This window comes from Lysinibacillus sp. 10T31, assembly GCF_056394365.1.
The window spans coordinates 1-50589 of sequence record NZ_JBFTHS010000035.1 but is presented as its reverse complement, the minus strand read 5'-3'; the positions used below and the strand labels follow the sequence as shown (position 1 = coordinate 50589).

The following is a 50589-nucleotide window of genomic DNA, read 5'->3' as shown; positions in this document are numbered from 1 at the left end:
AAATGTTTTATCTGTGCGAAAGCGAAGCGACAGCAACAAATGTTTTATCTGTGCGAAAGCGAAGCGACAGCAACAAATGTTTTATCTGTGCGAAAGCGAAGCGWCAGCRRCAAATGTTTTATCTGTGCGAAAGCGAAGCGACAGCAACAAATGTTTTATCTGTGCGAAAGCGAAGCGACAGCAACAAATGTTTTCTGTAGCGAAAGCGAAGCGACAGCGGCAAATGTTTTATCTGTGCGAAAGCGAAGCGACAGCAACAAATGTTTTATCTGTGCGAAAGCGAAGCGACAGCAACAAATGTTTTATCTGCGCGAAAGCGAAGCGACAGCAACAAATGTTTTCTGTAGCGAAAGCAAAGCGACAGCTACAAAACGCCCAGTCGGAATGGAAATCAACCACACGTTATGGTGATGAACTATACAAATGACATTAGAATTTCTATGCTTAAAGTTATTGCTAGTTATACAGGCTGTCATACGCAATAGAGGTTACACATATTTTCAAATTATAGCTAATGGGGGAAAAAAGTTATGTTTTCATTTGAACATCGTCCTAAAATTATGCATTTTTTAGAGCAATATAGCTTTGACGTTTTAGTCATTGGTGGCGGCATTACTGGTGCTGGTATTGCGCTTGATGCAGCATCTAGAGGGTTATCGGTTGCTTTGATTGAGAAGCAGGATTTTTCTGCTGGCACATCAAGCCGTTCAACAAAGCTTATTCATGGTGGACTTCGTTATTTAAAGCAACTTGAAGTAGGTGTAGTAGCTGAGGTTGGGCGTGAGCGTGAAATTGTATATGACAATGCTGTTCACGTGACAACACCTGAAAAGATGCTCCTACCATTATATAAGAAGGGCTCACTTGGACCATTTACAACATCAATGGCACTGAAGGTATATGATCGATTAGCAGGTGTTAAAAAGCATGAACGTAGAACAATGTTAAACGCTCAGGAAACGGCAGCGCTAGAACCTTTACTCAATCGAGATGAGCTTATTGGTGGTGGTTATTACGTTGAATATCGTACGGATGATGCCCGTCTGACAATTGAAGTGCTGAAAAAAGCTGTGGAACATGGGGCGCTTTGTCTAAATTATGCGGAGATGACAGAATTTTTATATGAGAAGAAAAAGCTTGTTGGGGTACAAGTGAAGGATCATGTTACAGGGAAAATGATCGAAGTGCATGCTGCGCAAATCGTCAATGCTACTGGGCCTTGGGTAGATGAGGTCCGCCAAAAGGATAAAGTAGTAGACAAAAAACAATTGCGTCTCACAAAAGGGGTTCATATTGTTCTTGATCAAAAGGATTTTCCATTACGACAAGCAGTGTACTTTGATATATTGGATGGGCGTATGGCCTTTGCTATTCCACGTGATGGTAAAGCCTATGTAGGGACAACAGATACAGTTTACGAGGGAGACCCTGTACATCCTGTCGCTACCCAAGAGGATGTTGATTATTTAATTGCTGCTGCAAAAACTGTCTTTCCAACTGCAAATATTTCAAGAGATACGATTGAATCGTCGTGGGCAGGTGTGCGTCCACTTATTTTTGAAAAAGGGAAAGATCCATCCGAAATTTCACGCAAAGATGAGATATGGACGGCTCCGAGTGGACTAATGACGATTGCGGGTGGCAAACTAACGGGCTACCGTCAAATGGCAGAAACAATCGTTGATAAAATTGTGAAAACCCATAAATATAAGCACGCAAGTTCATGTGTAACACGTGAGTTATCACTTTCTGGTGCAAAAGGCATTAATGCTATCAATTTCACTGATTATAGTACGTATAAAGCTAAAGAGGGCGTTCAGTATGGTCTAAATTATGATGAAGCAAAACAGCTTGTACAAAAATATGGCACGAATGTTGATGCATTATATAATCAGGTGAAATATTTGCATGAATATGGAAGTACGATGCCCCTGGCCCTACATGCAATGCTACTTTATGGCATAGAAGCGGAAATGGTGTACACACCAAGTGATTTCTTTATCCGTCGAACAGGCTTATTATACTTTGATATTGATGCGGTAAAACGATATAAACAGCAGGTCATTCAAGTTATGCAACAACATTTTAACTATACAGATTCACAAAGAAATACTTATGTCGCTCAACTTGAGCAAGCAATTTTAGATGCAACAAATTTTGCGGAGGAAGGAGTGTAGGCAATGCGTTATATTGAAATGTCAGATGGCCATTTTCTGTTTACTCGAACATTAAAGCCAACGAAGCCATGTATTGGTCATATTCATATTCTGCATGGTATGGCGGAGCATAGTGGACGTTATGTTAAATTTGCCAATAGCCTAAATGAAGCTGGTTATGCAGTGACAATGCATGATCATCGTGGGCATGGAGAAACAGCAGCCTATAATGGCACACTAGGTTTTTTTGCTGAAGATAATGGGTTTGATCGCGTCGTAAAGGATGCACATGAAGTAGTAACATTATTGCATGAACAATTTACAGATGTACCTTTGATTTTATTTGGTCATAGTATGGGATCGTTCATTACTAGAAGATATATTCAATTGTACAGCGATCAAGTGGATAATGTGATTCTTTGTGGAACAGGAAACGTTACAGCATTGCATACGATGGGGAATTTAGTAGCAAAAGTATTGGCCAAACAGCTTGGTAAAGAGACGGAGAGTAAGTTGTTAAATAAGCTGAGCTTTGGAAGCTTTAATAAACAGTTCCCAAATTCGAAGACTTCTTATGATTGGTTATGTTCAGCAGAGGACGAAGTACAAAAATATATAGATGATCCGTATTGCGGCTTTATTCCAACAAATCAATTTTTTGTGGATTTAACAACAGGTTTTATGTCGTTAAATCGTAAAAAAGAGATAGCAAAAACAAAAAAAGACTTACCTATATTATTGATAAGTGGTAGTAAGGATCCAGTCGGAGAACAAGGCCAAGGTGTATACGCTGTAGCAGAACAATTGGCAGAAGCGGGCATACAGGATGTGACGGTTTACTTATTTGAGGATAAGCGCCATGAAATCCTAAACGAGGACAATCAAGAGGCAGTCTATCAAGTTTTATTACGGTGGTTAGAAAAATATGATACAAGATAAATTACAGCAGGCAGAGGTCGTAGCAATCGTAGGACCTACTGCTTCTGGGAAAACGGCACTAAGCATTGAGTTAGCAAAAAAATATAATGGCGAAATCATCAACGGTGACTCCATGCAAATCTATCAAAGCTTAGATATTGGTACAGCGAAAATTACTGAGGAAGAGATGGAGGGTGTACCCCATCATTTACTCAGCTTCAAAGAGCCGACAGAGTCTTTTTCAGTAGCAGACTATCAAAAATTAGTACGAGCTAAAATTGCAGAAATTCAGGCGCGCGGTAAGCTACCGATTATTGTAGGGGGCTCAGGTTTATATGTGCAGGCAGTACTCTATGATTTTCAATTTACAGAGGAGCAGGTAGATGAGGCGGCACGAAAAGCCTATTATGCAGAACTAGAGAAATTGGGTCCAGAGGCAATGCACGCTAAGCTAAAAAAACTTGATCCACAAACAGCTGAGACAATTCATCCAAATAATACTCGCCGTGTTATACGAGCGTTAGAGATGATTGAACTTAGTGGCGTTTCAAAGGCATCCGAAGCTCAAAATCGTGGAGAAGTTCCACTTTATAATCATGTGATTATAGGGCTTGGGCAAAATATGTCACGTGAAGTGCTCTATGATCGTATTAACCTTCGTGTCGATATAATGATGGAAAAAGGGCTTTTAGAAGAAGTAAAAGGTTTATGGCAGCAAAATTTACGAGGTGTGCAGTCAATCCAAGCAATCGGCTACAAGGAATTATATGATTACCTAGATGGAAAATGTTCTTTAGAAGAAGCCATTGATAGTTTAAAGCAAAATTCTCGCCGCTATGCGAAAAGACAACTAACATACTTCCGAAACAAAATGGATGTATATTTTGTTAATAATGACGAAATACTTTAATTAATTTCTAAAAATTACTAATTGCCAAATTGGTAGAACATGCTACTATAGGAATGAAGAGGTAGAAAGAGAGTATAAGGAGGCATTTTGATGAAATCAATTAACTTGCAAGATACATTCTTAAACCATCTACGTAAAAACAATGTTTTTGTAACTGTGTTTTTATTAAATGGATTTCAGTTAAAAGGAACTGTGAAATCTTATGATAATTTTACAGTACTATTACTAGATGCTGAAAGCAAGCAACACCTTATTTACAAACATGCTATTTCTACATTTGTTCCAGCAAAGCAAGTAGATTTTTTAGAGACAGAAGAATAGAAACATTATAGTAAAACAGTTAGTGTTCATGACACTAGCTGTTTTTTTGCCTACAGGCTATAATGTAAGAGGAAATCGACATATTGGAGGACTACACAGATGAAAACTATGGATACAACAGAAATATTAGAACTATTAGATGCGAACGAAGACCTATATATTATTGATGTTCGTGAAGATGATGAGGTAGCACAAGGCATGATCCCTGGTGCTCAACACATTGCTCTTGGGACAATCCCTGAGCGCTTAGGTGAATTAGATGCTTCTAAGCCATACATTATCGTTTGCAAGGCTGGCGGTCGTTCAGCAAATGCTTGTGCATACCTAGAAGCTCAAGGCTTTGACGTAACAAACCTTGAAGGCGGCATGCTTGCTTATGATGGAGAGTTAGAATTTAAATAATGTTCGATTGAAACCCTCGTTTATACGAGGGTTTTTCTTATACAATCGGGTGGTGAAAGATTAAAGTGGTTCGCTATTATTTGGTAAAAATGTGTTATGATAGCAACGTGCAAGGAGGGATTAGTATGTATCAGACAATAGCACCCCCAACAATGTCTTTACAGTAGAATCTGCTGTTTAGGCATTCAATAAAAGCTTGCTAATTCTCGATAGATTCTACTGTATATCGAAGACTATATACATGTAGAAAGTAGGAATTAGAAATGAGCGGAAAACTATCTTTTATATTATCGATGATTATTTTTAGAGCTGTAGGTGTTTTTGCAAAATACATTAAGTTGCCTTCAAGTGAAATTGCCTTTTGGATGAGTCTCATTGGCTCTTGTTTTTTACTTTTGATTTTCCTATCTAAAAAAGAAAGGTTTTCGAAAACAACTATTTTGCAAAATAAATGGCCATTGGTACTTTCGAGCTTTGCCTTATGCGGCAATTGGATTTTCCTTTTCCAAGCGTACAAGGAAACAACTATCGCAAATGCAGCTCTAAGCTACTATTTCGCGCCAGTACTAGTGATTTGTTTGTCACCTATAGTGTTAAAAGAGAAAATATTATTAAGAAAAATTTTTTATGTTTGTGTTGCTCTTGTAGGTCTGTATTTTATCGTTCAAAGTCAAACTACCGAAACGAGCGAACATTATATCGGTATTGTATATGGGCTTGTTGCAGCTTATTTCTATACAATAGTCACATTCACCAATAAATATATCCGTGGATTAAAAGAACCTGATAATGCGATTATTCAGCTTGCTTTAGCAGCGTTATTCCTTGCGCTTTATCTTTTGGGGACCAATGGGTTTCAAGTCATGCAAATCGATATAAAATCATTTAGTTTACTTATTGCATTGGGCATTGTCCATGCTGGAATCGGCTTCCTTCTGTTCTTTTTCGGAATGCGTCATCTAAAAGGGCAAAGTATAGCTATTTTAAGCTATATTGATCCACTCACATCATTAGTGATTTCGACGATGATTATAGGAGAGAAAATGGCGACCCTACAAATAATAGGAGCTATTCTATTACTCGGCGCAACATTTCTGAGTGAAATAGATAAAACAAAGCGAATTTCACAGTAGTAAACGAACAAGAAACCCCTTGCAGACATCCAAATTTAGAAGTATTTTTGTGGCATGTTGGAACACTTCTTTAATTGTATGTGATGTTTTCTAAAAAATTAAAACATTGACACAAAAACCACTTTGCCGTAGATTTAAAGTAATTACATAAAAGCATTAGGTGCCCATTGCGGGAGAATAGGGAATAAAGTGAAAAGCTTTAGCGGTCCCACCACTGTAAAAGGGAGTTTCATAGAGAATGCCACTAGCATCGTGCTGGGAAGGTTCTATGAAATGTTGAAATTGAGCCAGGAGACCTGCCTATCTGCTTCGGTTATATAGACGATGGAAAAGTCTGTAGTTTATTTGTTATGGAATAAACTACAGGCTTTTTATTTTTTTCTCTAAATCATTCTTCGAGTAACAAGGGCAAAAAAGAAAGGGGAAATTTTCATGCAATTATTACAACAGACGATTCAAAACATTCAAAGTGCTGACAACAAAATGATGGAGAAGGCAAGGGAACGCATAGATGCACTTTGCAAGCCTCCTGGAAGCTTGGGGAAACTGGAGACCCTTGCTGTGCAACTATCCGGAATTACAGGAGACCTATTTCCTGCGATTGATAATAAGGCGATAATTGTCTGTGCAGCAGATCATGGTGTTTGTGATGAAGGGGTAACACCTAATCCACAAAATGTGACGGTCTTTCAAACATTAAATTTTCCTAGAGGAGGGACTGGTGTCTGTGCTATTGCAAAAATCACAGATGCAAAAATTGTCACAGTAGATGTTGGCGTAAAAGAGGATATTCCGCATGATGCTGGAGTCATCATTAAAAAGATTAAATATGGTACGGACAATATGGCAAAAGGACCTGCTATGACAAGGGAAGAAGCCATTCAATCCATTGAAGTGGGAATTGAAGTAGCTACGGAAGAAGTTAAAAAAGGGATAAATGTACTCGGGACAGGTGAAATGGGTATCGGTAATACAACACCTAGTGCTGCTATATTATCGGTTCTTCACGAGTGTCATCCGAATGAAGTGACAGGCTTCGGTGCAGGAGTTGGACCAGGAGGGATTGCACATAAAGTAGAGGTTATTTACAATGCTATTGCATTAAATAAACCAAATCGTCATGATGCTATTGATATTCTTGCAAAAGTTGGAGGGCTAGAAATAGGCGCTATGGCAGGAGTAATACTTGCTGCCGCCGCACATCGAAAACCAGTTGTTATTGATGGCTTTATTTCTACTATTGCAGCTCTTATTGCATACGAACTTGAGCCAAACGTCAAAGACTATATTATTCCTTCTCATGCCTCTGAAGAACCAGGTGCAAAAATTGCCGCTGAAATGCTCGGAATTGAACCGATGCTACAAATGAATATGCGATTGGGTGAAGGCTCTGGTGCAGCTTTAGCATTTCCTATTTTGGACGCAGCATGCTCTATGATGAAAAACATGACTACATTAGAGGAAGCTATGCAGCTATTAAAATAAAGTGAAATGTCAATGGCCCTCGCTGATTATTTATAGGTAGCTAGACTCCCTCCTGCATTCTGGGAGTCTTAAGCTTGCCTTACATAGTTCGAAAGCAAATCTTTACAGAAGTCCTTTTTTAATCGCTGTAACAACAGCTCCCACACGAGATTCTACTCCAAACTTCTGAATAATGGAGGATATGTGATGCTCTACAGTTCTTTTTCCAATGCCTAATTCTTCACTAATCTCACTATTTGTTTTATCCTCTGCGACACGTTGCAATACTTCATACTCTTTTGGTGTAAGTCTAACCATATACAAACACTCCCATTTTTAATTTATATAACCATACATTAGCATAGATATATTTATTAACCTATATTTTGTACATGGTTTAATCATTTTACATTTAAAAAAATTACAAAATTGTGAAAATTGAATTTATATGTCGTGAAATACGGATTTTTTTTTTTTTTTTTATGCTAGATTGTAAACTACAAAGCAGAATGGCTGCGAGATATTTAATATTTATAAAAATATGTCAGGTCTATTGTTTTGTATAAAGTATAGAGGAGGTGTTCCTATGAAGTCAGATGAAAACAAGAAAAATTGGGAATCAACGCATTCAGCAGCTGGAAAACAGACGATAAGACCGCTAGTTAAATCTGTTGGCTGCGCTGCTTGCTGGGCTGCACATTCTATACCTCTTACTAGGGTTTGTATGCCACCTGTCACACCAATTAATGCAGCGTTATAGAAAAAATGAGAGGAGGCTTAAAAAATTTAGTCTCCTTTTATCATACGTATATCGAAAGGTGGTTGTACTATTGGAAACCGATTATCAACCAGAATTTTATATTCATTTGCAGCCAAATGGGGCATTGTTAGTTGAAAAAAGAAGCATGTACTATTTTCGCCTTAGTGGAGAGGCCGTCGAAATAGCATTATTATTAGCAAAAAATCAATCACTACAAATAACTGCCTCTATACTAAGTATAGTAAAGAAGCGAAAGATTACCGAAGAAGAATTGATTGTGATGTTAGAAGCACATCCAATAACGAATACTTGGAAATATGATGTTCCACCTTTAATGGTAACAGGGTCGATAGAGGCATATATTCCGATAAGCTGTATTTTACAGTTAACTAATGGCTGTAATTTATTTTGTTCTTTTTGCTATTCATCATCTGGAACACGTCATAAAATGGAACTGAATGCTAGTGATTGGACTACAATCATGCATAAATTAGCTACTCGTGGTATTACAGATATTACTTTAACGGGAGGAGAAGCTAAATTACTTAAAAATTTTAAACATGTTATCACGACTGCTAGCTCTCTTTTTAGAAATGTCAATTTATTTACTAACGGTTTAAATTGGAGAAAAAGTGATTATGATCTTGTAGCGAGCTTAGGAAATGTATATGTACAGGTGAGCATTGATGGAACTCCAGATATACACGATCGTTTACGTGGAAAAGAGGGGGCTTTTATGGAATCAATGAATACTATAAAAAAACTTTCTAGCTTGAATGTTCCTACACTCATTGCCATGACCGTTAATCCTAAAAACTATATGTCTATTGAGCAGGTTATAGAGGAGAGTGTGGCAGCAGGTGCAGCGGCATTTAGAGCAGGCATCACCTTACCTGTTGGTAGAGCAGAAGGCATCTCCTTTGGATTAACTGATGAAGCTTATACATATGTACAGAATGTACTGAAAAAGGCACATCAAAAATATGGAGCTAGAATTTATATTCCTATGTGGGATGGTGATGGCAGTGGAGGATGCACAGAATTTAGTACACCTGGATACCTTCAATGGTATATAAGAGCAGATGGCTTGGTTACACCGTGTCAAGTAGAAAGCGTCTCTTTAGGTCATATACAAGAAAATACATTAGAGGAAATAGGAAATCCGGCTAATATATTATCCTTATGTGACAAAGCTACAACATGCCGTTGTATCTCAAAAGTAGTTTTTTCAGAAGAAATAGACCAACCGTATACTTACGTTTAATAAAAGGAGATCGTTAATATGATTGAAGGACTTATTCTTATTGCTGGTATAGTATCTCTTGGTTTATTTTGGAGATTTAGACCGCCCAGCTATGAATCTTCTTTATTGCCTAAAGACGAAGCTATAGCTATTGCTACAAAGTATATTGACCATATAATTGGTGTTGATGTTACAGGCTGGAAAACATTTTCGAATTACTGGTATGACTATGAAGTAGTGAATCGAATGCATCAGTTGGATTTATTAGAGAAATGGCGATATCTTTTATTTGATTGGGGGATAATAGAAGCCTGGAGAATACGTTTTATTTACGAAAATAATTCAATTGTCGTTAATATTAATGCAAACAGGGAAATAACTTTTTTAAATACAAATATTCGAGATCATTCACTCTATAGAGAACTGTCACATATGTTATCGACGCCAATGGAAATAATAAACATATTAAATAGCGCAGAAAAGGGTGAAATTTGGTCTTCAGTTGAAGCGACAGGAGAAGGGGAGAGAACAGAGGATTTCTCGAAAATTAGAAATTATTGGTATGTAATTGAACATAATAAAGTACGCATGAAATTTAATGTGATTGTGGAAGATAACCGTATTACTCAAATCTATAATGATATAGATATAAATACAGATAATATCCAATCCATTGTAAGAAAAGAATATCAGGAAAGTGCACTAAATTTAACGAGCTTTATTGCTTCGTTGGCGGCAACCATTATTGCCATTATTGCTCTTATTTATACTACTCAAGTGACTGGATTATTCAATAGCCTACTACTAGTTGGAATCATGAGTCTAGCTATTGTATTAACAGCAGTAGATGATATCAAATTAAGTGTGGTCAACGCGTTCGATTCGAGATTAACATTAAAATCTATTTATATTGTTAGTATGTTATCTGCATTAATGGGGATCATCGCATATGGCTTTCTCACCTTTATTGTGTCATTTGCAGGCTTCAATTTACTGAGAATAAATGGCTATCAGTTTTTCGATAATCCATTACATCAATTATTTGCTGGGATAGGCATTGGTTTATTTGTTTATCGATTTCGACAGCTGTATTTTATGTATTCCAGCAAAAGGGGCTTTTACGTGTTTCACCTGAGCTGTCTTCACGCTCAACATATCTTTCTGGCTTTAAATATCGACAAGCTGTAAGTATAAGTACCCAAAGTTCGCTACTTGAAGAGCTTATTTATCGTTTACTGGGTATTTCTCTATTTGTTTGGCTATTTCATAATGAATTTTTAGCTGTAGCTATAACATCTGTACTATGGGCCTTTTTACATCAAGGTCGTGGCTTTTCACCACCCGTTTTTCGTTGGCTGCAATTAGTAGTAATAGGCGTTGGTTTCGGTTATGTATTTATTCACTATGGATTTTTAGCAGCCTTTATAGCACATTTTATTCATAATTTTATGTTAATTTCTCTTCCTCTTTTCGATTACAAGCTCAGTAAACGAAAGCAGCGTGTATATTCTTCTACTAACTCTCCAATTAGGCAGGGGACAGGAGATTAAGTGGTAATATAGGAGTGATTAGATGTTGAATATCAAACAATTAACGAAGATGTATCAACAGGATAATGGCATTTTTGATATTAATGTGCAAATTCCCTCTGGAGAAATAATGGGGGTACTCGGGGCTAATGGCGCAGGTAAAACGACATTGCTTCGGTGTATTGCAGGCTTGCTGCAGCCACAGTCAGGTGTTATTACTATTGATGATGAGCTTCCAGGTTCAGAAAAGGCAAAATTTCTGACAGCCTATGTACCTGATCAGGCTCATCTTTTTCCGACTCTTACAGTTGCCGAGCACCTGCAATTCAAGGCAAAAGCATTCGGAATACCGCGCAAGCTCTTAGAAGAAACCGTTTATAAGGCTCTAGAGGCTGTACAAATGACGGAATTATCTCATCGAACTAGTGGGAATTTATCAAAAGGACAAAAACAAAGAGTCGTGCTGGCTTCAGCGTATATTCAAAAGGCAGAGCTTTATATATTTGATGAGCCTACAAATGGACTGGATATTCCTTCAAGACAATGGCTGGGAAATTGGCTTCTATCTGAAAAAAATAAAGATAAAACAATTGTCGTTTCCTCTCATAGTCTTGATTTTATTCAAGAAATTGCAGATAATTGTTTGCTTTTGGAAAAGGGGCATGTTAAAGGAATGAAGCAAGTTCCAAAGGAAAAAGCGGAAATGGATGCATGGAGTAACCAAATTATAAAAGAGCTGGGGGGAACGGTAGGAATCTATGACTGAGATTATAGAACTGAAATTAAAACAATATGTTCGGGAAATTCAAAATTATTTCCTGAGAACAAGTAGTTTTTTTCTGGCCAGTATTATTTTTTTTATAGGTCTATGTTCAATCCACCTGTATTTATTAACAACTAATAGTGAGAATAATAATTTCATTCATGGATGGCTTATAATAGGATTTTTTTTAGCTAGTGCATTTTTTGGACTTATCTCCAATAGATTACCCTCTAAATTACATGATTTTACTTGGATATATTCAGTGCCAAAACCAATGTTTTTACTGTTTATAGCTCTATTCATAGCTCAAATTTTACCGCGTTTAACGATTTGGCTAGCTTCTGCATTGCTAGTAGATTGCATATTGCTATTTGCGAGCACTTCTATAGAGCCTGGTGCTTTTTCGTATGCCGTTATAAGCTTCTCCATCATTCTCATTTATGAGCTACTTGCATTTACTTGCTCAACAGTGAGGGGGAGCTTTTTATCATTACTTGTTTTTTATGTACTATTAGGTTTATTAATAAGCGGTTATACAGTACTTTCATTCTTTATCTATAATGGAAGTATTAATCTCTCTTCTTTTAGTATTATAGCTGAGCTAGGTGATCTATTAAATGGAACACTCACTACAAATTCTCTTATCATTCTCTCGTGTATAATAATCATTTGTCTTTTTATCATTTTCTTTTTTACTCGAACAACAAAATTTAAAGAAAAATTATTATTTGAAGCAGACTTTTGGTCACAACATGAGGATTTTAATTCCTTCGTCGCCTCTTTTAGGGGTCACTCAAATTATTCGAGCTGGTGGGGAGGAAAGTTTTTAGATGGAAAGCTATCATTTATATGGTTTGAATTATTGCTATTACGAAAAAATTATAAGAGTTTAATTGTTCAGCTTGTCATAACAAGTATAATGAGTTATTTGATTTTAAACTATTCTATTCACTTTTACTATATTCTATTTGGTTTTTTTATAATGTCTACAATACTTAGTGGCTATATGACCAGTGTAGTGCGGCATTATCATGCAAATACAATTAAGACTACGCCAGGAAGTATGTTAAGTAAAGTTATCACGATAGAGTTAACCTCTATGCTGCCTACTCTATGTACGGTAATAGTATTAAGCCTTGTGCCATTGATACAGACAATATCTATGTGGACAAATATTTTAATGATTAATTTGTTATTTGTTCTCGTTCTTATTTTGCGGATATTTGTCTTTTTTAACATGATAGTAGTTGATGATGTGACTGGACCGTCATATTTTAAAAAAATCATCAGTTTAACCATTTTATGCAGTATGATATTGCTCTTGATTTATAACATACAAAGTCACTTCATAGCAATTGTAATTTTTCTTATGATTGCTTTATTTATGGGAGGTATAGCTATTGTAAATAAGCGTTATAATCAAAAATTTAAAGGGGCGAGGAAAGATGAAGGAATTAATTTTGGATAAATTAGTCGACTATCAACCTCTTTTGGACAAAGATTTAGATTTAATCTATTTTTGGTCCATTAGCTGTGAGTATTGCCATATATTATTGCAAAAGTTAAATGCTATTCGAAACTATTGCTCTATCACGACCGTACATGTTCCATTATGTGAAGAGGATCTTGTGAAGGAAAGAATTGAGGCATCTGTAGATAGTAAGGATATTACATTGTCAGTATGTTATGATAATGAGCATCAGCTTTTGGCAATGACTAAATCGGGATTTGTTCCGACTCTTTTAGTGCTTGGAAAAGATGAATTAACTACAATCATTCATTTACAGGGAATTGAAGATAAAATACTGCAATATGCGCTTTAAAATAAGAAAACGCAAGAATGTAAATGAACCACATTCTTGCGTTTCGTTTTATTTGAAAAACGTTAATCTGTTAACTCTCGTCCAATTAATTTTGCCAGTGCTTCTTGTGCAGCTGACTTTTCAATGATGTTAGTAGTGGTAGATTCATGGTCAACAAGTATAGATAATGCTGATTCATCGACCTCTTTAGGATCAATCATTGTTAACGCCCAGCTTGCCCAAAGAAGAGCATTTCGATTCGTGTTGTTTGAAATGAATTCTCTTAAATAAACAATGCTAGCTCGCCCTATTCGTATTAAACTTAAGGCAACGGCCATTCTAGTTTGTTCATTGGAATCTTCCAATTTTGGAATAATGTCAAGAATAGCAGTAGAAGCTTTATTTCCCATTTCCCCCAACACGATAATAGCCATTGTCACTAAATCTTCATCTTTACTTGTCTGAATTGTTTCCTTTAAAATCGGTAGCGCATCCTCTGCCCTACGTCCAATTGACTGTATGGCTTGTAATGCAACTTCCTTATTAGGGCTTTTCAATTGTTGAAGTTCTATATCCATTCTAGTGTAGCCTCCCTTAAATTAAATAAATAAGCAAAAAAATAAGGAATTCGGTCATAACTGCTTTAACAATTTTAGTAATATAAATTCCATGGAAAGATTGTCTTCAATAAATAAAGCACACCTGATTTTAACGACTATATTTTTTACGTAGATTCAATTCTGTACATAATATTATCATAAATGGATGTAATTATCTATTGGAGAGTGGGAATTCAGCTAGACATGGTGTAGAATAGCTGACAATAGCAGAATGCTAGATACATATAACAGCATCTAGCATTGCATAAATTTTGAGCTATGCCCGATGCAACCTCCGTAACGGTAAACGCCATTTCCTCATATATGAAAATATTCTTAGTACTGTGATCACACCAAATAAGACATATAAAAAGATATCCCCTGAAAATAGTTGAAGTCCGATGATAAGCCCGGCTAGTGCTGCCCAAACACCATAGATTTCATCCCGGAGGACTAATGGTTGTCGTCTAGCTAATAAATCGCGAATAATTCCACCACCTGACCCTGTTAAGACAGCAGCTACAATAACGGCACTAATAGGCATGTCGAGCTTCACAGCATAAAGTGCACCTTGAATCGCAAATGCTGATAATCCAATAGCATCAGTGAAATTGCCCCAACGATGCCAATGTTGGATGAGTCGATGTGGAAATAAGAAAAAAATTGTGATGGCTGCAATGGCAATTTGGAACATCATGTCTTGCCCCCACAGTGTTGTTACAGGTAAACCTATGAGTAGATTTCGTATAGCTCCACCACCAAAAGCAGTTACGATACCGAGTATATATACACCGAATAAATCGTATTCTTCCTCCATTGCAATTATTGCCCCGGAAATAGCGAAGGCGATTGTTCCGATGATACTAAAAAACTCCCAAGCCAACCCTTTCACCCCTTATGTGAATAAATCATTTCATGTTGTTGTAGATTACAATCTAGAAAACATTAAAGTTACCTTTTTGTATCTAGTAGTTTTTGCGAAAAAAGTATCGACTTACGATTTGGAATTATCAAATATCTTATTATAGCAGAATTAAATAGATTAAGTTCGCCATTAAGTTTAGCGCCTAATGAAAATCAGAAATAAATGCAAATTTTGCAGGCAAGCTCACAAATTGTTAAGATAAGATTTGAACAAATGTGAAATGGAGAAGAACATAATGACTTTTACAACCAATTTATCAGAAGAAACACTAGCGTTAGCTGCTAAAATAGAAGAAAAGGTACGCCCTTTTCATGCAAAGGTAGAAGACATGGCATTCTTCAATCAACAAAAAGTGCTTGCTGCGTTCCGAAAGCATCAAGTAAGTGATTATCATCTGCATCCATCTAATGGTTATGGCTATGATGATGAGGGGCGTGATAATCTAGAACGAGTTTATGCAGAGGTCTTTGGAGCGGAGGCTGCCATTGTACGTCCGCAAATTATTTCTGGTACACATGCAATCACACTTAGCTTATTCGGAGTGCTTCGTCCTGGTGATGAATTACTTTATATTTCAGGTCAGCCGTATGATACATTGCAATCAATAGTCGATGGTGGCGATAAGGATACTGGCTCGTTAAAAGATTATAAAATCGGTTATAGTCATGTGGATTTAATCGATAATCAAGAGATCGATTGGGATGGTGTTGCAGCTGCAATTACACCGAACACAAAAATGATTGCTATCCAACGTTCGAAGGGCTATGCAACACGCCCATCCTTTACTATTTCACAAATTACTGAAATGTGTGCGAAAATCCGTGAGTTAGCACCAAATGCAGTTATTTTCGTTGACAATTGCTACGGTGAATTTGTTGAGGCACAGGAACCGACAGAGGTTGGTGCTGATTTAATGGCAGGCTCGCTCATTAAAAATCCAGGTGGAGGCTTAGCGAAAATTGGTGGTTATATTGCGGGTCGTGCAGATTTAGTAGAGAAATGTGCTTATCGTATGACATCACCAGGTATTGGTGCTGAAGCAGGGGCAACATTAAATACGCTTGGTGATTTCTATCAAGGATTTTTCCTTGCGCCACATGTTGTATCTCAAGCATTAAAAGGTGCCATTTTCACAGCTGCTATTCTAGGAGAATTTGGCATGAATACATCACCTAGCTATGATGCTAATCGTACGGATTTAATTCAATCGGTTTCTTTCCAAACCGCGGAACAAATGATTGCTTTTTGCCGTGAAATTCAAGCGAACTCACCAATCAATGCGCATTATGCACCAGAGCCGGCGTATATGCCTGGCTATGAGGATGATGTCATCATGGCAGCTGGAACATTCATTCAAGGTTCCAGTATTGAGCTTACAGCAGACGGTCCTATTCGTCCGCCATTTACAGCATTTATTCAAGGTGGGTTAACATACGAGCACGTAAAATTTGCAATTTGTAGTGCTGTTCAAAAAATCCAAAAATAGATAGCGAAAAAACTATTCAAAATTTCCATTTTGAATAGTTTTTTATTTATGGATGAAAAGTTGAAGATTTTATTTGTTAAAACATAGATATGTATATAAGTTGATTGGATATCGCCCCCCCAGGAAAGAGCCAAGTCAGAACTGAAATCAATCCCTGCGATAGGATAAAAATTTTGTTTTTCTACAATTTTTCGTCAGTTCAAAAAAATTATTTAAATCCATGTTAGGAAACCTTACATGAGTGGTTGACAGTGTAAATTTTTCGTTATATTATTAGCAGGTATTGGAGGGGACTTAAATGAGTCGTGAAATTAGACGAACTATGCCGTTATTATCTATGAATATCGTAATGCAATTGACCGAGCTTTCGGCACGTCAGATTCGTTATTATGAAGAACACCATTTAATAGAGCCGCACCGAACAGAAGGCAACCGTCGAATGTTTTCATTAAATGACGTCGATACACTGCTGGAAATTAAAGACTACTTGGAACAGGGCATGAACATGGCAAAAATTAAAAAGCTGTTCGTTAAAAAGACTGAACCTGTTTCAACAGGTGAACCTAATTTAAGTGACTCAGAATTACGTCGCATCATGCGTGAGGAAATGCTTCAAGCGCAGCGCATGCAAAAATCATCCATCCGTCGTGGGGATTTATCTCGATTCTATTAATAAAAAGCAACATCATTAATTACTATATTAATAGGGTAGAGTAATGATAAAAAAGCTAGACATTTTATAGGAGTGTGGAAAACTGTGGGTAAATACACAAAAGAGGACATTAAACGTCTAATCGAGGAAAAAAACGTAAGCTTTATACGTCTACAATTTACGGATATTCTTGGCACAATCAAAAATGTTGAGATTCCTGTAAGCCAATTAGACAAAGCTCTAGAAAACAAAATGATGTTTGATGGCTCATCTATTGAGGGCTTCGTACGTATTGAAGAATCAGATATGTATTTATATCCTGACTTGGATACTTTCGTAGTGTTCCCTTGGACTTCTGAAAAAGGGAAAGTAGCACGTTTCATCTGTGATGTATTCACTGCTAAAGGCGAGCCATTTGCTGGTGACCCACGAAACAACTTAAAACGTATCCTTAAAAAAATGGAAGACATGGGCTTCTCAAGCTTCAATTTAGGGCCTGAGCCAGAATTCTTCTTATTTAAATTAGATGCAAAAGGTGAACCAACACTAGAAGTAAATGACCACGGTGGTTACTTCGACTTAGCACCAACTGATCTTGGCGAAAACTGCCGTCGTGATATCGTATTAGAGCTAGAAGAAATGGGCTTCGAAATTGAAGCATCTCACCATGAGGTAGCTCCAGGACAACACGAAATTGACTTTAAATATGCAGATGCAATTACAGCTTGTGACAATATCCAAACGTTTAAATTAGTTGTTAAAACAATTGCTCGTAAACACGGTTTACATGCTACATTTATGCCAAAACCATTATTCGGTGAAGCTGGCTCTGGTATGCACTTCAACGTTTCATTATTTAAAGGTAAAGAGAATTCATTCTATGATGAATCTACTGAACTAGGTCTTTCTGAAACAGCAATGCAATTCATGGCAGGTGTCCTTGCTCACGTTCAAGGCTTCACAGCTGTGACAAACCCAACAGTTAACTCTTATAAACGTCTTGTACCAGGTTATGAAGCGCCATGTTATGTAGCATGGTCAGCTCAAAACCGTTCACCACTTATTCGTATCCCATCAGCACGTGGTCTTTCAACTCGTGTAGAAGTACGTTCAGTGGACCCATCTGCTAATCCATATTTAGCAATGGCTGTTATTTTAGAAGCTGGTCTTGAAGGTATTCGCAGCAGCTTAACACCACCAGCTGCTATTAACCGTAACATTTACGTGATGTCTGATGAAGAGCGTAAAGCGAATGGTATCGCAAACTTACCACCAGCACTTGACGATGCTTTAGCATTACTTGCTCAAGACAAAGTAGCGCAAGCAGCTTTAGGTGAGCATATCTATGCAAACTTTAAAGAGGCAAAAGAAATCGAGTTTGACATGTATCGTACAACAGTACACCAATGGGAACGCGATCAATATTTAAAAATGTACTAAAAATATTAACCGAGTGCCTAGTATAGGTGCTCGGTTTTTTATGAAATTAAGAGATCAATAGAAAAGATAGAAATAGGTATTTTCATAGGAGTATGCTATTAAAAAAATGAAGCGATGAGGTATTACTAACCTCATCGCTTCATTTTTAATAGCCCATATGATGATGGCCCATGTGATGGCCCATATGATCGCAGCACATATGATCCATATGATGGCCCATATGATGGCCCATATGATGACCCATATGATGATGGCCCATGTGATGGTGATGGTGTCCCATATGATGATGTGGCATATGGCATGGCTCAGGTGGCATCTCGCAAAGTGTATGAGTTTCGCAACATTCTTCCACTACACATTCAGTGCAAGGGAAATGATATTGATGATCAATTATATGTTTGTTAACTGTTGTAATATGTGCTGGTTGTACATGAGGTACGACCGTATGGATGTAATTAGTGCGAACGAATTCCTCTGGCGGACAAAAATGCGGTGGATCAAATTGAGTTGGGCACATTTGTGGCGGACAACAATGTGGACCTTCATGGTGATGATGCATACGTCTATGCATGGTAAAACCTCCTGTTTTGATAAGTTGTGGTTCATAATTAACATATGAGATGAAAGACAGTATGGTCTATTTGTATGCCTATTAAGGGCTGGTTAAATCTCTTAGGCAATCAAAATAGGTATGATTAATGGAGAGTTTCACCAAACTTTAACTTCTCTCAGCAGATGTTTGGACACCCGCTGAGAGAAGTTAAAGCGTCCAGACGCAATTATGCCGAGGCCAAATTGATCTTTGTTGAATGGTAATGATACAAAGAAGATGTGCGGATAATTAGAAGAGAATTATAATAATAACAAATTTTTATGGATTGAATAAAAATGCATTTTGTTGTAGAATTAACCGATGTATTGTTGGTTTATGATATTTTATAGCTATGACTTTGAATAGAAATTTTGCATTGCGGATGTTAATTATAAAAAAGTAGTGTTTGGGCATTCCTTTATTACTTTTTAGAGGGATGTTTTTTTTATTTTATCCGTATTCTATCTTTATCTCGCATTAGTGGACAGTAATTTATCTGTATCAACGGCGAAGCGTCAGGTACAAGAATCCCACCTCGAAATTCAGCGAAAGTAAAGAATATAGGTGGGAGATTAACGGCTCGTAAATGCTTATAGGTAAAGACTAATGATCAGTGAGGAATAAAGAAATTCCCGCTGATTAAAGTACAGATATACATTTCTTGGCGGTTTAACTTATTTCAGCGGGTGTCCAAACATCCGTACCTGTCGCTACGCTTTCGGTACAAAAGACATCCGCTGAAATAAGTTAAAGCCTCTGGCGGATGTCACGGAATCGGAAAGGAGTTCTTTGTGCAAGCACAAAGCCGATTCCGGACGCAATTATGCCGAGGCATAATTGATCAGTCCATAACTAACAAGCTTGATGTATAAAACTTCGAAAAAACCTAGAGAAATGAGGCTTTAAATGATGAAAAAATATCCTACTTCTACATACTTTTTCTTCATAATTCCGTCTCTTATTGGTGTCCTATTATTTATGACACCAGTCTTAACGGAAGATGGATGGAAAGTTCCAATTGCTATTTTAGCAAATTTACTAGCAGGTTTTGTTGCTCCGGTTATTAGTTATTTTACTATAATTATGTTTGCGATTTCGGCAATTGGATCACTCATTGCCAAATTAATTCCTCGAAATAATACAAAAGAGCCTAGTATTTTAGATACATTATTTTATGTAAATTGGTTTTGGACAATTATAAGAGTCATCGGTTTAGTATTTGCCTCAATGGTTGTCTTTGATTTTGGACCATCGGTGATTAATAATGAAAATACTGGTGGATTATTAATGAACCCAGACGGTGGTTTAGTAACATTTTTATTCACAATTTTCTTATTTGCAGGCCTACTATTACCGTTTTTAACAAACTTTGGTTTGCTTGAATTTTTCGGAACGATGATGGTGAAAATCATGCGTCCTCTCTTTAAAAGTCCGGGTCGTTCATCGGTTGATGCACTTACTTCGTGGGTTGGGGATGGAACAATTGGTGTTCTTATGACGAGTAAGCAATATGAAATGGGGAACTATACGAAAAAAGAGTCGGCCATTATTGCAACGAGCTTCTCTGTAGTATCTATCACATTCTGTATCGTAGTATTAGATACAGTGCATTTGTCACGCTATTTTATTCCATATTACTTAACGGTTGTCCTTTGTGGTCTTGTGTTAGCGATAGTAATGCCACGAATTTTCCCACTTGCTAATAAAGAAGATACTTATATAGATGGTACTCCAGCGGATTTATCACGTGAAGAATTACCGGAGGGTTATAATTCTGTGTCACATGGCTTAGAAAATGCTTTAGCCGTTGCGAATGCCAATCGTGACCCACGCCAATTTTTGAAAGATGGAACTAGAAATGTTTTGGATTTATGGGTTGGTGTAGCACCGGTTGTAATGGCATTTGGTACGGTTGCATTAATGCTTGCTGAATTCACGAATATTTTTGCATTTTTAGGAAAGCCGTTTGAACCTATTTTAACAGTGCTTGGTTTACCAGAAGCAGCTGAGGCAGCACAAACGATGGTTGTTGGCTTTGCTGACATGTTCCTACCATCAATTTTAGGAGCAGGAATTGAAGCTGACACTACACGATTTGTAATTGCTGTCGTTTCTGTGACACAGCTTATTTATATGTCTGAAGTCGGTGGACTTATTTTAGGTACAAAGATTCCACTTAAATTTTTAGATCTAGTTGTTATTTTCTTAATACGTACGATTATTTCATTACCAATAGCAGCAGTAGTTGCACACATACTCTTTTAGACTAAAAAGGCAATTGTTCGAATTTACTAACGCGAACAATTGCTTTTTTCTTTTTCTAAATTGCGTGATAAAAAGAATAAAGAGAACAGAATACAACTTGACACATAATTTCAGTGAGTTGGGAAAAACTACACTTAAAGTGATACTGAGGTGATAAAATGGACAGAATTTTTTCTCTCTGCTTAAGTTCCTGCTATTTATTATTTTCTCAACCAAGTGATGCCTATATAAATGATTCGCTCAGTCCTTATGAAGAAATTTATCCTGAGATAGGCTATAAAACGGTTGAAGCAGCTGCCTCCGATTTTGAACAGCACTTTCATCAAGGGCTAAAGCTACCACTTCGAGTACCTTCTATTAGTTTTACACATCATTTTGGTCGATTTAATGATCTTGATGGTGATATGAATGATTTTTTTGAAGTGACATTTATTAATCATCAACTTCCTGAGCATCATTATAAAATAACGGTTCGACCTGTTCAGTTTAAGTACCCATCTGAAAAGGAAAATATAGTAAAGACATTCGAATTGAAAAACGGAACGACTTCAAATTATATGGAAATATCAGGTTTCAATGTACTTGTTTTTGAAAGAGAAGATTGGCAATATATGCTGTGGATTGACAAGAGGGTTTCAAATAAGGTGACACCTGAAGTTTTAGTCGACATTGCCAATTCCATTGACTATACAACGCAAGAGGATGAGAGTGGTTAATTCGGTAAAAATGCCAAGCCCTTTAATGTGGGCTTGGCATCATTTTCTTTTGAAGCGCCTCTAAAATTATGCGGGATTAACAGAAGCATTTCGAATCGCCATTGTTATGATAGAGTAGAGGAATGCACAAAAAATAAATAAACTACTTAATAGCGTAAAGGCAGATATATTTGATAGTAGGTCAAACAAAGAAGAATACCACTTGAAGATGATTGTAACAATTGGGATTAAGACTAGTAACCCTATAAAACTGTAACCACCAACAGTTCCTAAGCGATAAAAGACAACGTTCAGCAAAAGGCCGGCTGTTAGGAAGAAGAGCAGTAAAACAGTATCAAATGCCATCGTTTGTAAAAATGATGGGGAATTATTTAAAAGTAAAATAGGATGAATAATGTATATGTTAGAAACGAAAGTAATTATTTTTTGTGTACAACCAATTATGAAGGCACCTACTAAGCTCCAACAGATGAAAAAGAGCCCCACGTTGAACATGAATTGCAAGCGACATAAACCAAGCCTTAAAAAATAGGACAAGGTTTTATTTAGTAACTTTGCTGCCATGGTACTGGAGAAGATATACACAGGTATAGAAATCATGATGGAAAAAGAATAAATATGCAGTTCAAAAAAAGTATCTATGAAAAGCGAAAATAGGACGATTGAAAATAAAATGCACCAAAAAGTTATAATTTGTTTTTTATAGCTTTGAAATAATACATACAAACTACCCTTTACTGTATTCATTTAATAGTCCCCGCTTTCTGCTGTTTACTTAAATACACCAACATATCCTGTAATGAAACACGTTCAAGTATAATATTCTGTCCTTCAATGGATTGACCATCAGTGAAGACAATTGCAGTTAGCTCCTGCATAAATGTATGGTTATAAATACTCTTTAGACCATTAATTACCTGCTCAACATTTGAAGGACTACCTTTTACTGCAACAATATGCTCATGCCATTCATCCGCTGTTTTCTGAAGAAGTAATTGTCCTTCGTGTAAAATAAGTATTTCTTCAAATAGCTCACTTGCTTCATCAATTAAATGTGTAGACAAAATAAAAAGTCTTGGATTTTCGGTTTGTTGTTCAATCAATAGATCATAAAAAGTATTTCGACCAGCTACATCAAGTCCGATATAAGGCTCGTCGAAGATCGTAATACCTGCATTACTCGCAAAACCTGTAATAATACCTAACGCAGACACCATCCCTTTTGATAAACTGCGAACCTTATCTTTTGGATTTAGAGCGAAAACTTCTAGTAGCTCCATTGCGAGATTCTCATCCCATTTTGGATAAAAGAAGCTATTCGCCTTTAACGTTTGTGCAATAGTCATTTCCTCTTGAAAGTTTCCACTCTCAGCAACAAAACAAATATCACGTTGAGTTAAAGGTACATTGAAAACATTTTCTCCATTGACAGTGATGTTCCCGTTAGTTGTAGCAATGAGTCCGGATAATAAATTTAAGAATGTTGTTTTACCAGCGCCATTATGACCCAAAAATCCAATGATTTTAGGTCCTTCCATTGTAAAAGAGATGTTTTTTAAAGCTTCCTTATGTTTATATGATTTACTAACATTTCTCACTTCAATTTTCATAAGTTAACTCCTTTGTAACATATTTTGTAATTCTTTATCTGAAATACCTAATCTTATTGCTTCTTTCTTCAATGGCTCTATATGTTGTTGAAAAAAAAATTCTTTACGCTCCGCAATTAATATTTCTCGGGCGTCAGTACTAACAAACATGCCGACGCCTCGTTTTTTATAAATTACGCCTTTGTCCACTAATTCGTTCACGCCCTTTCCGGCTGTTGCGGGATTAATTTGATATTCCTTTGCAAACTCATTGGTAGATGGAATGCGATCTTCTGGTTGTAAGTGTCCGTCTAAAATCCCATCCTCTATTCGTTCGCGTATTTGCTGGAAAATGGGCTTTTCGCTATTTAAAGAATGAATTACAATCCACCTCCTTGTGTTAATTGGTTAATTACTTATGTAACTAACCAATTAACGATAGGATATTTTTGTCAATGATAAATTATGAAAAATTTAGTTGACGGAATGCATTCATTAAGTTAATATTACTAGCGAATAAGAAAGAGGTTCATAGCGCATACCCTCTATAAAAAACTATGGATGACGTCATTTACGCCATGTCCCAAAAATGCGGATATGGCGATTTTTTTTTTATTAGGATTCACGCATAATGAACTTCTCACAATTTGAGGAGGCATTTTTATGGCAGGAAGAAATGAAGAACAAGGATTACAGGATTTAACACTCCTTGGCAACCAAAATACAAAGTACTTATTTGAATATTCACCGGAGATACTCGAAGCAGTCGATAATTTGCATACGAAAAACGATTTTTTTGTAAAATTTAATTGCCCGGAGTTCACGAGCCTATGTCCAATGACTGGACAGCCTGACTTTGCGACAATGTATATATCTTTTATTCCAGATAAAAAGCTAGTAGAGAGTAAATCATTAAAGCTCTATTTATTTAGCTTCCGTAATCATGGGGACTTCCATGAGGATTGTGTTAACATCATCATGAATGATTTAATTAAGCTGATCGAGCCACGCTATATTGAAGTATGGGGTAAGTTTACACCGCGTGGTGGCTTGTCCATTGATCCTTGGTGTAACTATGGTCGCCCGGGTACAAAATATGAAAAAATGGCAGAGCATCGTTTAATGAACCACGATTTGTATCCTGAAAAGGTGGATAATCGCTGATGCTTTACTATTTAAATGGATTGTTTGTTGGCTTTTTAATTTTAGCAAATGTTTTAGCTGTTAAAGTGTTTAGTATAGGCGAATGGATGATACTTCCGGCAGCAGCGATTTTAATTATTTTCACGTATCCTCTTATTGATGTAATTTGTGAGGTATATGGCAAGGAAGCAGGCGGTCGCACGGTAAGAACAGGTCTAATGGCACAAGTGTTTGCGGCATGCTTTATCGCTATTGCCATTGCACTACCACCTGCAGAAGCCTTTGTTCACCAGCAGGAGTTTGAAACAATTCTTGGTGGCAGTATGCGTGTCATTATTGCAAGTCTTGTAGCCTATACGGTTAGTGTTAATTTGGATGTAGTGATATTTAATAAGTTTAAAGAAAAGCATGGAAGCAGTAAGCTTTGGCTTCGAAACAATGCGTCTACGATGCTAAGCCAACTCATCGATACGGCATTGTTTATTACGATAGCCTTTTATGGAATCATGCCAATGAAAGTGTTACTGACATTATTTATAACACAGTATATATTTAAATTTTTGGCGTCCATTGTAGCAACACCACTTGTTTATGGGCTAGTTTTCGTTGCGCGTAAATTTGATAAACGTAAAGGCTTTGAACCATCTCATTACTGAGATGATTCAAAGTGATGAAAAACAAAAATGGGGATATTAGAAATGTTGTGGCGCTTACGCTTCGTAACTATCTTCATTAGCAATAAACAATGCCACTGACACTCTGCTTTCGCATGGATAAACATTGTTGCTGGGGCCTTGTCCCCCTAGGGAAGCGCCCAGTCGGAACGGAAATCAACCTCTCGTTTTGTCGTAGAGCTATACTTAATTTCATTAACATAATAGATTTTCAACAATTCGAAGCCATCTCATTGCTGAGATGGCTTTTTAATGTACACTTTGCGAAAACTAGCGTTGCAAATTTGTACTTAATAATATTTGTGGTATAAGAATCTCTCCTATTCCACGTTTATAGCTCCATTTTTGCATATGTACCACGTTACGGCGGAGCATATACTGTGGATAAGAAGGGGGGAGGTGAGTATTTGTGAGAATTAACTGGATGATCCGTTTTCAGCATACCCCATTTTTATTTGCGCTATTTTCGTTGATTTTGTTACTCGCACAGCAAGTAGCAACTGTTTTTGGCTATGACTTAACGAGTGCAATGAGTGAGCAGGCAACGCACATCTTAAATATCGTATTATCCATTTTCGTTTTAATAGGAGTTGTAGTAGATCCTACTACACGGGGAACCAGTGATAGTGAACGTGCTTTAATGTATCGAAGACCTAGATAAACAAAGAAGTAAAAATAAATAAAAAGTGTAATTTTACATTTTAGATAAATGTGGTATAATGTTAAAAAATTGATAAAGTAGGGAGGATGATTGAATGTCGCTTGAAATGGAGCGGAGGATTGCCAATCTAGAACAGGAAATGATGGATTTACGGCAGGAATTAGAAGGCTTAAAGCGTCAGCAATCTGTTGCCAAAGCAAGTGCATTAGACGCCAGAAAATCCATTATTGAACAATCTGCGCCAAAACCAACACAAAATCTAAAGCCAAATTCAAACTTGGAACCAAAGCCAAAAACAATGCCAGCTCCAGAAAAAAAGATGGAGCCACAGCGAACGTTGGAAGAGCGTATTATGTGGGCGCTTCCAAAAGTATTTATGGTAATTTTAGTGATGGGGGTACTTTGGGGTCTTAAGCTTGTGAGTGATTACGGCTATTTATCGAACGATGTTAAAATTATCCTCGCTTACACATTATCGATTGCCTTAGCAGCAATAGCTTATGTGTTGGAACGTAAACAAATAGGATCATCGGCCATAACAATTTCTTTATATGGCGGGGCTTTTATTGTTGGAATATTAACAACAGCCGCAAGTGCGATATTGTATGAAATCATAGGTTTAACGATGGCACTTGTTATTGCCGTTGTTTATATCGGCTACGGTATTGTTATTAGCTATTTAAAGAAAAACGAAGTACTAACGATATTTGTAGCGTTTACCTCATTATTACTACCTTATTTACTAGAATATATGAATTTTAGTCCTGTTATTATCTTAATCTATGTGGTTGTTCTATTTATGATGCTGCAATTTGTCATTCATCAACACAAGCAGAAATTGGCACTCTATATAGCAACCTTTTTCTCTGTGCTAGCTGTCAGCATTATAGCGTTTATGAACCATGACAATCGAGTTGTTTTTGCAATAGGTTTCCTTGTTGTACTAACTACATTTTACACGAGTTGGTGCCGTTTATATAATGCAGAGTCTAAATTGAAATATCTTCATGTCGGACTCCAATTTAGCCTAGGAGCCTATAGTTTATTGCTCATGAACTTTATTATTAGACCGATTGAATATAGCGAAGCACTACTACTCATATTAGTCGGCTTGTTTACTGCTTTAGCGGGTTATGGCTATAAGCAAAAATGGCAGGAGGCATTTGATAGTGCCGTAACACTCGCATTTATTACACTATGTAATACGCTACTAGTTATGAATTTACCAGTGAAAGTAGATCAATTGCTCATCCCGTTCATCATCTTTGCGGGCGTTATGATGAGTTTACGATTACGAGTAAGTATGATGAAGGTTGTCGGCTCATTTGCATTTACAATTACACTCGCTTTAAGCTTTATTTTTCATGAGCCGACACCATTCTTCAGCATAGACCATGTTAGTTTGATAATGCCGGGGATATATCTCCTAATTATTTATGTATATGCGAGACGACCAAAAGAGACACTGACATCCTTTGAAAAGTTTATGAAGGAAATGTGTATGGTTGATATTGTAGCAGTTATTACGGCTGGTTATTTCTTAGCCTATATCGGAAAGCTGGATGGAACGTACTTTGCAGGTGCTGGTAATATTCCACATCTAATGTGTATTACCCTCGCTTTACTTTTCGCGGGATCACTTTTAGTGCCAATAAAATATAAAGGGCGCGCATTAACGCCAGTCCTTAGTGTATTTTTCATTCTCTTCACAATAATGCTTGAAATGATTCCGTACTATATGCAGGGTGTCGAGTGGTTAAATATAGTAACAAGAATCGTCTATATTGCTGTTATCGTAGCAATTATGATTGATTTACTGATGAAGGGGCGCATTTATCAAATCTATCAAGAGCAACTAGAGAAACTTCTGGACCAAATTGTAAGTGCAGGCGTTGTGCTTACGATGATATCCGTTTGGGGTCTCATATTCCAACTTTCCCATAACAGTTTGCTTGATTGGAAACTAAGCATTGCCTTCTCAACGATTACATTATTCCTAACAGCGAGTATTTCGCTATGGCTTAGTACCGTGCGTCACTTACGAACATTACGTATGACAGGTTTTGTTATCTTAGTCTTTGCGTTTATTAAGCTAATATTCTTTGATTTGTCAGCACTAGACTTACTAATACGAGCTGTCCTGTTTATCACGATTGGTGGGATAGGGTTGCTGTTGTCTGGTAGGTTGTTGAAGAAATGAAAAAAGAGTTATTTAGAGTATCATTACAATACGGTACTCTAAATAACTCTTTATTGTTTTGTTTAATAGCATTTGTAAACATTCAATCTCGATTGAGGTATTTGCATGGAACAATAGTTTTTAATAAGAATATTCATAGTTAGTAGTATAATCGACAGACCCAGGAGTAACAGTAGAGCTGCCAATCATACATGCTTTTTCGAATGCAGCACTATCTGTAATAACCTTAGGATTATTAGATTCTTTTGCATAAATGTTGCTAGTATTACCAGAGTTGTTGTTAATATTACCAATCGTTAATTTTCCGTTGACGCAAATTGTTGCATTTCTATTAAGGTCTGCACCTTTAATTGAAGCATTGTAATTAATATAAATTATTGAATTTTCAATCCCGTTTATATTTCCAATTGATGTATCCCCGTTAATGAACATCGTGGAATTAGTTAATTTAATATTTTGCATTGAAGCGCTTCCGCCAACTTCAATAGTAGATTCAAATAAGCCTCCACCGTTAAAATGACCAACAGTAAGTGAACCATTAACATGCAATTTTAATTGATTCATTGTATTTAAATTACCGCTCGTCATACTTCCGAGTATATAGATTGTTGAATTGTTAATATCACTATTCAAATTACCTGCTGAAAATGCCCCACCTACACGATATTTGGAATTATTAAATGTTAATTTATCATTTTGGCTATAGTCAATGCTATCTTTGATTTGACAAGACATGTTAGATAAATCATCCTTTTTTCTATTTGGACAGATTTTTAAATTTGCTCCAGGATCAGCAATAGTATTGTCTTTAAGAATAGAAGTACCTCCACCTCCACCGCCAGTCCCCTTGCCAATTATATTGGCAAAATCGACTTCCATCTTTCCCTTGATTTTTGCTTGCTTTAATTCATCATAGCCTGTACTTGTGAAAGCAATAATCAGTTTATCGCCATCCTTTAAAAAAAACTTTGATTCGTATGTAAAGTCAAATTCGCTTGAATCGTAAGTAGGGCTAATTTTGAAAGAATTTTTATTGTTTTGTTGTATTTTGATATCTGTTCCTAATTTTTTTATACACTCTTTTAATTTCTCTTGCATATATTTCCTAGCTAAATCTTTATAGTGGCTATCGTTTTCTATTTTATTGATTTTAATATCGTCTTCTCTTTCTTTTATTACATCTTTAATAATTTGAGATTGCGTGGTGATGATTTCATTGGTCATAGCTTGCTGGAAATAACTAGCGCCCATTTCAGCGATAGATTGGGCCTGAATTGTACCTTCAACAACATTATTTTGCTTTGTTGTATTAGATGAAATCCCTATAAATGATAAAAAAATTACAGAGAATATTATAGAAATAATTAATACAATGGCTAATATATAGCCGTGGTTATTATTTACGACACTCTTCTTCATTTATGCTCCTCCTTTAAACGACTTAATAAAGTATTGATTGTGACTTTATTGTTTGGATGATCCTTTTCCTTGATTATTAAATCGATTTCAACATTAGTCGTCTTGGGATTTACAGGTTTTGTGAAACTATTTGCTAATTCAATACACATTTGACTGTTTTCAAATACTTCAGTTTTAGCCCCATCTTTATCAGTATATTGAATTGAAAAGCTACAACTATTGGATTTGGATATGACAGTATATTCAGTGGAACGTTTATGAATGGAGTTTAAGCTAGATATAATCACATTTGCTTCTTGCTGCATTTGATTTTTGGAGACGGCTTTCTTTGAATAATTAGTGCCTTGAAAAAATATACTCCACACTAAAATAAAAACAAAAGTGAAGATAATAAATGTTGCTAACACTTCTACTAAAGTAAGACCGCGTTCGTTTTTAGTTGTCATTTTTTTCACCCTTAATAAAAGATGTAACCATAATTTTCTGTTACTAAAATATTATTATTTTTATAAATGAAGATACTAATTTGATTAGCTTTCGTGGGTAGTGAATTTAAATCGGGCTTTTTCGTTATTATGATTTTTGTATGATATTTTGATGTCATAGATTTAGTAGTAGCAGTAGAAATTGTAATTGAATCGCTATCAGACGTAAGCGTGTCACCTGATTTGATAAATGAAAATGTAGCATTTGGATTAGCCAATAAGGAATTAAAGTCACCTTTTAATGTTGATTGCTAATAAGCTAGCTCTTTTGATGCTGAGTTTACAGCCACTTGTTTATCTTCATTCTGATTGTTTTTTAAGCCCATTTGTGGAAGTAAATTAACTATAGAAATCAGTATGATTGCTAGTATTACGATAGAAGCAACAACCTCTACTAATGAAATACCACGTTCGTTTAATACTTTTTTGGGGGTCATTTCATCAACACCTTCTGTCAGTAAGAATTGTTTACCTATTTTGTTAAGTAAGCTTATAAAAATACATAGTATTAGGATAATCCAAACTTTTATTATCATCTGTTGAATTTAAAATATGTAAAGCGCTCGAACCTCCTTATGAGCTGCAGATAAGATTAAATACTACGGTCCTATTGTTCGTGAGGTCTAAATGTATAAGGGGAGTGTCTTCTGCTAAAATCTTTATTTCAAATTATATAGTTCATATATAACAACCTACATAAAATTCCTTCTCTTGTTTCACTTTCCATTAGATACCTATCTAAAAAGTACTTGTGAAAATAATATTTAATAGGTATTAATAACTTAATTATATAAGTTGAAAGACATACTGACAATATACAAAAAATGAATTATTTGACACACTATTTATTATTTGAAGTGTTTATAAAATGACAAACATTAGGGAAAAAGTTATATTCAAACACAATATTTTTGTAGTATGATAAAAACATGGATATAAAGTAATGTTTGGCATGAGTAAATAAGCACTTGTTTTTACATATATTTAGTAAAGGTTGTGAGTCTATGAAATTACCCTTGAAGGTAGGTTCTGTTTTAATTGTACTAGTTCTCATTCTGGTTATATGGATTCCCAACCTCATAATAGATAATGCATTAGCCAAAGGTGGTAGTTCTACAATTGGTGGTATATCTGTTAAGGGGTTAGAGGATGAGGATCTCGAAGCGGCAATATTGGAGGCAATTAATACTTGGAGGGAAACGCCGATTTCTGTGAAAGGTGCAGGTGTGAACGCAACGATTGATCCAGCATTACTTACTTTCGATGTAGCAAGTTCTGTGGCTGAATATCATAACTTAACGGACAAGTCTTGGTATGCCTTTTGGCAGAGTAAAAAAACAGTTCATCTTCCTCTACATGTGTCCGCAGACGATAGGATGAAGGCTCAGCTTGAAGGGACAGGTGTATGGGAAGTCGATCCAACATTAAGTGAGATCATTTCAAATGCTTCATACTTAAAAAATCATGAAATTAAAGCAAAGGTTGCTGATACTTCCGCAATGGAAGCAGAGCGTTTAGCTTTATCGATTGAAGATATTCCTGCGAGTGCCACCGATGTTTTAGAACTAGCGAATTCATTGAATGATAGCATTATCGCACCAAATGAGTCCTTTTCATTATTAACGGCTTTAGGAGAACAGCCTGGAAACATAAATGGTGAGTCTTTAAATTTTGTTGCTTCTAATATTTATCATGCTGCACTTCAAACAGAATATGAGATTTTAGAACGTCATGCTCAAAATACAGTGCCAGCTTACTTACAACAAGGTTTGGATGCGAAGGTGAATCGTGCGTTAGATAAGGATTTGCAATTTGTAAACCATTCAGATCAACCAAATAAGTTAAAACTCACAGTAGAAGGTGATTCTTTAAAAGTGGAATTACTAGCTCAAAAGAAAGATAAAGAAATCTCTGTTCGTGTTAGTAAAGATAAAATCATTCAACCTCGAATGATTATTCGTTATTCTAAAGATTTATCGATAGGCCGGGAAGAAGTTCTCCAAGTAGGTCAAGATGGTGTACGGGTCGAAGTTTATCGCACGATTCTAGAAAATGGTAACACTACGGAAGAACTTGTTAGCCGTGACTATTATCCACCGGTTAACAAAATTATTATGAGATCTTCAAGACAGCCTGTTGTTTCTGAAAATAGTAGTGGAACGGATAAGGTAAATTCCAATGATCCAGACTTACAAATCGATTTAAATGGAGATGGATTACCGGATACACAATCTGAAAAAGAAAAATCTAGCAATAATGCTGCGGAAATGAATACTTCAAAAGATCCGAGTGACCCTGAAATTGTATACGGCTACTATGATAAAGGTGGGAATTTTATACAAACAAGCCCGTAAAGAGAGGAGCAAATGCGAATGGTTGTAAAAACTGGAAGAAAGCGCTTAGGCGATTTACTTGTCGAATCTAGTGTAATTACAAATGAGCAATTAGAATTTGCTCTTACAAACAAAACAAAAGATGAGAAATTAGGCGATTTTCTCATAAAAGAAAACATTTTAACCGAGCAACAGTTAATAGAAGTACTAGAGTTTCAGTTAGGAATCCCACACATTCATTTGAATCAATATTCAATAAGCCCGGATTTACTTCAACTTGTTCCGGCTGAACTCGCTAAGCGAACAAATATTATTCCGATTCGTCGTGAAAAAAATAAATTGTTCATCGCGATGGCTGACCCGATGGATTACTTTGCAATTGAAGAAGTACGTATGGCGACGGGCTGCCAAATCGAAACAAGTATTGCAGCCAAGGATGATTTATATCGTACGCTAACGAAATACTATGATTTACAAGAGTCTATGGAAGCTGCATTACTCGATATAGGTGCGACGGTTGCTGAAACACAGGAGGAAATTGAACGAGAGGATTCTCCAATTGTTCGCCTAGTTAATCAGATTATTGCTAACGGAGTTGCCCAACGTGCGAGCGATATCCACTTTGACCCGCAGGAGACAGATTTAAGGGTTCGTTATCGAGTGGATGGCGTTTTGAGAACGGAGCGCTCGTTACCGAAACATATGCAAAATATAGTATTAGCACGTATTAAAATTATGGGGAATTTAAATATCACAGAAAATCGAATTCCTCAAGATGGACGTATTAAAACAAATGTTAATTTCAAGCCAGTAGATATTCGACTTGCGACACTGCCAACTGTTTATGGAGAAAAAGTGGTAATGCGTATTTTGGACTTAAGTAGTGTAGCCAATTCTATTGACAAGCTTGGCTTTACAGAGAAAAACGAAGTCCTTTTCCGAAACATGATTGCCAATCCTAATGGTATTTTGCTCATTACGGGACCTACAGGGTCAGGTAAATCATCTACATTGTATGCTGCCTTAAGTAACTTGAATGAAGAAGAGGTCAACATCATTACAGTTGAAGATCCGGTTGAGTATCAGCTTGATGGTATAAACCAAATTCAAGTGAAAGAAGAAGTAGGCTTAACATTTGCAACTGGATTACGTTCAATTTTGCGTCAGGACCCAGATATAGTGATGATAGGTGAGATAAGGGATTTCGAAACTGCGCAAATAGCGGTACGAGCTTCATTAACAGGGCATTTAGTTTTAAGTACCTTACATACAAATAGCGCAGTTGAGTCGATTTCTCGACTACAAGATATGGGGATAGAACCGTTTTTATTATCCTCTTCACTAGTAGGAATTATGGCACAACGTTTAGTACGAAGAATTTGTCGAGACTGTGGAGAAAACTATACTTTTACCAACCATGAATTAGAAATAATGCGTAGTAACGGCATTGAAGGTGTTACACATGGTAGACGCGGAAGAGGCTGCCCTTCGTGTAATCAAACAGGGTATCGTGGACGGATGGCTATTCATGAAATTTTACCAATCGACCGCAATATTAAAGAAATGATTTTAAGTCGAAGTAGCGATAGTGTGATCCGCGATTATATGAAACAAAAAGGCTATTACACATTACTGGTAGATGGGTTGTTAAAAGTAGTAGAAGGACAAACAACCACTTCAGAAGTATTGCGTGTAGCAAATGCAGATTAGGATGTGAATCGTTCATGACAACATTTAGAAATATTGATGAGCTATTAATGCGCGCATATGAAGAAAAAGCGTCTGACCTTCATTTAACAAAGGGGATTCCACCTGTTTATCGTATCCATGGACAACTAGAACATTATGGAAATGAGCTACTAACTTCCGAAGAATTACAAACAATGGTTAAAGCTATTTTACCAGAGCAAAAATTACAAGAATTTCATGATAAAGGGGAAACCGATTTTAACTATTCATTGCCTGGGAAATGCCGTTTTCGTGTAAATGCATATCATCAACGAAACGAAGTGACAATAGCAGCCCGTTTGATTGAAGCAAAAATTCCTTCCATTGAATCGTTAAATATGCCACAGGTACTGTATCAATTAGCAGAAAAACCACAGGGACTAATTTTAGTGACTGGTCCAACAGGTTCGGGTAAGTCTACAACACTTGCTGCAATGATTGATTATATTAATGAAACAAAATCAAAGCATATTATAACGCTTGAGGACCCGATTGAATATTTACATGCACATAAAAAATCCATTATCAATCAACGTGAAGTAGGGGTTGATACCCAGAGCTTTGCCAATGGCTTGCGTGCAGCATTACGTCAAGACCCTGACATTATTTTAGTAGGGGAGATGCGTGATTACGAAACGATTTCAACAGCTATCACAGCTGCAGAAACAGGTCACTTAGTCATGGCGACATTACATACAAGTAGTGCTCCAACAACAATTGATCGTATAATTGACGTTTTTCCACCGCATCAACAGGGACAAATTCGTGTGCAACTAGCCAATGTTTTAGTGGGCATTGTTTCACAGCGTTTATTTGTACGTAAGGATGCCAAGGGACGTATTGCTGCAACAGAAATATTAGTACAAGCACCAGCTATTTCGAATTTGATTCGAAATGAAAAAGTTCATCAAATTCCTACTGTTATGCAGACGAGTAAAGCTTTAGGAATGCATACTTTGGAATCTTCGATGCAGCGCTTAATCACCATGGGGAAAATTTCTTTGGAAGACGCAAGGCCATATATGAATGCGGGGGATTATAGTTGACCGTTTTTCGATATAGTGGACGCACAAAAACTGGTGCACAAAGAAAAGGAAACATAGACGCTGCCAACAAAAAAGTAGCACTTGAAAAATTACGAGCTCAAGGCATTAATGCTCGTGAGCTGGAAGAGTCTAAAAGCATTTTACACAAAGACTTAAATATTGGCGGTAAAGTAAAGCACCAGGATTTCGTTATTTACTGTCGTCAATACGCAACACTAATCCGTGCTGGAGTTTCAATTGTAGAGGCAACACATATTTTAAGTGCGCAAACGAAAAGTAAAGCATTAAAAAAAGCATTAGAACAAGTGGAAGAGGATATCCGCGGGGGGACAGCGTTTTCAGATGCAGCGGCCAAGCATCCAAAGGTTTTCCCAGTAATGTTTGTTAATATGATGCGCTCAGGTGAGGCAACAGGGAATATCGATGAGACTTTAGAGCGTTTAGCAGGGACACTTGAAAAACAATTCAAAATTAAGAAGAAAGTTCAATCGGCTTTGACATATCCGGCTATTTTATCTGTGCTAACAATCGCTGTAGGTATGTTTCTAATGGTATTTATCGTTCCGACATTTATGGCTACTTTTGAAGAAATGGACATGGAAATGCCATTATTAACTGTTGTTGTTGTCAGTATTTCGGATTGGTTAATAGCATACTGGTATTTTGCAATCGGGATTCTATTACTGTTGATTCTTCTATTTAGATTTTTCTATAAAAATAATAAACAGTTTCATTACAATGTAAATTATGCATTATTGAGAATACCAGTATTTGGTGTTTTAATGCAAAAAATGTAATCGCTCGTATGACAAGAACCTTATCATCTCTGTTCAGTAGTTCAGTACCAATTCTACAGGCACTTACAATTGTCGAAAAGGTTGTAGGGGATCCAGTTGTAGGCAAGGTTGTACTAGAAGCAAGAGATAACCTAGAAAAAGGCGGTACCTTATCTGAGCCATTAGAAAAAAGTTGGCTATTCCCTCCTTTAGTAACCCAAATGACATCTATCGGGGAAAAAACAGGTTCTCTTGATTATATGCTCGAAAAGATAGCGGATTTCTATGAGGATGAGGTGGATCGCACCGTTGATACATTAAAATCGCTCATCGAACCATTAATGATACTAGTTTTAGCTGCCGTTGTAGGTGTGATTGTCGCAGCAATTTTCCTACCAATGTTCGCATTATACGAAAATATGTAAGCTTACTAACTTTAAAGGGGGTGGTAAAGAGAAAAGTTGTCGTAGCAATGGGTGTACTTGAGTTTTCGGACTAATCATAACAATTTATAAGGAGGAACACCGATGTTCAAAAAAATCTTAAACAAAAAACTATTAAAAAATCAAAAAGGTTTAACGTTAATCGAGCTATTAGCTGTAATCGTTATCCTAGCAATTGTCGCGGCAATTGCTATTCCTGCGATTGGAAACATTATTGATAACTCAAAACTCAATGGAGTAAAGGCAGATGCTATTAATGTATTAAACGCTGCTAATCTTTACTATACGGATAATCCTGATGCTAAAGATGGTGTTAAAGTTTCAGAGTTGATTACTGCCAAATATCTCGATACAGCTGGGAAAATTGCTAAAGACACTAATTCTAGTGTTTCAAAAGAGGTTCCACGCAGGTTAACAGCTACAGTAAAGGAAGCAGTAAAATCTTTCGATGTTAAATTCAATAGGGTTACGATAGATGATATAAATGGGGACACAAAAAAAGGAAGCGAGCTTGAAGAAGTTCTTGAAATAAATCCAAAATAACACCTTAAAAAAGTAACCCTCCCAACCTACTCAGAGTCGTAGTTTAATCTAAGCTTCTGGTTGGGAAATGGATGGTTAATTCATTAAAACCTTAAGAATAAAAGGAGGCATCTTTCCCCATGTTTACAAAAAAGAAAAAATCGCATGTGTCGATTGAAATAAAGGATTATATTTTGCGTGCGATTGTGGCAAAAGGTGCTGACCCGTCGCAATGGAAGGGTTATGAAATGCCATTAGCACAGGGAATTGTTGAAGGTTCTGTTATTCATGATGAAATGAAATTGTTTGATTTAGTGAAAAATAATGTTGCAAAATGGGCTGGCAACAAGCAAAATGCGCGTATTTTTGTGCCGGATACTTCAGTTTTGTTAAAAAGTTTTGAGCATCCTGATGATATAGAGTTAAATGAATTAAAAGGATATGTGGAGATGGAACTTGGTCATTCCATTCATCTTCCATTTCAAGATCCTCTTATTGATGTGTATGACCCAAATCCTAATGATGGACAGGCCATGCTATTTGCAGCACCTTCTGAAGAAGTTACGAAAATGATTGGACTTTTACTCGATGCTACATTAGAACCTCAAGTAGCAGATATTCGTGCATTGTGTAATATTCGTCTGTTAGAGTATTTGCAGTTAATAAAGGATGATCGAACTTATTTAATAGCGGATTGGTCAATTAATGAATTGTCGATTAGTATTTTTTCATATGGTCAATTGGAGTTTTTACGATACCAATCATTTGATACAGATTTATCGGAATGGAAGCCTAAAGAGATTGAAGAGTATCGTTTTTCTTATCATTTAGAAGCCGAAGACGATTATCGTATCATTCTTACCGATCAAATGCTTGAAATCGATCGTATTATGAATTTTTTTAAGTTTTCCTTACATAAAGGTGAGAAAAGTGTCGATGAGATTATAATTTTGGGAGATAATCCACTACTTCGTGCTATTAAAGATTTGTTAGAAAATAATTTTTCGGCACCGATTATTATGTTAAATGATTCAGTCATTCAAAAATCATTCCCTCAATTTTCAGAGGAATTTGCAAGCTTAATTGGACTTGCATTGAAGGAGGTTAACTGATGGTACCAGAAATTAACCTCTTGCCGAATTTGGAAAAGAAGCATTCAACACCTACTTCAATATATGTAGTATTTATTATTCTTATTGGTATGATAGTAGGATATATGATTTTCTTGTTTTTCCAAGCAAGAATTGATCTTACAAAATTAAACGCACAGGAAGTAGAGCTTTCATCGCAGCGTGAACAGCTTCAAATTGAGTTAGATGGGAAGCGAAATTTGAACCGAGGTTCATTGGAGCAATCTGTACAATTTGTGGAAAATGTCTCGTATCCCGTGACACCCTTAATGGATGAAACTCAAGTATTATTGCCAGAGCAAACGTATTTTAGGAAATATGTGTTTGGTGAAGAAAATGTAGAAATTACGGCTGATTTTGAAACGTTGTCAGCTATATCGGCTTATTTAGAAAAGCTAACTGCAAGCCCCTATTTCAATGATATAAAGATGGATACTATTTCTAATTTTGACGTATCTATTGGAAACCAAGAAGAAGAAAGTGCTAAGGACAGGTATAAGGAAGTACCACGTTATTCGGCAACTATTACATTAGGAATTGATTTTACATTTCTCGCTGGGGGTGGAGAATCATGACAAGTAGTAAAAATTCAACGATTCTACTCCTAACAGCTTTAATTGCCTCAATTTTATTTGCGCTATATTACTATATATTGACACCTAAATTAGAAGAAGTTGATGCGAAGGAAAGCTCAATTAACTCCCTTCAACAAGAAATTTCTACTATTCAGGAGCAAATTGCTTTAATTGAAGAGAATGGAAAATCATCTAGTACAAGTAACTTAACATTGCGTAAAAAAGTACCTCAAACTCGAGCTATTGATGAAGTAATTCGAAATATTGAAGAGATTGAGGCGGTGACGGGAACACGGGTAGAAGCTATGGAATTTAATAATTATGATTCACTCGTAATGGATTCTACTTTGACAGACCTAAACTCTACAAATTCTGAGGAACAGGCTGATACACAGCAATCTACAACTGAAGCGGATGAACAAGCTGTTGCTAAGAATGGTGAAACACCTGAAGTGAAAGATAAATTACCAACTGCTACTTTCACTAAGGATTCCTTACCAAAAGAATTAAAACTAGTAACATTTAGTATTGATGTTATCGCACTAGATAATAAAGCAATGGTTGAGTTTATAAAAGAGATTGAAAAGATTGATCGTGTGATGAAAATTGATGCTATCGATTTCACGTTGACTGGTGAAGAAGCGAAATTCCAGGAGGACGCCGATACAACCTTAAAAGCTACCATACAAGTAACGACGTTCTATTATGAAGGACAACAATAATTTAACTTCTTTCAGCGGGTGTCCAAACACCTGTACCTGTCGCTACGCTTTCGGTACAGAAAATAATTGCTGAAAGAAGTTAAAAGCCTCCGGCGGATGTCATGTAATAGGAAAGGAGTTCTTTGTGCAGGCACAAAGCCGATTCCAGACGCAATTATGCCGAGGCATAATTGATTGGCGCGCATACTTCAAATGTATGGGCGTCTATTAGTATAGGAGGACATAAAAATGGAAATTGCTTATACAATTACAGTTTTACTATTTGGGCTCGTTCTTGGCTCATTTTTTAATGTAGTTGGCTTACGTGTGCCTTTGAAGGAGTCTATTGTGCGTCCACCCTCGCATTGCACTTCTTGTAAGAGACAGTTGACGGCACTTGATTTGGTGCCTGTTTTGTCTTATTTATTTTTAGGTGGGAAATGCCGTAGCTGTGGGCAAAAAATTTCTTGGATTTATCCACTGATGGAACTTTTAACAGGCGTATTATTTGCCTTTGCTTATTGGAAATTAGGCTTTAGTGCAGAATTTTTCGTAGCGCTTTTATTAATTTCATTATTAGTTATTATTGTTGTATCAGATTTTGCGTATATGCTTATCCCTGATAAGATACTATTATTCTTTTTACCATTGCTAGTTTTGGGACGAGTGATATCTCCTTTGTCTCCGTGGTGGGACAGTATAGTTGGTGCTGTGGTAGGTTTTGGCATATTATATTGTATAGCTGTTCTATCAAGAGGTGGAATGGGTGGTGGCGATATTAAATTATTCTTTTTACTTGGGCTCGTACTCGGCACAATACATGCAATTCTGACGCTATTTTTAGCAGCCGTAATTGGCATGATTGTTGGGATAGTTGTGTTAAAGGTACGCGGGCAGGGAAGAAAAACGCCTATACCATTCGGACCGTCTATTGCTCTAGCTGCAATTATTATCTATTTCTATGGGGATGCGTTGATGAATTGGTACTTCGGATATTGGTAATTAATCCAGTGAGGGATTCCTTCAACGATTAATAATCTTCACCAATCAGGCTTTTACAGGAGTTAATGCAAGATAAAGATCATGGAGGGGATAAGATGAAACCAATTATCGGTATAACGGCTTTTGCAGAGGATGATTTGTCCTCAAGATTAAATGCTGCTTATAGCAAAAGTATAATTGAAGCAGGGGGTATTCCACTTATAATTCCACTTGGAGTTGAAGAGGATGTAGCACAAATTTTATCTTTAACGGACGGATTATTACTATCGGGTGGCTATGATGTACATCCATTCCTCTTTAATGCAGAACCTACACCAAAATTAGGGAAGGTTCATCCAGAAAGAGATTCAGTGGAGCTTGCTTTAATTAACGCGGCCAATATTCGGAAAATGCCGATTTTCGGAATCTGTCGGGGGCTTCAAATACTAAATGTTGCGTTTGGAGGCACAGTCTATCAGGATATTGATAGTGAGTATCATAGTAAAAAATTAATAAAGCATGTGCAACAAGCGGCAAGAGGCGTTGCAACACATTATGTTAATCTATCACCTGACACATTATTAAAAACGATTATTGAGGAAGAAAAAATTGCTGTGAATTCATTTCATCATCAGGCAATAAACGTAGTAGCTGAAAAGTTGAAAGTGATAGCAAAATCTAGTGATGGTATCGTTGAAGCGGTAGTGCATGATGAATTACCATTTTGTCTAGGAGTACAATGGCATCCTGAAGAGCTAGCCATAGCAGGAGATGAAATATCAAAGAAACTATTTGCTGCATTTGTAAAGGCAAGTTTGAAATTTAAGGTAGAGTCATAAAACTTTATAAGCATTTTGTAAGGTGTAAGGAATCCATTCAAAAGTGGGTTCTTTTTTAGTGTATAAAATGGTTCAAAACATAAGAAAAAGAGGAATATGCTCATTATGTGAACATAATATCCTCTTTTTATATTTTAATATTGAGATACTTTTAATGTACACGACGATATAAACCTACAACATGTCCCAAAATAGAAACTTGATCTACGATAATTGGCTCCATCGTTGCGTTTTCAGGCTGTAAACGGAAATGACTTTTTTCCTTAAAGAAACGCTTTACAGTTGCTTCATTTTCTTCAGTCATTGCTACGACAATATCACCATTATCAGCTGTTGATTTTTGTTTAACAATAACTAAATCTCCGTCTAAAATGCCAGCTTCAATCATTGATTCACCCATAATTTCTAGCATAAATAATTGATCTTCACTTGTCCCATAAATATCTGGTAGTGGGAAATATTCATCGATATTTTCAACAGCAGTTATCGGAGAACCTGCAGTAACCTTCCCAACTAATGGGACATGAATAACATGTTGCTTTTGAATAGAATCCTCTGGTTCTAGAATTTCAATAGCACGTGGTTTAGTTGGATCGCGTCGAATCAAGCCCTTTTGTTCTAAACGAGCTAAATGTCCATGAACTGTTGAGCTTGAAGCAAGTCCAACTGCTTCACCAATCTCACGTACAGACGGTGGATACCCCTTTGCTCGTACTTCTTCTTTAATGAACTCTAATATGGCCTCTTGTCGTTTCGAAACTTTTTTCATAATTGCTCACCTCTTTTTTTATTCATTCTACTTATTAGTAGTATAACAGAATGCGAACACTTAAGCAAACATAGGTTCGAAAAGTGTTTGACAAAAACATTTGTTCGTACTATTATGAGAACATACATTCCGAACAAACATTCTTGAAAAGGGGTTATAAACATGAACTGGTTAAAGAAAAATCCACATATTACAACTTTATTAGGAGCTTGTCTACTATTTGCAGCATATCTTTTTATAACAGACCCAGGCGATGTAACATACACAGAAATTGAAATTGCACATGGTGATAGCTTATGGTCGTTAGCCGATCAATACCGTGGTAAAATGAAAACGGATGAATGGATTAAGCTTGTGAAAACAGAAAATGAATTATCGAACGTACAAATCATTGCTGGTAAATCACTAGTTATTCCAGTAGTGGGTGACCAACCCTACCCTATAAATTCAATTGAAATTGCGAGAAACGAAAAATGATAATGAATCAACAATCGGCCGTTGTCTATTGCCGTGTGAGTACAGAAAAAGAGACACAAAGTTCCTCGTTAGAGCGTCAGCAAGAGGAGTTGATGCGCTATGCTAAAGAACAAGGATACGAAGTCAAGCGTGTTTTTAAGGACAAGCATAGTGGCTATGATGTGGAACGTGAAGGTTTACTAGAAATGCTCGATTTCATAAAAGAAAAAGAAATAAATGCATTATTTGTGCAGGATGAAACACGTTTAGGACGTGGAAATGCTCGAATGGCAGTATTGCATTTATTGCAGAAAACGGAAACTGATGTTTTTTCTATGCGAGACGAGGGACCTTTACAATTAAATGAAATGGATACGATGCTCCTGGAAATTTTAGCAATCGTTGAGGAGTACCAGCGCAGAATCCATAATGCTAAAATACGTCGTGGCATGCGTCGTGCCGTTGAAAATGGTTATCGCCCGGAAAACAATTTATCTAACCGTGGAAATCCAAATGGTCAAGAACGTAAGGATGTTCCTGTAGAAGAAATTGTCAACCTACGTAATCGTGGCTTCACCTTTGAGGAAATCGCCATGACTCTTAGAGGACTAGGCTTTGATGTAAGCAAAGCTACAGTCCATAGGAGATATCGGGAAATTCAAGAGAGAAGCGAACAAATAAAGTGACGTTTTAATCAGTGGGAGTATGTCGTCCCGCTGATTTTTTTATTTTTAAATGCTCTAAGCGCCCAAAGTGACGGATAGAAACGGCGAACTAATGGATAGAATGGCGAAAGTGACGGATAGGATCGTCAAAATGATAGATAGACCAGAGAAAATGCCGGTTAGAACCCAATCGACGATAAGAATAAATTAACTAAAATTCATTTACTAAATTGCATTCATTATAGAACGGTATCCAGAAGCAAATTTAAAATAAGAGAAGTAGCGATTTCTACCTCTCTTCCTCACATATTCTCTATAAATTCGAAAACAATCGTGTTTTCTATGATTTTATCAATTCCGAAACTATTCTATATCCATTCCTCATCTAAGACAGAGTAATAGTATTCATCCCACCACTCATCTCCATTTGGAATACATTTTTTAAAATAGCCCTCGCGTCTCATACCGATTTTCTCCATTACTCGATAGGATGGAGTATTTTCTGGCTGGCATGTTGCAATAATTCTATGAAGTTTTTTTTCTTTAAATCCGTAATTTAGTACAGCTTTTGCTGCTTCAGAGGCATATCCATTATTGTAATAGTTCGGATTCAATACCCAGCCGATCTCATACGTATGGTCACCAAAATATTGATGGAAAACAATATGACCAATTACAATATTTTCGCTTTGTAAAATAATAGGGAAGTATTTTGCTTGTTCACCGCTATTTTCTGATACAAAATTTCGAGCTTCTTCTTCATTAAAAACGCCCTCTGGAATATACTTCATTACATTTGGATTCGAAGTATATTCATAGACAGCTTGCCAATCTTGAATCTTAAATTCTCTTATTAATAGTCTGTTCGTTTTGATAAACATTTCACTTTTCCCCCAATTCATGAAATTTTACATTTGTTTTATTTTCTATTTATTTATCAGCTCATCAATCTTTTTATTCATTTTTTTCACTTCTGATTTGTTATATAAATAAAATAACAGCCAAATTAGAGTAAATAGCAAAACACTAAAGAATAGCATTAACATAGTTATTCCTATAGAAGATGTGGGAAGCCAATTTAAAAATAGTGCAACAACAATAAAAGTACCTAAAGAAATTGCAAAATGGATAGCTGTTTGTAGTAAAAACGTTAAACGTTCTACTTGATAAATATAGGATGGTAATACACAAGCAAGCCCTACAATAATTGAACCTAGAGATTGTTGTATAAAGTCTGCCGTAATAGCTTCTAAAAAAATATCTCCAAAAATCCAAGAACCAAAAAGATTAATAAAAACAAAAACTGTACAGCCCATACTTACACCAAACGCTACATTTTTAAAAAAATGCACCTATCTTAAACCCCCAAACGCTTTTTAAATTGTTTTCGATAATTACGAGAAATTACTTCTTTAATGCCTAAAACTAGCTCAATTTCCATTGTTCCATTAAATGAAGCTTCAATATTTTTAACTTTTGTTAGATTTATAATTGCAGATTTAGAAATCCGTATAAAATCATTCCCTAATTGTCGCTCTAACTCATATAAAGGTTTATTCAAAATGAGACGATTATTATCTTCGTCATATAAAGCTAATTCTCTTCCTTCTGTTCGAATAACAATTATTGAATTTGGATCAACGATATATGTTTTATTATTTGCTATCCCTGTTAAAATTTGTTCTTCTTGCTCTTGTTGTAATAAAGAAATAGCAGCTTGTATCGTAGGAGTAAGTTTTGCTGTACAAATTGTTACATGTGGCTCTTCATACTCCGAATCTATTTTTACCTCTATTTTCAGCTTTATCACCTCTCAAAAAATTATAGCATATACAGCGTTTTGGAAAATGTAGGTCATTCTTTGAAAAAGGCATCTTACACAATCATAACAACATGTTACTCCAAACGTATTGTTGGGGTGCATTTCGTTCGTTATATTGAGTTCAGGTAAAAGGAGGCCATGGCTATTATGAATGAATTAACTACTTCAAGTGAAAGAAATAAAACTGGTTGGATATTAGTAAGTATTGCAACTATGCTAACAGCTAGTATAATCTTTTGGTTTTATAATAATCCTGAAGGTTTTATTGAAAATGGAATTGGCTTAAGGACAGATGTATTTTCGAATATATTTATTTGGATTTTTACGCTTTTTATCATAACCGGATACATTGCTTATACACTCATTGCAATCCCTTTTGTAAAAGCACATTTATTCACTATCTCTTGGCTTAAAGTAATTGGAATATGGGCTGCCATTGTGACGGGGATAGTAGAAGAAGTTGTTTTTAGACATTTACTTATGGAATACTTATTAACTCTTGCATTTTCTGACGTGACACAAATACTAATTTCAGGGTTACTCTTTGGAATTGCTCACAGTGTGTGGGTACTTTTGAAAGGAAATTGGAAGTTTGCATTACCTGCTATTATAAGTACCACAATATTAGGAAGTCTTCTCGCAACGCTTTATATTGTAGCTGGACGAAGTACCTTTGCACCAATCCTAGCTCATATTTTAATTAATATGTTTATTGAACCATGGCTAATGTTATCTGCTGTTTCTGGAAAATGGGATGGTAACGAAAAAAGAATAAATTGATTATGTATATATGTAAAATTTATTTTTGCTCCCCTTAGGCAGACAGATTAAAAAAATCTGTCTACCTAAGGGGAGTATTTTTTTATAGTCCGAAGTAAGCATCCGAGTTGAAATTAAAGATTTTAAAACATGGGTTTTTATATCCGTGAATTTAGTAAATAATATAAAATATCACCGACTACTTTATCAAGTTGCCGATTGAAATGGAAGGAGAAAAATCGGAGAAGTATCTGAAAGACTACAGTTAAAGCTTATCTATCAGAAGAATATTCTTTACAAGAGGTTGTTCGAAACTACTCTGTTTCTGATATACGTGTTTTAAATTCAAAAGTATTCTAGTCATAGTGAATTAAAAGAATCAGGTAAAGGAATGAGCCAAGTATGACGAAAGGGAGAAAAATAACCATTGATGAACGTATTCAAATAGTAGACTGTTTAAAGCACCCGAAAAATTATCAGTTAACAGCGCAAACTTAGATTTCACTAATTTAAAAAGTGATACTAGAAAGGTTGGTATAACTGCATTTTAAGGGAATTCATGCTATACTTTGCATACCATATTCATTAAGATATGTATTGAAAGGTGTGTAATTATGTTATCAAAAGAAAAAATTAACCGAATCAATGAACTTTCTGCTAAGGCTAAAAGTGGTACATTAACAGAGGCAGAAGCTAAGGAACGATCAGCGCTTCGTAAGGAATATCTAGATACATTTAGAGCAACGATGCGTGATACAATTGAAAACGTAAAAGTGGTAGATGCTGAAGGAAATGATGTAACGCCAGAAAAAGTTAAACAAGCGAAAAAAAATAAATTTCTCAATTAATGTGACACATTTTTATAAAGTATGTTACAAATCGTTAATAGTATAACAAAACCATTGTTTTCTGAAGCAATGTTGACTAAACTGTATAAGAACAATATATAGGACGAGAAAGGATGTCACAAAATAATGACTCAACATGCGGATCAACTAGCGATTAACGCTATCCGAACTTTGTCAATCGATGCAATTGAAAAAGCAAACTCTGGTCACCCAGGTTTACCGATGGGGGCGGCGCCAATGGCTTATACGCTTTGGACAAAACAACTTCACCATAATCCGGCTAATCCAAAATGGTTTAACCGCGACCGTTTTGTACTATCTGCAGGTCATGGCTCTATGCTTTTATATAGCCTACTTCATCTAGGTGGCTACGGCTTACCAATGGAAGAGATTCAAAACTTCCGTCAATGGGATTCATTAACTCCAGGACATCCTGAATATGGTCATACAGTTGGGGTAGAGGCAACAACAGGTCCTCTAGGTCAAGGTATTGCTATGACAGTTGGTATGGCAATGGCTGAACGCCATTTAGCAGCTACTTACAATAAACCAGGACATGACATCGTTGATCACTATACATTTGCACTTTGTGGCGATGGCGATTTAATGGAAGGTGTAGCAGCTGAAGCTATCTCCTTAGCAGGTCACTTAAAACTTGAAAAGTTAATCGTTTTATACGATTCAAACGATATTTCTTTAGATGGTGATTTAGAAAAATCATTCTCAGAAAATGTCCAAAAGCGTTTTGAATCTTATGGTTGGAACTATTTAAAAGTTGCTGATGGTACAGATGTTGAGGAAATTAACGTAGCTATCGAAGAAGCTAAAAAATCAACTGGCAAACCAACACTTATCGAAGTGAAAACAGTTATCGGTTTTGGTTCACCAAACAAATCAGGTAAAGCTGCTTCTCATGGTGCACCACTTGGTCAAGATGAGGTTGTTTTAACTAAAGCATCTTATGAATGGGCACACGAACCATTCCAAATTCCTGCTGAAGTATATGATACATTTGCAGCAGCAGCTAATGTTCAAGGTGCACAATCTGAAGAAGCTTGGAATGCTAAGTTTGAAGCATATAAGCAAGAGTTTCCAGAATTAGCAACACAATTTGAAAACGCAATGAATGGTCAATTACCAGAGGATTTCGCTTCAGAATTACCAGTTTATGAAGCAGGTAAATCAGTAGCTACTCGTTCTTCTTCTGGAGATGCAATCAATGCAATTGCGAAGAAGACACCATCATTCTTCGGTGGTTCAGCTGACCTTGCTGGCTCAAATAAAACAACGATGAAAGACGCTGGAGATTTCTCTGCTGACGATTATGCTGGCCGTAATATTTGGTTCGGTGTACGTGAGTTTGCAATGGGTGCTGCTATGAACGGTATGGCACTACACGGCGGTCTTAACGTATTCGGTGGTACATTCTTTGTATTCTCTGACTATGTTCGTCCAGCTGTACGTCTTTCTGCACTAATGGGTCTTCCTGTTACTTATGTATTTACACATGACTCAATTGCTGTAGGGGAAGATGGTCCGACACATGAACCAATCGAACATCTTTCATCTTTACGTGCAATGCCAAATCTATCTGTTGTTCGTCCAGCTGATGCAAATGAATCAGCAGTTGCATGGGAACTAGCAGTAGCATCTGAAAAAACACCAACTGTTTTAGTATTATCTCGTCAAAACTTACCTGTTCTTGATGCATCTATTGATACAGTTCGTGAAGGTGTTACTAAAGGTGCTTATACAGTGTCTCCTGCTACAAAAGAAGTGGCAGATGCCATTTTAATTGCAACAGGCTCTGAAGTTTCACTTGCAATTGAAGCACAAAAAGCACTAAAAGCTGATGGTGTGGATGTGGCAGTTGTTTCAATGCCATCGATGGATCGCTTCGAAAAACAAGACGCTGCTTACAAAGAATCTATTCTTCCAAAAGCTGTAACAAAACGTCTTGCAATCGAAATGGGCGCATCATTCGGCTGGCATAAATACACTGGTTTTGAAGGAGACGTTCTTGCTATTGATAAGTTCGGCGCTTCTGCACCAGGTGAATTAGTAATGGAAAAATACGGATTCACAGTAGAAAATGTTGTAGCGAAGGTAAAAGCGCTATAATTAATAAAATACCGCAATACTCAGTAGGTTAAATCTCCTCTGAGTACTGCGGTATTTTTTCATGTTTAGAGGACTTCACTAAAGAAATCCAAATAGCTGCACAATGAATTAGCAGCATAACGACAAAACAGTAAAAGCCCTTGGAACTTCCCCCAATGTTAAGCTCATCAGCTATTATGCCACTAAACCAAAGCAGCTGACCTGTGACAATTACTGAGAGGCTTGCAAAAAGTAAACAAAACCAAATAGATACTTTTTTTATAATCACAATGATGAGTAGTAAAACAGCAAAAAGTAGGGTAGCTTCAAAAATCGGATCAAGAAGTGAAAACGTATTTTCATTTATGAAATGCTTATAAGTAAATCGAGTATCCACACAACCCCTCCTTAAAAATAATAACGTTTTTGGTAATAAAAGGTTTCTTGGATTAGGAAACTTATTTAGTGTTAATTTCCATTTGGTATACAATGATAAGTGTAGGTATCGAACTAGAAATGTTGAGGGGTATTTAAATGAATTCACAAGCTATACTCACACAAGTAAAGAAAACTTTCTCAAAATTAGATTGTACAGGTGGCGGAGTTATTATTAATAAACATGGTCAAACCGTACTAGAAGAATATTTTGGTGTGCAAGGACAACAACAAGACGCGAAAAGAGTGGGACCACATACTCTTTTTCATCTTGCTTCAGTTCGTAAAACATATGTAGGGTTTGCTGTAGCATATGCGATATTTCATAACTATATTGCCTCAATAGATGATAGACTAAGTGATTATTTAGAGAATGAAAAAGTTTTTGCCGATGTATCAATTAGACATCTACTAACGCATACTCACGGTTTAAGTCGCCAAAATGAAAAAGTGATACAGGAATTCAAAGCAGGCTATAACTGGGCATACCGAGATATCAATGTAGAACTACTTGCACAAGTTATTTTTAAAGCTACCGGAAAAACTATTGCGGAAATTGTGGATGAGCAAGTATTTCAAACATTATCTTTTACTGAAACAAATTGGTTCAGTGAAAAAAACGAACAGCATATAGAAGTAATACATAATGATAGTCCATTTTGGTATGAAAGCGAAGTATGTGATGGCAGTAAAATGAATATGTATAGCTCATTAAGAGAGCTAGCTCAGTGGGGGCAAGTGCATCTTGATAAAGGGAGTTTACATGGAAAACAAATTATATCTGAAGAAATCATACAGTTATTGACGGTAATTCAATCCCCAAATACTAAACCAAAGAATTTGCCCACTAATGGCTTTTTCTGGTTTGTTCAGCCTCAATATAGAGAAGGGATTACAGAGTTAAGCCCAATATTACCACAAGGAAGCTTGCAATTGCTTGGTTATACAAGTGTTGCATTATTGGTAATTCCAAAAGAAAATATTGTGGCAGTTCGTGGATTTAATAGCTTTGGTTCATCTGAAGGGTTTGATTACATCAAAGATATTCATGATTTTGGTTCTATTGTATATCAATCAATTCAATAAAGTTATAACAATAAAAGGGGGAGCTAGTAATGAAAAAGTATAGCGTAGTGTTATTTGATTTAGACGGCACAATATCTGATCCTAAAATAGGGATAACAAAATCTGTTCAATATGCTTTACAAAAAATTGGTATTGTTGAAGAGGATTTAGATCAGCTTGAAACGTTTATTGGGCCACCATTACAGATTTTCCGAACGAGAAAGCCTATGCAGGGTGTAGCCCGTCTTTAGACATGGGATGAAAGTGAGGTCAGACAAGAGGTAACTATTGCTACCTTAATTGTCTGAAAGGGTGTTATACTCCATCTATAGACTAGTAAAAGTCTATA

54 protein-coding genes, 2 pseudogenes and 1 riboswitch are annotated in these 50589 nt (G+C 36.3%); of the genes and pseudogenes, 41 read left to right on the top strand and 15 right to left on the bottom strand.

Annotation, left to right across the window (positions count from 1 at the left end):
- From AC1DCY_RS18950 to cobT, 8 genes are all read left to right on the top strand, one after another.
- The coding region (locus AC1DCY_RS18950; protein WP_477352679.1) for a hypothetical protein at positions 1–427 on the top strand (427 nt) is incomplete at its 5' end.
- A gap of 103 nt (positions 428–530) precedes the next feature.
- Positions 531–2177, top strand: coding sequence for a glycerol-3-phosphate dehydrogenase/oxidase (locus AC1DCY_RS18945; protein ID WP_477352678.1), 1647 nt, complete (start codon positions 531–533; stop codon positions 2175–2177).
- Between the two features lie 3 nt (positions 2178–2180).
- Positions 2181–3095, top strand: coding sequence for an alpha/beta fold hydrolase (locus tag AC1DCY_RS18940; RefSeq protein ID WP_477352676.1), 915 nt, complete (start codon positions 2181–2183; stop codon positions 3093–3095).
- Complete coding sequence (gene miaA, locus AC1DCY_RS18935) at positions 3082–3984, top strand: tRNA (adenosine(37)-N6)-dimethylallyltransferase MiaA (RefSeq protein WP_477352674.1); 903 nt, start codon at positions 3082–3084, stop codon at positions 3982–3984. The genes AC1DCY_RS18940 and miaA overlap by 14 nt, the downstream gene beginning before the upstream one ends.
- A gap of 90 nt (positions 3985–4074) precedes the next feature.
- Entirely contained in the window at positions 4075–4305 is a 231-nt protein-coding gene (gene hfq, locus AC1DCY_RS18930) for an RNA chaperone Hfq (RefSeq protein WP_049668557.1), read from the top strand.
- 99 nt (positions 4306–4404) lie between these two features.
- On the top strand, positions 4405–4707 hold the full coding sequence (locus AC1DCY_RS18925) for a rhodanese-like domain-containing protein (protein WP_053483203.1): 303 nt from the start codon (positions 4405–4407) through the stop codon (positions 4705–4707).
- A gap of 263 nt (positions 4708–4970) precedes the next feature.
- Entirely contained in the window at positions 4971–5840 is an 870-nt protein-coding gene (locus tag AC1DCY_RS18920) for a DMT family transporter (protein WP_477352672.1), read from the top strand.
- Positions 5841–5981: 141 nt separating this feature from the next.
- Positions 5982–6158: riboswitch (cobalamin riboswitch) on the top strand.
- 114 nt (positions 6159–6272) lie between these two features.
- Entirely contained in the window at positions 6273–7325 is a 1053-nt protein-coding gene (gene cobT, locus AC1DCY_RS18915) for a nicotinate-nucleotide--dimethylbenzimidazole phosphoribosyltransferase (protein WP_477352670.1), read from the top strand.
- A gap of 102 nt (positions 7326–7427) precedes the next feature.
- On the opposite strand, the gene AC1DCY_RS18910 is transcribed toward cobT, so the two are convergent.
- Positions 7428–7622, bottom strand: coding sequence for a response regulator transcription factor (locus tag AC1DCY_RS18910; protein WP_477352669.1), 195 nt, complete (start codon positions 7620–7622; stop codon positions 7428–7430).
- A gap of 268 nt (positions 7623–7890) precedes the next feature.
- Here AC1DCY_RS18910 and skfA point away from each other — a divergent pair, with 268 nt between their 5' ends.
- The 7 genes from skfA (at position 7891) to AC1DCY_RS18875 (ending at position 13422) form a co-directional block, all read left to right on the top strand.
- The gene (skfA, locus tag AC1DCY_RS18905; RefSeq protein ID WP_477352667.1) at positions 7891–8064 is read left to right on the top strand and encodes a sporulation killing factor; all 174 of its coding nucleotides are present in this window, start codon (positions 7891–7893) and stop codon (positions 8062–8064) included.
- 70 nt (positions 8065–8134) lie between these two features.
- Positions 8135–9328, top strand: coding sequence for a sporulation killing factor system radical SAM maturase (gene skfB, locus AC1DCY_RS18900; RefSeq protein ID WP_477352665.1), 1194 nt, complete (start codon positions 8135–8137; stop codon positions 9326–9328).
- Positions 9329–9346: 18 nt separating this feature from the next.
- Entirely contained in the window at positions 9347–10495 is a 1149-nt protein-coding gene (locus tag AC1DCY_RS18895) for a hypothetical protein (protein WP_477352664.1), read from the top strand.
- Complete coding sequence (locus tag AC1DCY_RS18890) at positions 10384–10857, top strand: CPBP family intramembrane glutamic endopeptidase (protein WP_477352684.1); 474 nt, start codon at positions 10384–10386, stop codon at positions 10855–10857. The genes AC1DCY_RS18895 and AC1DCY_RS18890 overlap by 112 nt, the downstream gene beginning before the upstream one ends.
- A 22-nt stretch (positions 10858–10879) precedes the next feature.
- Positions 10880–11602, top strand: coding sequence for an ABC transporter ATP-binding protein (locus AC1DCY_RS18885; RefSeq protein WP_477352662.1), 723 nt, complete (start codon positions 10880–10882; stop codon positions 11600–11602).
- Positions 11595–13067, top strand: coding sequence for a sporulation killing factor system integral membrane protein (gene skfF, locus AC1DCY_RS18880; protein ID WP_477352661.1), 1473 nt, complete (start codon positions 11595–11597; stop codon positions 13065–13067). Before AC1DCY_RS18885 ends, skfF begins: the two co-directional genes overlap by 8 nt.
- Positions 13045–13422, top strand: a complete 378-nt coding sequence (locus tag AC1DCY_RS18875) for a thioredoxin domain-containing protein (RefSeq protein ID WP_477352660.1) — start codon at positions 13045–13047, stop codon at positions 13420–13422. Before skfF ends, AC1DCY_RS18875 begins: the two co-directional genes overlap by 23 nt.
- A gap of 62 nt (positions 13423–13484) precedes the next feature.
- Here the strand turns inward: AC1DCY_RS18875 and AC1DCY_RS18870 are convergent, their stop codons facing one another.
- The gene (locus AC1DCY_RS18870; RefSeq protein ID WP_477352659.1) at positions 13485–13979 is read right to left on the bottom strand and encodes a HEAT repeat domain-containing protein; all 495 of its coding nucleotides are present in this window, start codon (positions 13977–13979) and stop codon (positions 13485–13487) included.
- Positions 13980–14277: 298 nt separating this feature from the next.
- Positions 14278–14883, bottom strand: a complete 606-nt coding sequence (locus tag AC1DCY_RS18865) for a trimeric intracellular cation channel family protein (RefSeq protein ID WP_477352658.1) — start codon at positions 14881–14883, stop codon at positions 14278–14280.
- Between the two features lie 277 nt (positions 14884–15160).
- On the opposite strand from AC1DCY_RS18865, the gene AC1DCY_RS18860 reads away from it, so the two are divergent.
- The 3 genes from AC1DCY_RS18860 to glnA all read left to right on the top strand — a co-directional run bounded on the left by AC1DCY_RS18860 (position 15161) and on the right by glnA (position 18503).
- Entirely contained in the window at positions 15161–16411 is a 1251-nt protein-coding gene (locus tag AC1DCY_RS18860; RefSeq protein ID WP_477352656.1) for a methionine gamma-lyase family protein, read from the top strand.
- A 298-nt stretch (positions 16412–16709) separates the two neighbouring features.
- Positions 16710–17084 carry a MerR family transcriptional regulator gene (locus tag AC1DCY_RS18855; protein ID WP_477352654.1) on the top strand — a complete coding sequence of 125 codons (375 nt, stop codon included), beginning with the start codon at positions 16710–16712 and terminating at the stop codon, positions 17082–17084.
- A gap of 84 nt (positions 17085–17168) precedes the next feature.
- Positions 17169–18503 (top strand): type I glutamate--ammonia ligase, encoded by a 1335-nt coding sequence (gene glnA, locus AC1DCY_RS18850; protein ID WP_477352653.1) that lies wholly within the window; start codon positions 17169–17171, stop codon positions 18501–18503.
- Between the two features lie 145 nt (positions 18504–18648).
- Here glnA and AC1DCY_RS18845 read toward each other — a convergent pair whose 3' ends face one another.
- Positions 18649–19074 carry a CotD family spore coat protein gene (locus AC1DCY_RS18845; protein WP_477352651.1) on the bottom strand — a complete coding sequence of 142 codons (426 nt, stop codon included), beginning with the start codon at positions 19072–19074 and terminating at the stop codon, positions 18649–18651.
- A 930-nt stretch (positions 19075–20004) separates the two neighbouring features.
- Between AC1DCY_RS18845 and AC1DCY_RS18840 the strand changes: the two genes are divergently transcribed.
- A complete protein-coding gene (locus tag AC1DCY_RS18840; RefSeq protein ID WP_477352683.1) occupies positions 20005–21360 on the top strand; it encodes a YjiH family protein in 1356 nt (451 codons plus the stop codon).
- 158 nt (positions 21361–21518) lie between these two features.
- Positions 21519–22076: a hypothetical protein gene (locus AC1DCY_RS18835; protein ID WP_477352649.1), complete on the top strand. Its 558-nt coding sequence runs from the start codon at positions 21519–21521 to the stop codon at positions 22074–22076.
- A 66-nt stretch (positions 22077–22142) separates the two neighbouring features.
- Here the strand turns inward: AC1DCY_RS18835 and AC1DCY_RS18830 are convergent, their stop codons facing one another.
- Genes AC1DCY_RS18830 through AC1DCY_RS18820 form a run of 3 tightly spaced genes read right to left on the bottom strand, consistent with a single transcriptional unit; the run spans position 22143 to position 24007 of the window.
- Complete coding sequence (locus AC1DCY_RS18830; RefSeq protein ID WP_477352647.1) at positions 22143–22823, bottom strand: hypothetical protein; 681 nt, start codon at positions 22821–22823, stop codon at positions 22143–22145.
- Positions 22820–23686, bottom strand: coding sequence for an ABC transporter ATP-binding protein (locus AC1DCY_RS18825; RefSeq protein ID WP_477352645.1), 867 nt, complete (start codon positions 23684–23686; stop codon positions 22820–22822). Before AC1DCY_RS18825 ends, AC1DCY_RS18830 begins: the two co-directional genes overlap by 4 nt.
- A gap of 3 nt (positions 23687–23689) precedes the next feature.
- Positions 23690–24007 (bottom strand): GntR family transcriptional regulator, encoded by a 318-nt coding sequence (locus AC1DCY_RS18820; protein ID WP_477352681.1) that lies wholly within the window; start codon positions 24005–24007, stop codon positions 23690–23692.
- A gap of 321 nt (positions 24008–24328) precedes the next feature.
- Here AC1DCY_RS18820 and queF point away from each other — a divergent pair, with 321 nt between their 5' ends.
- From queF to AC1DCY_RS18800, 4 genes are all read left to right on the top strand, one after another.
- Positions 24329–24829, top strand: a complete 501-nt coding sequence (queF, locus tag AC1DCY_RS18815) for a preQ(1) synthase (protein ID WP_370075100.1) — start codon at positions 24329–24331, stop codon at positions 24827–24829.
- Positions 24829–25464 carry a queuosine precursor transporter gene (locus tag AC1DCY_RS18810; RefSeq protein WP_477352643.1) on the top strand — a complete coding sequence of 212 codons (636 nt, stop codon included), beginning with the start codon at positions 24829–24831 and terminating at the stop codon, positions 25462–25464. Before queF ends, AC1DCY_RS18810 begins: the two co-directional genes overlap by 1 nt.
- A 427-nt stretch (positions 25465–25891) precedes the next feature.
- Entirely contained in the window at positions 25892–26143 is a 252-nt protein-coding gene (locus tag AC1DCY_RS18805) for a phage holin (protein WP_477352641.1), read from the top strand.
- A gap of 94 nt (positions 26144–26237) precedes the next feature.
- Positions 26238–28343 carry a DUF2339 domain-containing protein gene (locus AC1DCY_RS18800; protein WP_477352639.1) on the top strand — a complete coding sequence of 702 codons (2106 nt, stop codon included), beginning with the start codon at positions 26238–26240 and terminating at the stop codon, positions 28341–28343.
- 120 nt (positions 28344–28463) lie between these two features.
- On the opposite strand, the gene AC1DCY_RS18795 is transcribed toward AC1DCY_RS18800, so the two are convergent.
- The 3 genes from AC1DCY_RS18795 to AC1DCY_RS18785 all read right to left on the bottom strand — a co-directional run bounded on the left by AC1DCY_RS18795 (position 28464) and on the right by AC1DCY_RS18785 (position 30684).
- Positions 28464–29762 (bottom strand): hypothetical protein, encoded by a 1299-nt coding sequence (locus AC1DCY_RS18795; protein WP_477352638.1) that lies wholly within the window; start codon positions 29760–29762, stop codon positions 28464–28466.
- A complete protein-coding gene (locus AC1DCY_RS18790) occupies positions 29759–30208 on the bottom strand; it encodes a type II secretion system protein (protein ID WP_477352636.1) in 450 nt (149 codons plus the stop codon). Before AC1DCY_RS18790 ends, AC1DCY_RS18795 begins: the two co-directional genes overlap by 4 nt.
- Before the next feature lie 290 nt (positions 30209–30498).
- Positions 30499–30684 carry a type IV pilus modification PilV family protein gene (locus AC1DCY_RS18785; RefSeq protein WP_477352635.1) on the bottom strand — a complete coding sequence of 62 codons (186 nt, stop codon included), beginning with the start codon at positions 30682–30684 and terminating at the stop codon, positions 30499–30501.
- Positions 30685–31251: 567 nt separating this feature from the next.
- Between AC1DCY_RS18785 and AC1DCY_RS18780 the strand changes: the two genes are divergently transcribed.
- The 10 genes and pseudogenes from AC1DCY_RS18780 (at position 31252) to AC1DCY_RS18735 (ending at position 41321) form a co-directional block, all read left to right on the top strand.
- Positions 31252–32601 carry a VanW family protein gene (locus tag AC1DCY_RS18780; protein WP_477352633.1) on the top strand — a complete coding sequence of 450 codons (1350 nt, stop codon included), beginning with the start codon at positions 31252–31254 and terminating at the stop codon, positions 32599–32601.
- A gap of 18 nt (positions 32602–32619) precedes the next feature.
- Positions 32620–34290, top strand: a complete 1671-nt coding sequence (locus AC1DCY_RS18775; protein ID WP_477352631.1) for a GspE/PulE family protein — start codon at positions 32620–32622, stop codon at positions 34288–34290.
- Between the two features lie 14 nt (positions 34291–34304).
- The gene (locus AC1DCY_RS18770) at positions 34305–35354 is read left to right on the top strand and encodes a type IV pilus twitching motility protein PilT (RefSeq protein ID WP_477352630.1); all 1050 of its coding nucleotides are present in this window, start codon (positions 34305–34307) and stop codon (positions 35352–35354) included.
- Positions 35351–36555 (top strand): annotated as a pseudogene (locus tag AC1DCY_RS18765) (type II secretion system F family protein). The gene AC1DCY_RS18770 and the pseudogene AC1DCY_RS18765 overlap by 4 nt, the downstream one beginning before the upstream one ends.
- 102 nt (positions 36556–36657) lie before the next feature.
- Complete coding sequence (locus AC1DCY_RS18760) at positions 36658–37116, top strand: prepilin-type N-terminal cleavage/methylation domain-containing protein (RefSeq protein ID WP_477352628.1); 459 nt, start codon at positions 36658–36660, stop codon at positions 37114–37116.
- Between the two features lie 119 nt (positions 37117–37235).
- Positions 37236–38207 carry a type IV pilus biogenesis protein PilM gene (gene pilM / locus AC1DCY_RS18755; protein ID WP_477352626.1) on the top strand — a complete coding sequence of 324 codons (972 nt, stop codon included), beginning with the start codon at positions 37236–37238 and terminating at the stop codon, positions 38205–38207.
- Positions 38207–38800 (top strand): PilN domain-containing protein, encoded by a 594-nt coding sequence (locus AC1DCY_RS18750; protein ID WP_477352624.1) that lies wholly within the window; start codon positions 38207–38209, stop codon positions 38798–38800. Before pilM ends, AC1DCY_RS18750 begins: the two co-directional genes overlap by 1 nt.
- Positions 38797–39522: a potassium transporter gene (locus AC1DCY_RS18745; RefSeq protein ID WP_477352622.1), complete on the top strand. Its 726-nt coding sequence runs from the start codon at positions 38797–38799 to the stop codon at positions 39520–39522. Before AC1DCY_RS18750 ends, AC1DCY_RS18745 begins: the two co-directional genes overlap by 4 nt.
- 228 nt (positions 39523–39750) lie before the next feature.
- Positions 39751–40503 (top strand): prepilin peptidase, encoded by a 753-nt coding sequence (locus AC1DCY_RS18740; RefSeq protein WP_477352620.1) that lies wholly within the window; start codon positions 39751–39753, stop codon positions 40501–40503.
- 95 nt (positions 40504–40598) lie between these two features.
- Positions 40599–41321, top strand: coding sequence for a gamma-glutamyl-gamma-aminobutyrate hydrolase family protein (locus AC1DCY_RS18735; protein ID WP_477352618.1), 723 nt, complete (start codon positions 40599–40601; stop codon positions 41319–41321).
- A gap of 151 nt (positions 41322–41472) precedes the next feature.
- Here the strand turns inward: AC1DCY_RS18735 and lexA are convergent, their stop codons facing one another.
- Positions 41473–42090: a transcriptional repressor LexA gene (gene lexA / locus AC1DCY_RS18730; protein ID WP_049668590.1), complete on the bottom strand. Its 618-nt coding sequence runs from the start codon at positions 42088–42090 to the stop codon at positions 41473–41475.
- Between the two features lie 162 nt (positions 42091–42252).
- Here lexA and yneA point away from each other — a divergent pair, with 162 nt between their 5' ends.
- Together yneA and AC1DCY_RS18720 are read left to right on the top strand one after the other, a co-directional pair.
- A complete protein-coding gene (gene yneA / locus AC1DCY_RS18725) occupies positions 42253–42567 on the top strand; it encodes a cell division suppressor protein YneA (protein ID WP_477352615.1) in 315 nt (104 codons plus the stop codon).
- The gene (locus AC1DCY_RS18720; protein WP_477352613.1) at positions 42564–43232 is read left to right on the top strand and encodes a YneB family resolvase-like protein; all 669 of its coding nucleotides are present in this window, start codon (positions 42564–42566) and stop codon (positions 43230–43232) included. Before yneA ends, AC1DCY_RS18720 begins: the two co-directional genes overlap by 4 nt.
- 347 nt (positions 43233–43579) lie before the next feature.
- Here AC1DCY_RS18720 and AC1DCY_RS18715 read toward each other — a convergent pair whose 3' ends face one another.
- From AC1DCY_RS18715 to AC1DCY_RS18705, 3 genes are read right to left on the bottom strand one after another with little or no spacing between them, the layout of a single operon-like run.
- Positions 43580–44092 (bottom strand): GNAT family N-acetyltransferase, encoded by a 513-nt coding sequence (locus AC1DCY_RS18715; RefSeq protein ID WP_477352611.1) that lies wholly within the window; start codon positions 44090–44092, stop codon positions 43580–43582.
- Positions 44093–44137: 45 nt separating this feature from the next.
- Positions 44138–44563: a DUF3021 domain-containing protein gene (locus AC1DCY_RS18710; RefSeq protein WP_370075076.1), complete on the bottom strand. Its 426-nt coding sequence runs from the start codon at positions 44561–44563 to the stop codon at positions 44138–44140.
- Positions 44564–44568: 5 nt separating this feature from the next.
- Positions 44569–45021 carry a LytTR family DNA-binding domain-containing protein gene (locus AC1DCY_RS18705; protein WP_477352609.1) on the bottom strand — a complete coding sequence of 151 codons (453 nt, stop codon included), beginning with the start codon at positions 45019–45021 and terminating at the stop codon, positions 44569–44571.
- A 159-nt stretch (positions 45022–45180) separates the two neighbouring features.
- Between AC1DCY_RS18705 and AC1DCY_RS18700 the strand changes: the two genes are divergently transcribed.
- From AC1DCY_RS18700 to tkt, 3 genes are all read left to right on the top strand, one after another.
- Positions 45181–45813 (top strand): CPBP family intramembrane glutamic endopeptidase, encoded by a 633-nt coding sequence (locus AC1DCY_RS18700; protein ID WP_477352607.1) that lies wholly within the window; start codon positions 45181–45183, stop codon positions 45811–45813.
- 593 nt (positions 45814–46406) lie between these two features.
- Complete coding sequence (locus AC1DCY_RS18695) at positions 46407–46640, top strand: DUF896 domain-containing protein (protein ID WP_370046141.1); 234 nt, start codon at positions 46407–46409, stop codon at positions 46638–46640.
- A 126-nt stretch (positions 46641–46766) separates the two neighbouring features.
- Positions 46767–48761, top strand: coding sequence for a transketolase (gene tkt, locus AC1DCY_RS18690; protein ID WP_477352604.1), 1995 nt, complete (start codon positions 46767–46769; stop codon positions 48759–48761).
- Between the two features lie 28 nt (positions 48762–48789).
- On the opposite strand, the gene AC1DCY_RS18685 is transcribed toward tkt, so the two are convergent.
- Complete coding sequence (locus AC1DCY_RS18685) at positions 48790–49137, bottom strand: hypothetical protein (protein ID WP_477352602.1); 348 nt, start codon at positions 49135–49137, stop codon at positions 48790–48792.
- A gap of 137 nt (positions 49138–49274) precedes the next feature.
- Here AC1DCY_RS18685 and AC1DCY_RS18680 point away from each other — a divergent pair, with 137 nt between their 5' ends.
- Complete coding sequence (locus AC1DCY_RS18680) at positions 49275–50261, top strand: serine hydrolase domain-containing protein (protein ID WP_477352600.1); 987 nt, start codon at positions 49275–49277, stop codon at positions 50259–50261.
- Between the two features lie 29 nt (positions 50262–50290).
- Positions 50291–50449 (top strand): annotated as a pseudogene (locus tag AC1DCY_RS18675) (HAD hydrolase-like protein); the annotation flags it as partial.
- Between the last annotated feature and the right edge of the window lie 140 nt (positions 50450–50589).

What these genes read in the sequence shown, in the direction of transcription:
- AC1DCY_RS18945 (WP_477352678.1), top strand. Translation starts at nt 531, where the DNA reads ATGTTTTCATTTGAACATCGTCCTAAAATTATGCATTTTTTAGAGCAA.
- AC1DCY_RS18940 (WP_477352676.1), top strand. Translation starts at nt 2,181, where the DNA reads ATGCGTTATATTGAAATGTCAGATGGCCATTTTCTGTTTACTCGAACA.
- miaA (WP_477352674.1), top strand. Translation starts at nt 3,082, where the DNA reads ATGATACAAGATAAATTACAGCAGGCAGAGGTCGTAGCAATCGTAGGA.
- hfq (WP_049668557.1), top strand. Translation starts at nt 4,075, where the DNA reads ATGAAATCAATTAACTTGCAAGATACATTCTTAAACCATCTACGTAAA.
- AC1DCY_RS18925 (WP_053483203.1), top strand. Translation starts at nt 4,405, where the DNA reads ATGAAAACTATGGATACAACAGAAATATTAGAACTATTAGATGCGAAC.
- AC1DCY_RS18920 (WP_477352672.1), top strand. Translation starts at nt 4,971, where the DNA reads ATGAGCGGAAAACTATCTTTTATATTATCGATGATTATTTTTAGAGCT.
- cobT (WP_477352670.1), top strand. Translation starts at nt 6,273, where the DNA reads ATGCAATTATTACAACAGACGATTCAAAACATTCAAAGTGCTGACAAC.
- AC1DCY_RS18910 (WP_477352669.1), bottom strand. Translation starts at nt 7,622, where the DNA reads ATGGTTAGACTTACACCAAAAGAGTATGAAGTATTGCAACGTGTCGCA.
- skfA (WP_477352667.1), top strand. Translation starts at nt 7,891, where the DNA reads ATGAAGTCAGATGAAAACAAGAAAAATTGGGAATCAACGCATTCAGCA.
- AC1DCY_RS18895 (WP_477352664.1), top strand. Translation starts at nt 9,347, where the DNA reads ATGATTGAAGGACTTATTCTTATTGCTGGTATAGTATCTCTTGGTTTA.
- AC1DCY_RS18885 (WP_477352662.1), top strand. Translation starts at nt 10,880, where the DNA reads ATGTTGAATATCAAACAATTAACGAAGATGTATCAACAGGATAATGGC.
- skfF (WP_477352661.1), top strand. Translation starts at nt 11,595, where the DNA reads ATGACTGAGATTATAGAACTGAAATTAAAACAATATGTTCGGGAAATT.
- AC1DCY_RS18875 (WP_477352660.1), top strand. Translation starts at nt 13,045, where the DNA reads ATGAAGGAATTAATTTTGGATAAATTAGTCGACTATCAACCTCTTTTG.
- AC1DCY_RS18870 (WP_477352659.1), bottom strand. Translation starts at nt 13,979, where the DNA reads ATGGATATAGAACTTCAACAATTGAAAAGCCCTAATAAGGAAGTTGCA.
- AC1DCY_RS18860 (WP_477352656.1), top strand. Translation starts at nt 15,161, where the DNA reads ATGACTTTTACAACCAATTTATCAGAAGAAACACTAGCGTTAGCTGCT.
- AC1DCY_RS18855 (WP_477352654.1), top strand. Translation starts at nt 16,710, where the DNA reads ATGAGTCGTGAAATTAGACGAACTATGCCGTTATTATCTATGAATATC.
- AC1DCY_RS18845 (WP_477352651.1), bottom strand. Translation starts at nt 19,074, where the DNA reads ATGCATAGACGTATGCATCATCACCATGAAGGTCCACATTGTTGTCCG.
- AC1DCY_RS18840 (WP_477352683.1), top strand. Translation starts at nt 20,005, where the DNA reads ATGAAAAAATATCCTACTTCTACATACTTTTTCTTCATAATTCCGTCT.
- AC1DCY_RS18835 (WP_477352649.1), top strand. Translation starts at nt 21,519, where the DNA reads ATGGACAGAATTTTTTCTCTCTGCTTAAGTTCCTGCTATTTATTATTT.
- AC1DCY_RS18830 (WP_477352647.1), bottom strand. Translation starts at nt 22,823, where the DNA reads ATGAATACAGTAAAGGGTAGTTTGTATGTATTATTTCAAAGCTATAAA.
- AC1DCY_RS18825 (WP_477352645.1), bottom strand. Translation starts at nt 23,686, where the DNA reads ATGAAAATTGAAGTGAGAAATGTTAGTAAATCATATAAACATAAGGAA.
- queF (WP_370075100.1), top strand. Translation starts at nt 24,329, where the DNA reads ATGGCAGGAAGAAATGAAGAACAAGGATTACAGGATTTAACACTCCTT.
- AC1DCY_RS18810 (WP_477352643.1), top strand. Translation starts at nt 24,829, where the DNA reads ATGCTTTACTATTTAAATGGATTGTTTGTTGGCTTTTTAATTTTAGCA.
- AC1DCY_RS18800 (WP_477352639.1), top strand. Translation starts at nt 26,238, where the DNA reads ATGTCGCTTGAAATGGAGCGGAGGATTGCCAATCTAGAACAGGAAATG.
- AC1DCY_RS18795 (WP_477352638.1), bottom strand. Translation starts at nt 29,762, where the DNA reads ATGAAGAAGAGTGTCGTAAATAATAACCACGGCTATATATTAGCCATT.
- AC1DCY_RS18790 (WP_477352636.1), bottom strand. Translation starts at nt 30,208, where the DNA reads ATGACAACTAAAAACGAACGCGGTCTTACTTTAGTAGAAGTGTTAGCA.
- AC1DCY_RS18785 (WP_477352635.1), bottom strand. Translation starts at nt 30,684, where the DNA reads ATGACCCCCAAAAAAGTATTAAACGAACGTGGTATTTCATTAGTAGAG.
- AC1DCY_RS18780 (WP_477352633.1), top strand. Translation starts at nt 31,252, where the DNA reads ATGAAATTACCCTTGAAGGTAGGTTCTGTTTTAATTGTACTAGTTCTC.
- AC1DCY_RS18775 (WP_477352631.1), top strand. Translation starts at nt 32,620, where the DNA reads ATGGTTGTAAAAACTGGAAGAAAGCGCTTAGGCGATTTACTTGTCGAA.
- AC1DCY_RS18770 (WP_477352630.1), top strand. Translation starts at nt 34,305, where the DNA reads ATGACAACATTTAGAAATATTGATGAGCTATTAATGCGCGCATATGAA.
- AC1DCY_RS18760 (WP_477352628.1), top strand. Translation starts at nt 36,658, where the DNA reads ATGTTCAAAAAAATCTTAAACAAAAAACTATTAAAAAATCAAAAAGGT.
- pilM (WP_477352626.1), top strand. Translation starts at nt 37,236, where the DNA reads ATGTTTACAAAAAAGAAAAAATCGCATGTGTCGATTGAAATAAAGGAT.
- AC1DCY_RS18750 (WP_477352624.1), top strand. Translation starts at nt 38,207, where the DNA reads ATGGTACCAGAAATTAACCTCTTGCCGAATTTGGAAAAGAAGCATTCA.
- AC1DCY_RS18745 (WP_477352622.1), top strand. Translation starts at nt 38,797, where the DNA reads ATGACAAGTAGTAAAAATTCAACGATTCTACTCCTAACAGCTTTAATT.
- AC1DCY_RS18740 (WP_477352620.1), top strand. Translation starts at nt 39,751, where the DNA reads ATGGAAATTGCTTATACAATTACAGTTTTACTATTTGGGCTCGTTCTT.
- AC1DCY_RS18735 (WP_477352618.1), top strand. Translation starts at nt 40,599, where the DNA reads ATGAAACCAATTATCGGTATAACGGCTTTTGCAGAGGATGATTTGTCC.
- lexA (WP_049668590.1), bottom strand. Translation starts at nt 42,090, where the DNA reads ATGAAAAAAGTTTCGAAACGACAAGAGGCCATATTAGAGTTCATTAAA.
- yneA (WP_477352615.1), top strand. Translation starts at nt 42,253, where the DNA reads ATGAACTGGTTAAAGAAAAATCCACATATTACAACTTTATTAGGAGCT.
- AC1DCY_RS18720 (WP_477352613.1), top strand. Translation starts at nt 42,564, where the DNA reads ATGATAATGAATCAACAATCGGCCGTTGTCTATTGCCGTGTGAGTACA.
- AC1DCY_RS18715 (WP_477352611.1), bottom strand. Translation starts at nt 44,092, where the DNA reads ATGTTTATCAAAACGAACAGACTATTAATAAGAGAATTTAAGATTCAA.
- AC1DCY_RS18700 (WP_477352607.1), top strand. Translation starts at nt 45,181, where the DNA reads ATGAATGAATTAACTACTTCAAGTGAAAGAAATAAAACTGGTTGGATA.
- AC1DCY_RS18695 (WP_370046141.1), top strand. Translation starts at nt 46,407, where the DNA reads ATGTTATCAAAAGAAAAAATTAACCGAATCAATGAACTTTCTGCTAAG.
- tkt (WP_477352604.1), top strand. Translation starts at nt 46,767, where the DNA reads ATGACTCAACATGCGGATCAACTAGCGATTAACGCTATCCGAACTTTG.
- AC1DCY_RS18680 (WP_477352600.1), top strand. Translation starts at nt 49,275, where the DNA reads ATGAATTCACAAGCTATACTCACACAAGTAAAGAAAACTTTCTCAAAA.